Below are 56,110 nucleotides of genomic sequence, written 5' to 3' on the forward strand. Positions count from 1 at the left end.
CCGCTTCACATCGGAATCGCTGACCGAGCCGCTACGCAGGTCGACACTGGCGGCATAATGCTGCGAGCCGATGCGCCCACCGGTCAGGTTGACGATGACGGACTGGACCTCGACCTTGGCCATGCGCTCGGCCGCATCGACAGCGGCCCGGATCGCGCGTTCGGCGTTTTCGAGATCGATGATGGCGCCGCCCTTCACGCCGAGCGAACGCTGATGGCCGATGCCGATGATGCGCGCGACATGAGTGCGCCCGCGCAACCGCTCGTTCGCCTCGGCCGGGTTCAGCTCGGCGATCAGGCAGACCACCTTGCTCGTTCCGACGTCCAGAATCGACAAGGTCGCGCTCTTGCGCGACGAAAGCGGACGCATCCGTGGTGTCAGGCCCTGAGAGGTGAAGTTCACGCCTCGCCTCCCTTCTTCTTGGTCTTGCTCTTGAGCTGCTCGGCGCGGGTCGCCGCCCCCTCTTCCGTCAACCGCATCACCACCCGATCGGGCTGGCGCAGGTCGATGGCGAGCAGGTCCTTGTCCAGCAGCCTGAAATCCGTTTCGAGGCCGGCGAGACGTTTGACGGCCTCCCCCGGCGCGATCTCCGGCAGGCGGATATCCATGCCGTTGTCGAGCTTGAGGTTCCAGCGCCGGCCGGCAATCAGGCTGGCCGCACGGATGCGCGGCGCCAATGGTCCAGCGTCGGCGAGCAGTGCGACGTATTCACGGGCGCGGGTATTGGCGTCTGGGCCGACGACGAGCGGCAGATGGGCGAAGCGGCCATCATCCATCTTGTCGATGACCGTGCCATCGGCTGCGATCAGGAAAAGGTCGCCCTTCACCTGCCAGAGGGCGAAGGGTTCACGCTCCGTCAGCGTGATCGCGATCTCGCTGGGATAGAGCTTGCGAACCGTCGCCTGGCGAATCAGCGGCGTCGCCTCGAGGCGACGGCGCGCCTCGTCCGCATCGAAGAAGGCGACCGAGGTCTTCGAATCGATTCCTGCAGCGATCAGGACCTCGATCTCGGACAGCTCCGAGATTCCAGAGATCGTCACCCTGTCGACGCCGAGCCCGACCAGGCGCGCCAGCATATGGCGCGGCTCGCCGTAGTTCTCCTGCATCGTTTCGACATGTCCGCCCTGCACGAAGCCTGTCCCGATACTCAATCCAAGAAACCCAAGAGCCAGCCAGGTCCCGATCCGCTGCGGCAGGCGCTGCCACAGCGGGAGGGCCACCGCACTGCGCCGCGACGACCGGAACCAGCGACGCGAACGCTCGCCGACCAGAAGTTGCGGCCCTGCGGCCGGCATCGATGAACGTCGGGCAGGCACCGCCGCCGCTTTCATCGATCGAGGGAGGCGTCCTCCACCATCCATTTGACGAGCTCACCGAAGTTCAGGCCCGCGTGGGCAGCCAACTCGGGCACCAGGCTGGTTTCGGTCATCCCGGGCTGCGTATTGACCTCCAGCCAGACGAGAGTGTCGGTCTCGTCGTCGTAGCGGAAGTCAGAACGGCTGACGCCCCGGCACCCGATTGCTTGATGCGCCGTTAACGCACACTCTTCGATCTGCTGGTAAATTTTTGGTAAAATTTGAGCCGGGCAGATGTGGATCGAACCACCTTTCGTGTATTTCGCATCGTAGTCGTAGAACTCGCCCGTCGCGGCCCGGATCTCGGTCACACCAAGGGATTTGTCGCCCATGATCGCGCAGGTCAGCTCCCGCCCGGCGACGAAGCTCTCGGCCAGCAACATGTCCCCGCACGGCCAGTCCTCCCGCGCCACTTCCTGCGGAGGATGTTCGCGCCCCTTTTTCACGATGATGACCCCGACCGAGGACCCCTCATTGACGGGTTTCAGCACATAGGGCGGCGGCAGAGGGTGCGTCTTGGCGGCCTCGAAGCGCGACAGGGTAACGCCGCGCGCGACCGGAACCCCGGCAGCCGCAACGACCGTCTTCGCCCTGTCCTTGCGCAGTGCGAGCGCCGAGGCGAGCACCCCGGAATGGGTGTAGGGAATGCGCAGAATCTCGAGCAGGCCCTGGATGGTGCCGTCCTCGCCAAAGCGGCCATGAAGCGCGTTGAAGGCGACGTCCGGGCGCAGCCGATCCAGCACATCGGCAATATCGCGCTGCACATCGATTCGCGTCACGCGGTAGCCGACGCTCTCCAAGGCCCTCGCGCAGCCGTCGCCGGTATTGAGGCTGACCTCCCGCTCGACGGACCATCCGCCCATCAAGACTGCGACGTGTTTGGTCATTGAATCGCTACTCCGCTTCCCCGAGACCCTCGGGGGAGCATGGTTAACGACGCGTTAACGCAGCGGCGGCGAGGCGATCGAAACATCGCCTCCCACGACACATCCTGCGGCGAGGCGCAGTCCGGGCGAAGGCGCGGACTGCGTTACACACTCCCCCGATCGCACTCGGGCAGGCCGACACATGGCTGACCGGTCAGTGGTTTCGCGGGGCCGCCCCATGGCGACGTCTTGATCGCGCGACCACGCCGGGTGCTGGCGACCATTCGTTTCCCAGCGGCCTATACCGCGACGCCGAGCCGCTTGATCTCCCAGTGCAGCTCGAAGCCCGAGGTCTGCTTGACCCGGCGGCGAACCTCCTCGCCCAGACCTTCGATATCGGCGGCCGTCGCGCCGCCGGCATTGATCAGGAAGTTGCAATGCATCTCGGAGACCTGGGCACCGCCGACCCGCAATCCGCGGCAGCCGGCAGCGTCGATCAGTTGCCAGGCCTTGCCGCCGGGCGGGTTCTTGAAGGTCGAGCCACCGGTGCGCTCCTTGATCGGTTGAGCGGCCTCGCGAGCCGCCGTTACCCGGTCCATCTCCGCAAAGATCGCAGCCTGATCGCCTGGCCGCCCCTGGAACAGGGCCGACGTGAAGACTATGTCCATCGTCGCTGCCGCGCTATTGCGGTAGGTGAAGCCCATCTCCGCATGGGAGAGCGTGACGATCTCGCCCTTGCGGGTCACGCCACGCGCCGAGACGAGCACATCGGTGGTCTCGCCGCCGTGAGCACCGGCATTCATTCGCAGCGCGCCGCCGATGCAACCGGGGATGCCGCGATAGAAGGCGAGGCCGTCGAGCGAGGCATCGGCGGCTGCCCGCGCCACCTTGACGTCCGGCACCGCCGTGCCACTGCGCAACCGGTTGCCGTCTTCGAGCGAGATCTCGCCGAACGCCTTACCGCCGAGTCGAATGACGACGCCGGGAATGCCACCATCGCGCACGATCAGGTTCGAGCCGAGCCCGACGACCGTGACAGGAATCTCGGCCGGAAGCCTGGACAACAAATAGGCCAGGTCCTGCTCGTCAGCCGGCGTGAACAGCACCTGCGCCGGGCCACCGACGCGGAACCAGGTCAGCCCTGCCATCTCCTGGTTGGCCAGGAGCCTACCGCGCAATTCGGGCGCGGCCGCGCGAAGGTCGGGGGTGATGTCGGGGAAGCTCACTGCTTGCCACCCAGCCCGGCGAGTTCGCCCGGCAACGCATAGGCCCATTGCGTGATGTTGCCGGCGCCCAGCAGCACGACATAGTCGCCCGGCCCCGCGAACTCCGCCACCATGCCCGCGAGTTTCTCGGGAGCCTCCAGGGCCAGCGCATGGCGGTGGCCGCGCGCCTTGATACCTGAGACGAGGCTATCCCGGTCGGCACCGGGAATCGGAGCCTCGCCGGCGGCGTAGGTGTCGGCGACGATCACCGTATCGGCATCGTTGAAGCAGGCCGCAAAATCGTCGAACAGGCTGGAAAGCCGCGTATAGCGATGCGGCTGCACCACGGCGATGACCTTGCTCCTGGTCGAGGCGCGCGCCGCCTTGAGCACGGCGGCGATCTCCACGGGATGGTGGCCGTAATCGTCGAAGATCAGTGCGCCGTTCCACTCGCCGGTCTTGGTGAAGCGGCGCTTGACGCCGCCGAAACCGGCAAGGGCCTCGCGGATCTTCTCGACCGGAATGCCAAGGTCATAGGCGACCGCGATCGCGGCGGTGGCATTGAGCGCATTGTGGTGACCGGGCATCGGCATCACGAGATCGCGCACGACCTCGTCGCGCCCACGCTTGCGGTCGCGGATCAGCAGCGTGAACCGGGCCTGTCCGCCGGAGAGATCGATGTCGATCAACCGGAAATCCGCCTGCGGGTTCTCGCCATAGGTCACGACGCGCCGGTCTTCGATCTGCCCGACGAGGCCCTGCACCGTGGGATGATCGATGCACATCACCGCGAAGCCGTAGAAGGGCAGGTTCTCGACGAAGGAGCGGAAGGCCTCCTTGATCGCATCGAAGGTCTTGAAGTGGTCGAGATGCTCGGGATCTATATTGGTGACGATCGCCACGTCGGCAGGGAGCTTCAGGAAGGTGCCGTCCGACTCGTCGGCCTCGACCACCATCCAGTCGCTCTCGCCCATGCGCGCATTGGTGCCATAGGCGTTGATGATGCCGCCATTGATCACCGTCGGGTCGAGCCCACCCTTCTCGAGCAGGGTCGCAACCAGCGAGGTCGTGGTCGTCTTGCCATGCGTGCCGGCTACGGCGACGCAGGATTTCAACCGCATCAGTTCGGCCAGCATTTCGGCGCGGCGCACCACGGGCAGGCGCTGCTCGCGCGCGGCCGTGAGTTCGGGATTGTCGCGTCTGATCGCCGTGGAGACGACGACGACCTCCGCCCCCTCGATGTTCTCGGCGGCATGGCCAACGAAGGTCTTGATGCCCTTGTCCGCGAGCCGACGGACATTGGCATTGTCGGACGCGTCCGAACCCTGGACCTTGTAGCCGAGATTATGCAGCACCTCGGCGATACCGGACATGCCGATGCCGCCGATGCCGACGAAATGAATGGAGCCGAGCTTGGGCGGCAGCTTCATGGGTCAGGTGTCTCCTGCGGATTACGGCATGTCGCGAAAAGGTGGGAACGAGCTTTCCGTCAAGACATGCCTCAGAACGTGATCCCTGCGACCTGCAGAACCAGGCGGGCAAGCCGGTCGGCCGCATCGGGAATTCCCGCGCTCTTGGCGCTGTCGGCCATGGCAGTCAAGCGCGACGGGTCTGCGATCAGGGCCGAAAGCTCGCCCGCCAGCCGGCGCGGCGTGAATTCCGGCTGCAGGATGCGGATGGTGCCGCCCGCCCGTTCGAGCACCGCGGCATTGGCGGCCTGGTCCTGATCGAGCGAGCCCGGCAAGGGCACCAGCAGCGACGGCCGCCCGATCACGGTGAGCTCGGCGACGGTCGAGGCGCCCGCCCGGCCGATCACGAGATGCGCTGCACCCATGCGCGTCGGCAGGTCCTTGAAGAAGGGCGCGATCTCGGCTGCGACGCCGAGTTCGGAATAGATCCGCCTGACGCGCTCGCCATCCTCCGCGCGGGCCTGCTGCACGATGTGGAGACGGCCTCGTTCCGCAGGCGTCAGCAGTTGAATCGCCGGCGGCACGATATCGGCCATGATCCGGGCACCCTGGCTGCCCCCGAAAACGAGCAGCCTCAGCGGCCCTGTCGACGGATCGGCATAGGGAGAGACGGCGGCAATGACCGCGGGGCGAACGGGATTGCCGACCTGCCTGCATTTTGCGGCGCGAGCGGCATCGAGGCCACCGACCTCGGCAAAGCCCGTCGCAATGATGTCGACCCGGCCGGACAGGAAGCGATTGGCGCGGCCGATGACGGCGTTCTGCTCATGCACCATGGTTTTCACGCCGGCGAATGAGGCGGCGAGCACCGGCGGAACGGTCGGATAACCGCCGAAGCCGACAACGACGGCAGGCTGCAGTGTCTTGATGATGCGACGCGCGACGAGGACGCCCTTCATCAGCTCGAGCGCCGCGCCCGCCATCTTGAGCGGCGAGCGACCGGACGGCGTCGCCGCCGGGACCGGGTGAACGGACTCGGCCGGGAAGCCACCGGCATACTCGACCGCGCGCGCGTCGGTGACGAGCGCGACCCGCACGTCATGGCGGTGCAGCGCGTGGCTCAGCGCCTCGGCGGGAAAGAGATGGCCGCCGGTGCCCCCTGCGGCGAGAACGACGAGCGGACGCTGTGCCATGTCCGTCAACGCCCGAATTCACCAAAGCCCTCGGCACGCGGGCGTTTGCGGGTCAGGGCCAGCAGGAAGCCTGTACCCAGCGCCAGCGAGAGCAGCGAGGAGCCACCATAGGAAATGAACGGCAAGGTCATGCCCTTGGCCGGCATCATGTGCAGGTTGACCATCATGTTGATCGCAGCCTGGATGCCGAACAGCAGCGCCAGCCCCGTCACCGCGAGACGGATGAAGGGATCCTCTGCCTTCTGGGCCACGAAGAGTGCGCGCAGCACGATCAAGGCGAAGAGTGCCACCAGCAGGATACAGACGACGATGCCGAACTCCTCCGCCGTCACGGCGAAGATGAAATCGGTATGCGCGTCGGGCAGGATGCGCTTCACGGTGCCCTCGCCCGGCCCTTTGCCGAGCCAGCCGCCCTGAGCAAAGCTCTCGAGCGCGGTATCGACCTGGAAGGTGTCGCCAGAGCCCTTGTCCATGAAGCGCTCGATGCGGGCGCGCACATGTGGAACGAGCTGATAGGCGATGAGCAGGCCGAACATGCCGGCGCCACCGAGACCCGCCACCCAGAACCAGTGCAGGCCGGCAACGAAGAACAGCCCGCCCCAGACGAGGCTGACCAGCACCGTCTGGCCGAAATCCGGCTGCAGGACCAGAGGCGTGATCGTCAGCGGCAACAGCGCGAACGCCATCAGCGTACCCGGCAGGTCCGGCCGGCGCATGCCCTCCGAAAAGGCCCAGGCAGCGAGCACGACGAATGCAGGCTTCAGGAATTCAGACGGCTGGACGGAGCCGAGCGGGCCGAGCGTCAGCCAGCGACGCGCGCCCTTCACCTCGACGCCGAAATACAGCGTCGCCACCACCATCGCGAGCGCGACCACATAAATCAAAAGCGCCGCGCGCCGGACCTGCCGCGGCGTCAGGAACGAGGCCGCGAGGAAGATGGCAAAGGCAGCCAGCAGGTAGAACACCTGTCGGTTGACGAAGTGGAAGGTCGAAAGACCGAGCCGCTCGGCCACCGGCGGCCCGCCCGCCATCAGCAGCACGACACCGGAGACCATCAGCGTCACCAGGGTCGACAGGATGATGCGGTCGATCGACCACCACCAGCGACCGCTGAGACTGGGTTCCGCGCGTGAGACCATGCTCTGGCTCCATCAACCAGACGGGCGAAATTCAGCCGCCCGTTTCAGCGAATCACATTGGCAACGATTGGTTAACCGATTGATTCCGACTTGATGCGAACGCCCGTTTTCAACCTGCCTTGAAGCCCGGCAGTGCCTTCACGAGTGCGCGGAACGCATCGCCCCGCACCTCGAAATTCGGGTACTGATCGTAGGACGCGCAGGCCGGCGAGAGCAGAACGGCAAGCTCGGCCTCCCCCGGATGCGTCGCCGCGTCGCTGGCGGCCGCGGCGACCGCATCATCGAGCGTGCCGCTGCGGAGATAATCCACTCGGCCATCGTCATCGAAGGTCGCGGCGAAGGCATCCGTTGCCGCGCCGATCAGATAGGCCCTCGCGATGTTCGGGAAGTAGCGCCTCAGGCTCTCGATACCGCCCTCCTTGGCCTTGCCGCCGAGGATCCAGAAGATGTCGCGGAACGAGGTCAGCGCCTTCTCGGTGGAATCCGCATTGGTCGCCTTGGAATCGTTGATGAAGACGACGCGGCCGACACGGCCGATCTCCTCCATGCGGTGTGCGAGCCCGGGATAGGTCTTGAAGCCGGCAGCGACCTCCTCGGCGGAGAGGCCGACCGCCACGCAGGCGGCAAAGGCAGCCGCCGCGTTCTGCGCATTGTGCGAGCCTCGCAACGAGCCGATGCCGGCGAGATTGGCGACCACGCGCGGCTTGCCGTCGCGGACTTCGACGATGCGGGTATCGAGCTTGCCGGCATTGGCGGTGACGCCGGCGAAGACGCCCTCGTCGAGCGGCTGCTCTCCGCTGATCTTGACCAGCGGGCGCCCGGAAGCGGCGCGCCGGCGCGCCATCTGCTTGGAGGCCTCGTCATCGACGCCGACGATGGCAATGTCGGCGGCTTCGACCATGCGTTCCTTGATCGCGGCGTAGGCCTCCAGCGTGCCATGCCGGTCGAGATGGTCCGGCGTCAGGTTCATCTGGATTCCGACGCTTGGCGCCAGCGACGGAGTCAGGTCGATCTGGAAGGTCGAGCACTCGATGACATGGACACGCCGCGCGGCGGGCGGCTCGAGGGCGAGAACCGCAGTGCCGATATTGCCGCCCATCTGCACGTCCCGGCCGGCCTGGTGCAGCACATGGCTGATCAGTGCGGTCGTGGTCGACTTGCCGTTGGTGCCGGTGATGCAGATCACAGGCGCATCGGGGGCGATCGTCGCCCGCTCACGGAAGAAGAGTTCGATATCGCCGATGATCTCGACGCCGGCGCCTTGCGCCTTTCCGACCGTCCAATGCGGCTGCGGATGGGTCAGAGGCACGCCCGGCGAGAGGATGAAGCTCGCGAAATCCGCCCAGTCGGCCGTTGCGAGATCGACGATGCCGATGCCCTCGCCCGCCGCCTTGTCACGGCTTTCGGTCTTGTCGTCCCAGGCCGCGACCTCGGCACCGCCCGCGATCAAGGCGCGCGCCGTCGCCAGCCCCGAGCCGCCAAGGCCGAACAACGCGACCTTGCGGCCAGCAAATACGGTCACCGGCGTCATGATCAGCGCAGCTTCAGCGTGGCGAGACCGACCAGAGCCAACACGACGGAAATGATCCAGAAGCGGATCACGACCTGCGGCTCGGTCCAGCCCAGTTTCTCGAAATGGTGATGGATCGGCGCCATCAGGAAGACCCGCTTGCCCGTGCGCTTGAAGACGAAGACCTGGATGATGACCGAGAGCGCCTCGACCACGAAGAGGCCGCCGACGATCGCCAGCACGATCTCATGCTTGGTCGCAACCGCGATCACGCCAAGCAGGCCGCCGAGGCCGAGCGAGCCGGTATCCCCCATGAAGATCTGGGCCGGCGGCGCGTTGAACCAGAGGAAGCCCAAGCCGGCGCCGATCACGGCGCCGCAGATCACGGCAAGTTCGCCGGCGCCCGGCACATGGTGGATCTGCAGGTAATTGGCGAAGATCGCGTTGCCGGCGAGATAGGAGATGAAGCCGAATGTCGCGGCGGCGATCATCACGGGCACGATCGCGAGCCCGTCGAGGCCGTCGGTGAGATTCACCGCATTGCCGGCTCCGACCACGACGAAGGCGGTCACGAAGGGGAAGAGCAGGCCGAGCGGAATGACCAGTTCCTTAAGGAACGGCATCGCGAAGCCGGATGAAATCGCCGGCGGGCCAAGCCGCATGATGAAGTAGCAGGCGATGAGTGCGATCACGACCTCGATCGAAAGCCGCGCCTTGCCGGAGAAGCCCTTATGGGACTGCTTCGTGACCTTGAGATAGTCGTCATAGAAGCCGATGGCGCCATAGGCAGCGGTCACCGCAAGCACGATCCAGACATAGGAGTTGCGCAGATTGCCCCAGAGCAGGACCGCGGCGAACAGTCCCGACAGGATCATCAGGCCGCCCATGGTCGGCGTCCCGCGCTTGGCAAGATGCGTCTCCGGACCGTCGGTCCGGATCGGCTGGCCCTTGCCCTGCTTGATCCGCAGCCAGGAAATCGCAGCAGGCCCGAAGAAAAAGACGAAAAGCAGCGCCGTCGCGGTGGCGCCACCGGCGCGGAACGTGATGTAGCGGAACACGTTCAGAATCGGGAAGGCCCCGGCGAAGTCGGCAAGCCAGACGAGCATCGGCTATGTTCCTCTTGTCTCAGTCGTCGGCAGGCACGGCAGGAAACCGGGCGGCGATGGCCTTGACGACCAAGCCCATATGGGAGCCGAGCGACCCCTTGACGGTGACGACGTCCCCGGCCCGGATGGCGTCCAGGACAAGCGGCGCAAGCTCGCTCGACTGCGCCGCATAAGCACCGCGCATGCCCGATGGCAAGATGTCGTAAAGTCCGCGCATCAGCGGCCCACAGGCAAAAACCCGGTCGATCGCGTTTCCGGTGATGGGGTCCGCGAGCCCCGCGTGCAGCTGCGGAGCGCTCGGGCCGAGTTCCCGCATGTCGCCCAGCACCGCGACGCGGCGGCCTCGTCCCGTCACGGGAATGCGACCCAGGTTCTCGATTGCGGCCCGGACCGAAGCCGGGTTGCCGTTATAGCTCTCGTCGATCAGCGTGAACGGGCCCGATGGCGTGCTCAGCATCTGGCGTGCGCCACGACCGGCAGGCGGCGTAAGGTCGCCGAGTGCGAGCACCGCCAGTGCCAGATCAGCGCCAACAGCCTCGACCGCAGCGAGAACCGCGAGCGAATTCAGCACGATATGCTTGCCCGGGCTGCCGAGCCGGTAGGTCACAGGCTTGCCGAGCACCACTGCATCCACCGTCGAGACATCCGGCTTGAGCGAGCAGGACAGGAGCCTGACATCGGCATCGGCACTCTCGCCGAAGCTGATGATCCGCCCGGCAGGGCTCTCTTCGGCCAGGCGCCTCAGCAGCGCGGCCTGAGCGATGTCGGCATTGACGATAGCAGTGCCGCCCGGCTTCAGCCCTGTGAAGATCGCAGCCTTCTCCTCCGCAATCCCCTCGACCGACTCGAAGGCGGCGAGATGGACGGGCTGGACCGTCGTGACGATCGCGACGTCCGGCGAAACCATCCTGGCGAGTGGCAGGATCTCGCCCGGATTGCTCATGCCGATCTCATAGACGCCATAGCGCACGGAAGCCGGCGTGCGGGTCAGCGTCAGCGGCACACCCCAGTGATTGTTGTAGGAGGCGACCGGAGCATGGGTCTCGCCCTGACGGGACAGGACAAGTCGCAACGCCTCCTTGGTGCCGGTCTTGCCGACCGAGCCGGTCACCGCGATGACCGCGGCCGTGAGTTCGGCCCGGCGAGCCATGCCGGCCAATTCCATCGCGTGCAGCACGTCGGAGACAACGGCGCAGGGCCCTGCCCCGATAAAGCTCGCGGCATGAGCTTCATCGATGACGGCAAGCGCCGCCCCCTTTGCCAGGGCGGCCTCGACGAACTCATGTCCGTCGCGTTCCCCGCCCTTGATCGCGAAGAAGACGTCGCCGGGCTGCAGCGTCCGGGTATCGATCGAAGCGCCGGTCACAGCGGCCGGCATCTCGCCGCGCAGCCTGGCTCCCATGGCGCCGATCAGGCGCTCTCCCGACCACAAAGGCATGCCGCTCATGCTTCGATCTCCGCGATGGCCGTCCGCACCACGTCGTGATCGGAAAAAGGCAGGGTCCGATCGCCTATGATCTGGCCGGTTTCATGGCCTTTTCCCGCCACCACGAGGAGATCCCCGGGAGCGATCAGGCCGACGGCGGTGCGAATGGCCTCGGCCCTGTCGCCGATCTCGCGCAGCCCCGGAGCAGCCGCGAGGATCTCGGCGCGGATTGCAGCGGGGCTCTCGCTGCGTGGGTTGTCGTCGGTGACGATCGCGATATCGGAGCACTCGGCCGCGATACGACCCATGATCGGACGCTTGCCGCGATCACGATCGCCGCCGCAGCCGAAAACGCAGATCAGCCGGCCGGGCGCATAGGGCCGCAAGGTCGCGAGCACCGCCGCCAGCGCATCCGGCTTATGGGCGTAATCGACGACGACGAGACCACCATTGATCTCTCCGACACGCTCGAGCCGTCCGGCCACGCCACGCAGCCCCGCGATCGCCTGGAGTGAAGCGTCTTCGTTTTCCCCCGTTGCGATGGCCAGGCCTGCGGCGACCAGCGCATTGCCGGCCATGAAGTCGCCGACCAGGGGCAGCACGACCTCGAGCTCGCGCTGCTTCACCCGAATCCTGAGCCGTTGCAAAAAGCCTTCGCGCGCTGCGCCGAGCAGGGTCAGCGTTTCACCCGCCTTGCCGATGCCGATGATCGGATGCCCCTTGGCGAGCGCGGCCTGGGCTGCCTCGCCGGCGTAAGGCTCGTCGCGGTTGATCACGACCGGCGCTCCCTCGGGCAGAAGCTCCCAGAGCCTGAGCTTGGCTGCGAGATAGTCCGCCACGCTCGGATGATAATCGAGATGGTCGTGCCCGAGATTGAGGAAGGCGCCAGCCTTCAATCTCACTCCGTCCAGGCGGCGCTGGTCGAGCCCGTGAGAGGACGCTTCCATCGCGAGATGACTGATGCCTTCCCCTGCGAGCTTGTCGAGCGAGGCGTGCAGCGAAATCGGGTCCGGCGTGGTCAGAGAGCCGTAATCAGCGCCCCGCGACGTCACGACGCCGATCGTGCCGAGGCTGGCTGCTTCATGGCCCAATGCCGAGAAGATCTGTCGGGTGAAGTCGGCAACCGAGGATTTGCCGCTGGTCCCGGTTACCGCCACGATCGTACCGGGCTGGCGCGGATGCACCCGCGCAGCCGCAAGCGCCAGAGCCCGGCGCGGGTCGTCGACACGCGCGAAGGCCACCGAGGGGTCGAGCTCTGCTGGACGCGCATGATCCGTGACGATGGCGGCAGCACCGCGCGCAACGGCATCTGCAACGAAGCGTGCGCCGTCTGTCCTGGCGCCGGCATAGGCGACGAAGACGTCCCCCGGCTTGACCTTGCGGCTGTCCATCGCGACCCCGCCGACACGGCGGGACGCACCTTCGGCGAATGCCCCGGGGAAAAGTTCACCGAGACTGAATTCGCTGCTGCCCATGATCTCGCCTGTCAGTTTCGTTGCTTCAGCGCGTTCCCCAGGCGCCGAGCTTCGCCATCAGCGGGAACGGGGCGACCGGCGGTTCGAAACGCGGCGGCAAGCCGAGGATCGGCGCGGCGCGTTCGATGACCTTGCCGGTCGTGATACCGGCATTCCAGGCGGCGGTCGAATAGCCCCCGCTCTCGGCATAGCCCTTGGGCTCGTCATAGATCGAGAGGAAGAGATAGCGCGGCTTGTCTGCCGGCACGATCGCCATGAAGGTCGTGAAGTTGCGGTTCTTGGCGTAGCGCCCACCGATGACCTTTTCGGCCGTGCCGGTCTTGCCGCCGACGAAATAGCCCGGGACGTCCGCCTTGCGGGCTGAGCCACGCTCGCCATTGATGCGCATGATGTAGCGCATCGCCTCCGAGGTTTCCGGCTTGATGACGCGAACCCCGAGGCGCTTGGCGTCCTCCTCCGAGCGCTTGATGAACGTCGGAGTGATCAGGTTGCCGCCATTGACCAGCGCCCCGACAGCAGCCAGGGCCTGGATCGGCGCAACCGCGAGGCCGTGACCGAAGGCGATGGTCGCGGTGTTGAGCTCGCCCCAGCGCGGCGGGATGAGCGGCTCGGCGCTCTCGGGCAACTCGGTCCGCATGCGATCGAGCTGGGCCATCTTGCGCAGGAAGGCCTTGTGGCCTTCCACACCGACGGACAGCGCCATCTTGACCGAGCCCATATTCGACGAATGCACGAACACTTCCGGCACGGTCAGTGTTCGGCCCGTGCCATGGTACTCGCGAATGACATGGCGGCCGAAGCGCATCATGCCGCCTGCAGTCGAATAGGTGGAGTTGATGTTTGCCTTGCCGGAGTCCAGCGCCATCGCAACCGTCAGCGCCTTGAAGGTCGAGCCCATTTCGTAGACGCCGACATTGATCCGGTTGATACGGTCCTTCTCCTGCGCATCGACCGGGTTGCTCGGGTCATAGTCGGGCAGGGACACCGAGGCGATCATCTCGCCTGTCGTCACATCCATGATCGCACCGGCCGCCGCAATGGCCCGGTACTTCTCCATGCCCTTGACCAACTCGTCGCGCAGCAGGTGCTGCACGCGCAGGTCGATCGACAGGGCCACGGGCTTGAGATCCGACGCCTGGGTTGCGAGACCGGCGCCGTTCAGATCCTGCAGCCCCTGCGAGTCGATATATTTCTCCATTCCCGCAATGCCGACATTGTCGACATTGGCAAAGCCGAGCACATGCGCCGCCGCCGGCCCATTCGGGTAGACGCGCTTGTTCTCGGGCACGAAGCCGACGCCGGGAATGCCGAGGCGATGAACCTCGGCTTGCTGGCGCGGCGTGATCTCGCGCTTGACCCAGATGAAGCCGCGCTTGGTGCCGAGCCGGTCGCGCAGATCCTTTGCATCGAGATCAGGCAGGACGGCAGTCAGCAGCTCGGTTGCCTCGTCCTTGTCGAGGATCTTGCGCGGCTCGGCGAAGACCGAGACGGTCCTGATGTCAGTCGCGAGAACGGTTCCGTTGCGGTCGACGATATCTGGCCGTGCGGCCGAGATCGCGTTGGAGGTCGCGCGGCGCAGACCGACCTGCTCGTTCGGCAAGGTGGCGAGCATCACCAGACGGCCGGTAATGGCCAGGAACAGGGCGGAGAAGCCCAGGATCACGAGACCGACGCGCGGCTGGCTTTTCTCGCCGCTCATCCGGAAGACATCGCGCAGGAAATGCAGCCGCCCGCGCGGCACCGGCTGCCCCTCCTCGATATCGTCCGGACGCTGGTGGTCGGTCGCAGAGAGCTTCGGCTCGGTCATGGGCGGGCTCCCGGCGTGGTGACGCCACTCGTCTTGCGATCCCTCGGTGTTTCGGTCGGCAGACCGAGGCCGAGATCCTCAAGCTTGCGGCCGATGGAATCCACCTTCGGACCGCGGTTCGGGATATCCGAGGCGCGCACGACCTGCGTCACCGAGAATGGCTGGAGGTCGAGATGGCGCTCGCTCAGTGTCTGCAACCGATCGGGCCGGTTCAGGAACTGCCATTCCGCCTTGAGCACGGCGATCGCATCGCGCTCGCGCTGCGCCTTGGCCTTGAGCTTTTGCAACTGCTCGGATTCGAGCGTCGTCTCGTATTTGATCGTGTAGGCATAGAGCGCCGAGGAGACCAGAGCGCAGATCGCAACCACATGCAGGAGCTTGATCATCCCTAGGATCTCCGGCGAGGCTGCGGTGACGGCACGCCTGCAAGCGCAGTGAGCTCGGGCTCCGGCGCGCGAGCCGGAGCGGCAGTGCGCTGCGCTGCACGCAACTTGGCGGAACGAGCCCGCGGATTACTCCGCATCTCCTCCTCGGAAGGCGCGACGGCTCCCCTGGTCACCAGCGAGAAGGTCGCGACAGGCGCTGTCGTGGCCGGCGCATGGCGCGAAGCCGCCGGTGCACGCCCAGAGCGGGTCGCCAGGAACTGCTTGACGATGCGGTCCTCGAGCGAATGAAAGGTCACGACAGCCAGGCGTCCGCCCTCGCCCAGCGCCTCTTCGGCAGCGTGCAGGGCCCGCACCAATTCGCCGAGCTCGTCATTGACCGCGATGCGCAAGGCCTGGAATACGCGGGTCGCCGGATGCGCACCGCCGGGCTCAACCCAGACGATGCTGGCCACGAGTTCAGCCAGTTGCTTCGTCGTCGTCAGCGGTGCCTTGCGCCGAGCCTCGACGATCGCGCGTGCGACGCCTCGCGAACGACGCTCCTCGCCGTAGTGATAGAAAATATTGGCGAGCAGTCCCTCCTCCGCCTCATTGACGAGGTCGGCGGCGCTCTGCCCATCCCGGCCCATGCGCATGTCGAGCGGGCCATCGAAGCGAAAGGAGAAACCGCGCTCCGCCTCGTCGATCTGCATCGAGGAGACGCCGATATCGAGCACGACGCCGTCCAGCGGGATCATCTTGAACAGCCGGGCTTCCTTGGCGAGATCTCCAAAGCAGGCCTGCGACAAGGTCAGCCGCCCGTTCGCTTCGGCAACCAGCCCTGCCCCACCGGTGATTGCCGTCGGGTCGCGGTCAAGCGCGAGCAGGGTCACATTCGGCTCTCGCGCCAGCAGCTCGCGAGAATAACCGCCGGCCCCGAAGGTGCCGTCGAGATAGCGTCCGCCCGGCCTGATCGCGAGCGCGTCGAGGGCTTCCGCCATGAGGACCGGAACATGTCGGGTCGACCCGCCAGCGGCCCCGTGATCCCGGCTGCCGTGCCCCGTCATACCCCTGTCGCTCCCGGTGTCATGGTCATGTGCGAACCCAGCGTGCGCTTGACGTCGCGCAAGCGGCTGCGCGCCGCCTCCAGATGCGCCTGGAAGCGAGCCGGCTCCCAGAGCTGAAACTTGTGGCCGTGGCCCACGAAGGTCACCGCATCGGCGATGCCGGCATGCGCCCTCAGGGTCTCGCTGAGCATGATACGCCCTTCCGGATCGACCTTCAGCACCTCCGAGGTGCCGTTCAGCGCTGTCGAGAGAGATTCCCACTCGTCCGAGAAGGGGGAAAAGCGAGAGAGAATGTCGTCGATCGTCGCTCGCAGCGCGTGTCCGCCGGCATCGAGCGCTTCCAGATCGAGCGAGGGATGGACGTAGAGCCCTTCGTAGCCGTCCTTCGCCAGGACGGCGCGAAAGCTCGCAGGGATCGAAACGCGCCCCTTGGCATCCAGCCGATTGGTGAAATTCGAGACGAAGCGGTCCGTCAATGCCGCCTCCCGGCTCGCTCCCCACCGGCGCGTAGCAGCGCCTCGGCGGCGGGTTCGAGGCCTCCCATCGAAGCAGGCACAGCAGGATCGAGACGCAAGATCCGCGCGGCACACGGACCTTGTTCTGCGTTCTGCCTGCCGGCTTCGACGGGATGATTTGGGATAGCATGGGCAAATATGGGCGTCAATGGAATCGCATTCGCCGACGCAGTGACGCCGGCCCTGGTTCGCATCACAGCCTGTTAAGGTTAAGCATCCGTAAGCGCGGGCGTTTTCTCGGAAATCCGGCACGCACAAGCGCCCGCCTACGGCATCTCGACCGGGCGACCTCGATGAAAAATGGCGGACCGGCTTTACGCGGGTCCGCCGGCAGCCTTGAGCAGCGTCTGGCGTAGCGCGTGCAGATCTTCGGTCAGCGCAGCGACCCGCTCCGCCGAGCCACCGATCGCGCAGGCCATCCTTTCAGGCACGAGCCGAGCCTTCTCGCTGAGCGCCCGCCCTGCTTCGGTCAGGTTCAGCCGGACCTGCCGCTCATCCTCGCGGCTGCGCTCCCGACGGACCAGACCAGCGACCTCCAGTCGCTTGAGCAGCGGCGTCAGCGTGCCGGAATCGAGCATCAATCGCTCCCCGATCTCCTTCACCGTCCCGCCGTCATGATCCCATAGGACAAGCATGACGAGATATTGCGGGTAGGTCAGACCGAGTTCGGCGAGTACCGCACGATAGAGGCGGGTGAAGGCATGCCCCGCGGAATAGATCGCGAAACAGAGCTGTTCCTCCGCCTTCGGAAGCGGCGTGGCGGGAACCTTCGGCGTCATCATCTCTTCGTTTGGCATGGAGCAACGGGCCCTTCAAACTCCGGGCTTCGCGCAGCCCGATCACCGATCCGTGATGCGCTTATCATCTTGTTGACAATTCAATTGTGCACAATCTAAATCGGCACGCAAGTTCACAGAAACCCCAGGTCCCCCGAAGCCAAGGAGTTCGACCATGAAGATCCTCTACACCGCTCATGGCTCCGCCACCGGCGGACGCGAAGGCCAGGCCGCCACCGACACGGGCAACGTCAAGCTGGTGCTGAACACGCCAAAGGAGCTGGGCGGCGGCGGCGGCGACGGCACCAATCCCGAGCAGCTCTTCTCAATGGGCTATTCCGCTTGCTTCCTGGGTGCGCTGAAATTCGTCGCCGGCAAGGAGCAGGTGAAGATTCCACCGGAGGCGCGCGTCAGCGCCGATGTCGGCATCGGCCCGCGCGACGACGGCACCGGCTTCGGCATCGCCGTGAAACTGACCATCTCGGTCCCGGGCGTCGACAAGGCCGTGGTCGAGGACCTCGTCAAGAAGGCCCATATCGTCTGCCCGTATTCCCACGCGACACGCGGAAATATCGACGTCGATCTCCAGGTTGCGGCCTGAGGTCGCGCTGCCCATCTGAACTCCCGTGGTCGGGCACCGCCCCGACCACGAGACGATCAAGCCCGGCGCAAGACGGGCGCAGGCATCGTTTCCGGAAGCCCTCGATCCCTCTCGCCTCTGGAACAGACCATGTTCAACCGCCGCAACTTCCTCGCCGGCGCGGCTGCAGCCAGCATGCTGCCCGCACTCCCCGCTTTTGCCCGCGCCCCGCAAACGGCGGCGCAGGTCGCAGGCATCTATCGCCGCAAGATCGGCGATATCGAAGTCACTGCCATTCTCGACGGCTATATTCCGTTGAATGCCCAGGCCTTCCTTGGCGCGGATCCCACCCAGGTCGAACAGATCCTGGCCAATGCGGGTCTGGGCGAGAGCCTGCCGACCTCGGTCAACGCCTTCGTCGTCAACACCCGCGAGCGGACCTATCTCGTCGACACCGGAACGGGCTTCAACACGGCCTTCGGCCCGACGATGGGACGCGCCGAAGGCAATCTGCGCGCGGCTGGCATCGATCCGGCGCAGGTCGATGCGGTGATCCTGACCCATGCCCATCCGGATCATGCCGAGGGCCTGCTGACGGCAGAGAAGACCGCACGCTTCCCCAATGCCGAAGTGATCATCAACGAGACCGAATATGCCTTCTGGCATGACGAGGGCGTGCTCGCCCAGGCGCCGGCCGAAGCCAGGCCCTTCTTCGCCTCGGCCCGCAATGCATTCGCCCCCTATGCGAGCCGCACCCGCAAGGTGCAGCCCGGTGAGGTCGCTCCCGGCCTCAGCCTCGAGCTTGTGCCGGGCCATACGCCTGGTCACAGCCTGCTCCGGATCAACTCAGGCCCTGAGCAACTCATGCTTGTCGGCGATACCATCCACAATGCCGTGCTTCAGACGGCACGTCCCGACATCGCCTTCGTGTTCGATCTCGATGGCAAGCAGGCAGCGGCCTCGCGTAAACGCGTGCTCGACATGGTGGCGAGCGACGGCGTCCTGATCACCGGCTCGCATATCGCCTTCCCCGGCTTCGGCAAGGTGCTGAAGGACGGCGCGGCCTTCAAGTTCGTGCCGGCCGAGTGGACCTACGCACTGTAGAGACGCAAGGAGCGGCTCAAGCCGCTCTTTGCCCCGCGGGGCTGAAGGTGCCAGCCGGCCTGTAAGCCGGGTTCTGGATGGCCGGCGCATTGCTGCACCGACGTGACGGCCATTCCTCTGGGACGCACATTACTGCGCGCCTCGAGCAACCAACCCGGACGACCAGGCCTGGAAACCGGCCCCCTCCCCCTTGCGGGAGAAGCATCGTCCCTATTCGGTTTTGCTCCCGGTGGGGCTTGCCATGCCGTCCCCGTTGCCGGGTCCGCGGTGCGCTCTTACCGCACCTTTTCACCCTTACCCCGCGCCGAGGCGCGAGGCGGTTCGATCTCTGTGGCGCTTTCCCTGGGGTCGCCCCCGCCGGACGTTATCCGGCACCGTATTTCCGTGGAGCCCGGACTTTCCTCCCCCGCGAACGGGAGCGGCCGTCCGGCCGACTGGCAGCGGCGCTAGTGCGCCCTCCCCCGGCCCGCGTCAAGCGAGGCGGGGGCTGTTGCCCGTCAATTCTGTGCGCTGATCGTGCGGACCTTGGCGCAATAGGTGCGGTTGGCCCCGCTCATGCGCTGGGCCATGTGCCCGCTCTGGTATTTCATCACCGTGCGGCAGGTATCGCCACCAGCCAGGCGGTAGGCTTCCGCCAGATATTTCACCGCGTAGCGGGCATTGGTCTCGGCATCGAGCAGACCGCTGGCGCTGCCGGTATAGCCCATGCCGCGCGCCGTCTGGTGGCGGATCTGCATCAGCCCCAGATTGCCGGCATTCGAGGCGCGGGGGTTGTAGCGGCTCTCGATGCGCACGACCGCGTCGGCCAGCGCAAACGGAACGCCATTGGCGGCAGCATGGCGTGCAACGATCGCTTGGAGCCCACCGGCTCCAGCCGGAGCAGTCAGTGCCGCACGACGGTGGGTGCCCGCCTTGGCGCGGTTTCCGCGTTCCGCCGGGGCGGGGGGCGTGGTCTTAGACGTCGCCGAACCGGCCTCCTGTGCAGACGCCTCACGCTTGATTTCCGCGTCCCGGACGATGAAGGCGAGAGCATCGCTCTCGCTATTCGTAGCAGCCTTGGCAGACTGCAAAGAGGCGAGGCAAATCACGAGCGCGGCAGCTGCACCGCTGGAGGTATATTTCATCTTTTGTGGACCCCATCCATCAGAAAGGCGTTTGATGGGGAGACCGAACTGATCTGAGAATGTGTTGATAATCTGACGCCAGGCAGCGCGAATCTAAGCTATACTCGCCCCCGGTTTTTATTAATGCCTTTACTACGATAGAGGTATACTCCGTGTATTATCCGATGCCGCGAACACGCTGCCAAAGCGTTCGCAACCGGGACGAGCCGAATCAAACCATTGCCCCATTGCTGACGTATTCCGGGCCGGAAGCCGTATTTATCCTCATTTTTCACCCCCGGAGGATCGCGCGCGCGCCGGAAGAGCCCCCCGAGCGGGTGCGGGCGCACCCGTCTGCGCGACAACCGCCATGCCCCAGGTCGCTTCATGTGGCGCATCGCGGTGGTTTTCGTCGGACCGGGCTTGGATGCCCCGGCTGGACCGGGCAAACTGCGCGCGGGGCTGAATCGGGAGTTGCCTGAACGATGGTTTCGTCTTTTTGGGGCGCGCTCGGTGGCGGCGGTCTTGGACTGGCGCTGGGCGGCCCGCTCGGCGCGCTGGTTGGTGCGCTTGCCGGCCACGTCCTGGTCGATCGCGAGGGAGCGCCCTTCGGCCCCGCGCCGCGCGAGCTGATTTTCACGACCGGACTGGTTGCCCTCTCCGCGAAGATGGCCCGCTCCGACGGCGTCGTCACCCGCGACGAGATCGCGGCCTTCCGGCGCATCGTGACCGTGCCTCCTGAGCAGGAGGCACGGATCGAGAGCCTGTTCGATCTCGCCAAGCAGACAAGCGCCGGCTTCGAGGCCTACGCTACGCAGATCGCCGAGAGCTTCAAGGATGAGCCGGCGCTGCTGGAAGACGTGCTCGACGGGCTCTTCCTGATTGCGGCGGCCGATGGCGCGATCCACGAGGCCGAGCATGCCTATCTGCGCCATGTGGCCGAGATCTTCTCGATCAACGCCGCCGGCTTTGCCCGCATCGAAGCGCGCCACATGCGTCGGCCGGACGATCCTTACCTCGTGCTCGGCGCCAGCCGGGAGATGAGCGATGCCCAGCTGAAACAGCATTACCGCCGCCTCGTCGCCAAAAACCACCCCGACCGCGAGATCGCACGCGGGCTGCCCGAGGAAGCGATCGCAATCGCCACGCGCCGCCTCGCTGCCATCAATGCTGCCTGGGATCTGATCGAGACGGAGCGAGGCCTCGGCACCGCCAGACTTCCGGAGCCCGCATGAGCCTCGCCGCCACTCCTGACAGCCGCTTTGCCGCGAAGATCTTTCCCTCGCCGAACCACGGCGAGCGCAAGGACGCGCTCGGTGCCCTCCGACGCCCCGACATGCTGATCCTGCACTACACCGGCATGAGCGACGCAGGCGCAGCGCTGCAATGGCTCTGCAACCCGGTCTCGCAGGTTTCCTCGCATTATTTTGTCTTCGAGAACGGCCATGTGCTGCAGCTCGTCCCCGAAGGCCGCCGCGCCTGGCATGCCGGCGCTTCGCATTGGGCCGGCGAGACCGATATCAACTCCTGTTCGATCGGCATCGAGATCGCCAATCCCGGCCATCCCGGCGGCATGCCCGATTTCACGTCGGAACAGGTGATTGCCACACTCAATCTGAGCCGCGACATCTGCGAGCGCTGGAGCATTCCACCCGAGCGCGTCCTGGCCCATTCCGACATCGCACCGGGCCGGAAGATCGACCCCGGTGAGAAATTCCCATGGCGGCAATTCGCGGAGGGCGGCGTCGGCATCTGGTCCGAGCCAGCCCCGATCCGTAGCGGTCGCTTCTTTGCCCGGGGCGAGAGCGGCCAGCCGGTCGAGGCGCTGCAGGCGATGTTTGCCATGCTCGGCTATGGCGTCACGGTCGATGGCATCTACGACGAGAAATTCGAAGCCGTCGTCGCAGCCTTTCAACGCCATTGGCGGCAGGAAAAGGTCGACGGTGTCGCCGATGCCTCGACGATCACGACACTGCGCGACCTCGTGGCGATGACGCGGGGCGCGCGGATGGCGTGAGCCCGGGAGCTGGGCGCGGCATACGCCAACATTGCAGTAAGTTAACTCGCCTGCCTGTTCGCTTTCTGGCATCGTTCCCCCCTTGCGAAATGTGTCCGGCTGCGCCGGATGACGGGGACAACGACTTGCGCAAACTGGTGATCGCTGCCGGCCTTGGTCTGACCGCCGCAGCAGCAGGCTATTGGGCAATCCGCCCCACGGGGGGAGCAGCCAGTGACGTCGCCTATCGTACGGCGCCGATTGATCGGGGCCAGATCACCGCAGCCGTTCGCGCCACCGGCACCTTGACCCCGATGACCACCGTCCTGGTCGGCTCGATGCTGTCGGGCCAGATCGTCGAGATCCTTGCGGACTACAATTCGCAAGTGAAGGCCGGCCAGGTGGTAGCCCGGCTCAACAGCGACCAGATCCGGACGCGGCGCGATGCTGCCGCCGCCGATCTCGCCCAAGGCAAGGCCGACCTTATCGTCAAGCGCGCCCAGCTCGACCGCGCCAAGTCGAGCCGTCTCAAGGCCAATTCAACCGTCAAGGACCTTGAAGCACAGCGCGATCGCGTCGCCGCCCAATTGGCCGATGCAAGACGCACGTTCGACCGGCAGAACGAGCTTTTCAACCGCAACACCGGCTCGCAGCAGAACCTGGACAGCGCCCGAACCCAGGTCGAGATCCAGACCGCCACGCTCGCCTCGACCGAGGCGCAGATCGCCTCGGCCAAGGCCGAACTCAACGGGCTCGACGCCGACATCCTGCTGGCGGAGGGGCAGCTTCAGTCCGGCGAGGCCCTGATCGCCAGTCGCGAAGCCAAGCTCAAGGACATCCTGATCGATCTCGAGCGAACCGATATCCGCTCGCCGGTCGACGGCGTCGTGGTGCAGCGCCAGGTCGATCTTGGTCAGACCGTCGCCGCCTCGCTCTCCGCGCCCGTCCTGTTCCAGATCGCGCAGGACCTGCGTGAGATCGACATCTACGCCAATATCGACGAGGCCGATGTGGGCCGCCTCCAGCCTGGCCAGCCCGTCTCCTTCACGGTCAACGCCTATCCGAACCGCACCTTCGAAGGTCGCGTCAACATGGTGCGACTGGGTGCGCAGACCATCCAGAACGTCGTCACCTATACCGGAGTCGTGCGCGTCGAGAACCGCGACATGGCACTGCTACCGGGCATGACGGCCAATATTCAGGTGGTTACGGAAGACCGCAGCAACGCATTGCGTGTCCCCAATGCAGCCTTGCGCTTCCGCCCGCCCGGTCAGGCGGCGGGACCAGCAGGCGCCGCCGCATCCCCATCGGGAAGCCCGCAGGCCGGACGCGGTGGCGCCCGCGCCGTCACCGCGCTGCGCGAGCGCCTCGAAACAGAGCTGCAGCCGACTGCCGAACAGAAGCAGGCGATCACCGCCATCCTCGAGGAGCGCCGCGGTCCCGGTCGTGCCGCGTTGGCCGGCCTCTCCGAGGACGAGCGTCGCGCCGCCTTCCGCGCCGCTCGCAGCGAAATGCGCACGAAGATCTCGGCCGCTCTCGATCCGGAACGCCGCGCCAAGTTCGAGGCCATGATGGAGGAAGGCCGCGCTTCCTCGCAAAGGGGAGTTCCCGGACGCGTCTATGTGCTCGATGGCGAGGGCCAGCCCAAGGTGATCCAACTTATGCTCGGCCCGACCGACGGCGCCTATACCGAGATCGTCTCCAGCGACCTCAAGGAAGGCATGCAGGTCCTCGTCGGCGGCGGCCCGCGCAGCGCTGCCGCAGCTGAACCCGCCGGCCGCCCACCGGTACGCGGACCGCGTCTGTTCTGAAGGCAGCCTCATGGCCCTGATCGAAGTGCATGAACTCAGCCGGATCTATAGCCTCGATTCCGGCAGCGTGATCGCGCTCGACCGGGTGTCGCTTGAGATCGAGGCCGGCGATCTGGTCGCAGTGATGGGCCCCTCCGGCTCGGGAAAATCCACGTTCATGAACCTGATCGGCTGCCTGGACCGGCCGACCGGCGGCCATTACCGGCTCGATGGTGTCGCGGTCGAAACCTTGTCGAGCGATGGTCTGGCTGAGCTGCGCAATCGCAAGCTCGGCTTCGTCTTCCAGCAGTTCAACCTGCTGCCTCGCGTCGACGCCTGTGCCAATGTCGAACTCCCCATGGTCTATGCCGGTCGCGACCGCAAGCTACGCCGCGAGAAGGCACTTGCCGCGCTTGGACGCGTCGGGCTGGCGGAGCGTGCTCATCACCGGCCGATGCAGCTGTCCGGCGGCCAGCAGCAGCGTGTCGCCATCGCTCGCGCCCTGGTGAACGAACCGCGCCTTCTGCTCGCCGACGAGCCGACCGGCGCACTCGACAGCCGGACCGCGCTCGAAATCCTGGCGCTGTTCCAGGACCTGAACCACGAAGGCGTGACCGTCGTCATCGTCACCCACGACGCCGAGGTCGCGCGCCATGCGCGGCGCGTCATTCGCTTCCGTGACGGGCACATCCTTTCCGATCAGCGACAGGAGCCCGCCGACGCACGTGCCGCGCTGGCAGCGCTAGACCACGCGCCGCCGACAGCCGAGGTTGCGGCATGAGCTTTTGGGAAGCCATCCGCTCGGCTCTCTCCGCCATCGGCGCCAACGCGCTGCGCTCGGCCCTGACGATGCTCGGCATCATCATTGGCGTAGCCGCCGTCATCGCCATGGTCGCGATCGGCTCCGGCGCGCGCGAACGCGTCACCGGGCAGATCAAGTCGCTCGGCGCCAATCTCGCCATCATCCAGTCCGGCAATGTCACGCAAGGGGGCGTCAGGCTGGGCGCGGGGGCCTCTTCGACCCTGACAGACGAGGATGCCCGCGCCGTCCTTGCCGAGGTCGAGAACGTTACTGCTGCAGCGCCCGTCATTGTCACGCGGGCCCAGGCCGTCTACGCCGGCACCAACTGGTCGACACAGATCACGGCGACCGATCTCGATTTCTTCACCGCGCGCGAATGGAGCGTGGCCGAGGGCCGGCTGTTCGAGCCTGAGGAGTTGCGGCGCGGTGAGATCGTCGCCGTCATCGGCCAGACCGTCGCCAAGAACCTCTTCGGCGAGCAGGATCCACTCGACCAGATGTTCCGCATCCGCAATGTGCCGTTCAAGGTCATCGGCGTGATGGCGCCCAAGGGCCAGTCGGCCCTCGGACAGGATCAGGACGACGTCATCTTTGTGCCGCTGGACACCGGTCGGCGCCGGATCATCGGCCGCAACTATGCCCGCGATCGTTCAGTCCAGACCATCATGGTGAAATTTGCCAGCGAAGACGCAATCGCTCCCGGCATCGCGGACACGACTGCTCTGCTGCGCCAGCGCCACAGGCTTCCCGAAGATCAGGACGACGATTTCATCGTCCGCAACCTGACCGAGATCGCCAATACCGCGACGGCCGCCGCCACCACCCTCTCCTGGCTGCTCGCCGCCGTCGCCGCCGTTTCGCTGCTGGTGGGCGGCATCGGCATCATGAACATCATGCTGGTCTCGGTGACCGAGAGGACCCGCGAGATCGGCTTGCGGCTTGCCGTGGGTGCGCGTCAGCGCGACGTGCTCGCCCAGTTCCTGATCGAGGCCACGACGCTCGCGACCATCGGCGGCGCCGTCGGCATCGCACTTGGCGTCGGTGCGGCTCTCACCATCGCCCGCATCGCCAATTGGCCCTCGGTCATCTCGATCGAGACGATCCTGATCGCGGTCGGTGTCTCCGGGATGATCGGCGTCTTCTTCGGTTTCTATCCGGCGCGGCAGGCGGCGCGCCTCGACCCGATCGAAGCTCTGCGGCGGGAATAGCGCGAAAGCGAATCCCCACCGTTGCAAGACCCCGTTAATCATCATCGCCTAGCGTCGATTGTATCGCAGCCGAACGCGCAAAGCTGGTTGCTTGGCGCGTAAGCCGAGACCTGAAACCCATGTCGCTGCAAGACGCCGAAGCCCGACGCCTCTACGATCAAGCCACATTATTGGCCGGTATCGGCGCCTGGGAATGCGAACTCGCCACCCAACAACTCAGCTGGACAGCCGGTGTCTACGATCTCTTCGGCCTGCCGCGTGGCTCGACCCTGCACCGCCCATCTACGGTCGAACTCTACACGAACGATTCCCGCACCGAGATGGAGCGCCTTCGCGCCACGATGGTCCGCACCGGCAAGGGCTTTGTCCTCGATGCCAGGATCACGACCGCCGGAGGGAGCAGCCGCTGGATGCGCCTGAGTGCCGATATCACGCACAAGCGGGGGCGCCCCTGGCGCATCTATGGGGCCAAGCAGGACATTACCGGCGAGAAGCAGATGTGGCAGGGCTTGCGTCAGCTCGCCTATAGCGACCCGCTCACCGGCCTCGCCAACCGCCGGGCGTTCGAGGCGCAGCTAGCCGAGCTGCGGCGCATTCCGGCTGACGGCTGCGCCGTGGGCGCACTCGCCCTCATCGATCTCGACATGTTCAAGCCGATCAATGACCATCTCGGCCACGCCGCTGGCGATGAATGTTTGCGGCAAGTGGCCCTGCGGTTGGAGGCCACGCTGAGCGACGCGTTGACGATCGCCCGCATCGGCGGGGACGAATTCGCGCTGCTGATCTGCTCGACCGCCGGCTCGTCCCATATCCTGCACCGGCTGAACCAGGCCCTCGCGGCGCTGGCGCGCCCCGTCACCTGGAACGGTCGGTTGATCGAGATCAGTGCCTCGATCGGTGCGACGATGCTGCTCCCGGGCCGACACCATGATCCTGACCGGAGCTTCGCCGAAGCCGATTCTGCGCTCTATGTCGCCAAAGCCTCAGGCCGCAATCGGTTGCATCTCTTCGGCGAGCCATTGCAGGGACAGCCCAGCGCGGATGCGATGCAGGGCGCGCTCGCGGATATGAGAGCGCTTCGCGCCGGCTGAAGCGTTTCAGGCGGCTTCAGCCGCCTGCCCCATGCGTTCCTTCAGACGCTGCCCGACCGCGACGATCGCCTCGATCGCCGGCATCAGCTCCAACCCGAGACCCGTCAGCCCATATTCGGCTGATGGTGGCGAGCTCGGCAGCACGCGCCGCTCGATGATGCCGCGGCTTTCGAGATCGCGCAGGCGCTCGCTCAACATCTTGGCCGAGATCAGGGGCATGTCATGGCGCAGCTCGCCGAAGCGACGGGGACCAGCGCTCAGATACCAGATCACATTCGGCGTCCAGGCTTTGCCCAGAACCTGCATGCAGGTGCCGACGGCGCAGGTCGGCGGCGGAGTTTTCGCCCGATTCTTCCGTATCTTCAACGCCATGCGAGGCTGTCTCCGGTTACCGGAATGATACCGGAAAATGCGGTAACGACAAGTTACTGGGTATACAGAAGTTATCGCCCTGCCTACCCCTGTGGTCACCGGTCAACACGGAGACGCACACCATGAAGCTCTACTACGCCCCCGGCGCCTGCTCGCTCTCGCCCCACATCGCGCTGCGCGAAGCCGGCCTGCCATTCACCCTGGAGAAGGTCGACACCAAGACCAGAACGACCGAGACCGGCGCCGATTTCACAACGGTCAATCCGCGCGGCTACGTACCGGCGTTGCAGCTCGACAGCGGCGAGGTGCTGACCGAAGGCGCGGCGATCGTCCAGTATATCGCGGACCTTAAGCCCGAGGCGGAGCTCGCGCCAAAGGCCGGAACGCTGGCGCGCGCACGGCTGCAGGAGGAGCTCAATTTCATCGCTTCCGAGTTGCACAAGGCCTTCGGCCCGCTGTTCAGCACCACGATTGGCGACGATGCCAGGCGTGAAGCGAAGGAGAAGGTCGCCCGCCGCTTTGGCGACGTCGAGCAGAAGCTCTCGGACGGGCGTCCCTACCTTCTCGGCGAGACCTTCAGCGTCGCCGACGCCTATCTCTTCGTCGTCACGAACTGGGCGAACCATACTGGCGTTGCGCTCGATGCCTGGCCGAAGCTCCAGGCCTTCATGCAGCGTCTGACCGGCCGCAACACCGTGCGCCAGGCGATGCAGGCCGAAGGCCTGATCTAAAGGAGCCGTCTGCGATGGATGCCCGCTTTACCGAAATCGTCGAGGTCCTGACGCGCTATTTCGATGGCCTCTATCACAGCGATGCCGACAAGCTCGCCGGGGTCTTCCATCCGCAGGCGATCTATGCCTGCGCCAGCGAGAGCAGTCTCATCCATCTGACCATGGATGCCTATCTGCCCATGGTCGCAAAGCGCCCCTCCCCGGCCAGCCGGGGCGAGGCGCGGCAGGACCGCATCCTCTCCATCGAATTTGCCGGACCAGTGACCGCGCTCGCCCGCGTCGCATGCGCCATCGGGCCGAAATCCTTCATCGACCTGCTCAGCGCCGTCCGGCTCGACGGGCGTTGGCAGATCATCGCCAAGGTCTTTCACGTCGATCTGGCGGCGCCGTCTCCCTGACCCTGCGGTCCGCGAGGCAGCGATCGGGGGCTGGCGATCGGCGGCGCTCCCGTCACCAAGTTCGGCCGCCTCGGGTTAAAGCGCCGACGCAACCACGTTAGCGCCGAAGCGAAGCAAGCCTAGACCGGTCCGAGCGGCTTGACGAAGACGGCCTGGCCGTCGAGCGCAAGGCCCATGTCGCGCCAGCCATGCTGGCGGTAGAAGCGCGCAGCACGGGTCGTCGCGCCTGTCGTCAGGTATGCTTGCCGGTGCCCCTTCTCCGCAAGCCGCTCCAGCGCCGCATCCAGGAGTGCGCGACCATGGCCGTGCCCTTCGTGATCGGGAGCGATGAAGAGCGCCCAGATGAGAGCCGTCTGGTGGTTGGCGCAGGTGAAGCCGACAATCTCGCCGCCCTCCTCGCTGACGAGGAAGATGGCCTGCTCCATATACCAGGCGACCTCCTCATCGCTGACCTTGGAAGGGTCGCGGAGCACGTTCTCCTTCACGGCCTGCCGGATCACGCCGATGCGCGGCAGATCGGCCGGGATAGCCGCCCGCAGCATCACTCGGCGGCCTCGAGCCGATAGGCGCTGGGCTCGTAGTTGAGGATCGGCGCAAGCCAGCGCTCGACCTCTTGTATCGCCATGCCCTTGCGCGCCGCGTAATCCTCGACCTGGTCGCGCTCGACCTTGGCGACACCGAAATAATAGGCGTCCGGGTGCGACAGATAGAGTCCTGAAACCGAGGAGCCCGGCCACATCGCAAAGCTCTCGGTCAGCTTCACGCCGACCCGCCGCTCGGCCTGCAGCAACTCGAACAGCGTTTCCTTCTCGGTGTGATCGGGCTGGGCCGGATACCCCGGCGCCGGCCGGATGCCGCGATATTCCTCGCGGATCAAATCCTCATTGGCGAGATTCTCGTCGGGGGCATAACCCCAGAACTGCGTGCGAACGAGCTGGTGCATGCGTTCGGCCATCGCCTCGGCGAAGCGGTCGGCCAGCGCCTTGACCATGATCGAGCGGTAATCGTCGTTGTCGCGGGCGAATTTCTCGGAGATGCGTTCCTCCTCCGCTCCCGCGGTCACCACAAAGGCGCCGATATAGTCAGGCCGCTCGATGCCCTCGGGCGCGACGAAGTCCGAAATGCACATGTTGGGCTTGCCGTCGCGCTTCGAAAGCTGCTGACGCAAGCCGTGGAAGGTCGCCAGCGTGTCCTGGCGGCTCTCCCCGGTATAGAGCCGGATATCGTCCCCGACGGCGTTGGCCGGCCAGAAGCCGATCACCGCCTTGGGATTGAACCAGCGCTCCTCGACGATGCGCTTCAGCATCGCCTGCGCATCGTCCCAGAGCGCGCGTGCCGCCTCGCCCTGCTTCTCGTCCTGCAAGATCGCAGGGAAGCGTCCCTTCATCTCCCAGGTCTGGAAGAACGGCGTCCAGTCGATCACCGGCACGAGATCGGCGATGTCATAGGTCCGGAACACGCGCGTGCCGAGGAAGCTCGGCTTTGGTGGGGTGTAGTTCGCCCAATCCGCCTTGAAGGCATTCGTCCGCGCCTTCACCAGCGGCAGGCGCTGCTTGTCGGCCTCGGAGCGGCGATGGGCGGCGGCGACCTTGGCGTACTCGCCCCTGACGCCCTCGATATAAGCCGGCTTTTGGTCCTGCGAGAGCAGGCTCGAGACGACGCCGACGGCGCGCGATGCGTCGGTGACATAGACCGTCTGCCCCTGGCTATAGGCCGGGTGGATCTTCACCGCCGTATGCACGCGGCTGGTCGTTGCGCCGCCGATCAGGAGCGGAATGTCGAAACCCTCGCGCTCCATCTCGGAGGCGACGGTGACCATCTCGTCGAGGGAAGGCGTGATCAGGCCCGAGAGGCCGATGATGTCGACCTTCTCCTTGCGCGCGACATCGAGGATCTTCTGCGTCGGCACCATCACGCCGAGGTCGATGACCTCGTAGTTATTGCACTGGAGCACGACGCCGACGATGTTCTTGCCGATGTCATGGACATCGCCCTTCACCGTCGCCATCAGCACCTTACCGGCGGCCGAACGCTCGGAACCACCGTTCAGGCGCTTCTCCTCCTCCATATAGGGCATGAGATAGGCCACCGCCTGCTTCATCACGCGGGCCGATTTCACCACCTGCGGCAGGAACATCTTGCCGGCGCCGAACAGGTCACCGACCACGTTCATGCCGGCCATCAGCGGCCCTTCGATGACATGGAGCGGCTTCTCGGCTGCGGCGCGGGCCTCCTCGACATCGGTGTCGATGAAGGCGGTGATGCCGTTGACCAGTGCGTATTCCAGCCGCTTCTCGACCGGGTTATCGCGCCAGGCCATGTCCTTGCCGGAAATCGCAACCGAACCGTCTCCCTTGAAGCGCGGGGCGGCATCGAGCAGTCGTTCGGTCGAATCCTTGCGACGGTTGAGGACGACATCCTCGCAGAGCTCGCGCAGTTCGGGATCGAGGTCGTCATAGGAGCCGAGCTGACCCGCATTGACGATGCCCATGTCCATGCCGGCCTTGATGCAATGGTACAGGAACACCGAATGCATCGCTTCGCGGACCTTCTCGTTGCCGCGGAACGAGAAGGACAGGTTCGAGACGCCGCCCGAGATATGGGCATGCGGCAGGGTCTCGCGGATCGCCCTGGTCGCCTCGATGAAGTCGTTGCCGTAGTTGTCGTGCTCCTCGATGCCGGTCGCGACGGCAAAGATGTTGGGATCGAAGATGATATCCTCGGGCGGGAAGCCGATCTGCTCGGTCAAGAGCTTGTAGGCCCGCGTACAGATCTCGATCTTGCGTTCGAAGGTGTCGGCCTGGCCGGTCTCGTCGAAGGCCATCACCACCACCGCCGCGCCGTAGTTGCGGCAGATACGGGCGTGATCGAGGAAAGCCTCCTCGCCTTCCTTCATCGAGATCGAATTGACGATCGGCTTGCCCTGGATCGTCTTCAGGCCGGCTTCGATGACGTGGAACTTCGACGAGTCGACCATGATCGGCACGCGGGAGATGTCCGGCTCCGAAGCGATCAGATTGCAGAACTCGGTCATGGCCTTCTCGGAATCGAGCAGGCCTTCGTCCATGTTGATGTCGATGACCTGCGCGCCATTGGCGACCTGGTCGCGTGCCACATCCAACGCTGCGGCGAAGTCGCCTTCCTTGACCAGCTTGCGGAAGCGGGCCGAGCCGGTGACGTTGGTGCGCTCGCCGACATTGACGAAGGGAATGGTCTCGTCGAGCGTGAAAGGCTCGAGCCCAGCCAGCCGCAGATAGCGCTTGATCTCCGGCACGGCGCGCGGCGGCTTGCCCGCGACGGCTTCCGCGATCGCGCGGATATGGCCGGGCGTCGTGCCGCAGCAGCCGCCAACGACATTGACGAGCCCGGCATCGGCGAACTCAGCGAGCATTCCGGCCGTCGCCTCGGGGCTTTCGTCATACAGGCCGAATTCATTGGGCAGGCCGGCATTCGGATAGGCGCAGATCAGCGTATCGGCAACGCGCGACAGATCCTTGATATGCGCCCGCATCTCACGCGCGCCGAGCGCACAGTTGAGACCAACCGTCAGCGGCGCGGCATGGCGGATCGCATTCCAGAACGCCTCCGTGGTCTGGCCCGAGAGCGTGCGCCCCGAAAGGTCGGTGATCGTGCCGGAGATCATCACCGGCAGGCGCAGGCCCTTCTCGCGATAGACCTCCTCGATCGCAACGATCGCGGCCTTGGCATTGAGCGTGTCGAAAATGGTTTCGACCAATATCAGCTCGGAACCGCCATCGATCAGGCCACGCACCTGTTCGGCATAGGATTCGCGCACCTGATCGAAGGTCACCGCGCGGAAACCCGGATTGTTCACATCCGGCGAGATCGAAAGCGTACGGTTCGTCGGCCCAATCGCGCCGGCAACGAAACGACGGCGCCCATCGACCTTCTGAGCGAGAGCGGCCGCTTCGCGCGCGAGCTTCGCCGAGGCGACGTTCAGCTCATAGGCGAGCGCCTCCATGCCGTAATCGGCCTGGGCGATCTGCGTCGACGAAAACGTGTTGGTTTCGACGATATCGGCACCCGCCTGGAAATAGGCGAGGTGGATTTCGCGAATGGCGTCCGGCTGGGTCAGGACCAGCAGGTCGTTATTGCCCTTGAGATCGTGGTTCCAGCCCTTGAAGCGCTCGCCGCGAAACTCTGCTTCCGAGAGCTTCAGGTTCTGGATCTGCGTCCCCATCGCACCGTCGAGCACGAGGATGCGCTCGGACGCGGACTGGCGAAGCGCGCGCTCGATCTCGATGCCATCGACCTGGCTGGGATTGTAGTCTGACATCGCGAACGCCTTCGTCATGAAACTCTGCTCGTATGGTCTTCCCGTCATTGCGAGGAGCAAAGCGACGGAGCAATCCAGAGGCCACTGAAGACAGGCTGGATCGCTTTGCTCCCAATGACGGCTGGCACGCTACTCCGCGGCCGCCTGCTGCGGCGCGGCCCTGTCGGGCTTCAAGCCGACAAGATGGCAGATCGCGTAGACCAGGTCGGCCTTGTTCATCGTGTAGAAATGCAGGTCGGAGACGCCACGGTCGATCAGGTCGAGCACCTGCTCGGCGCAAACCGCGGCCGCCACGAGCCGGCGCGTCGCGGCGTCGTCTTCCAGGCCCTCGAACCGATCGGCCAGCCATTGCGGCACGCTCGCGCCCGTCTTGGTGGCGAAGCTCGCCGTCTGCTTGAAATTCAGGACGGGGACGATTCCGGGCAGGATCGGGATATCGATCCCCCGAGCCCTGACCTTGTCGAGATAGCGGAAATAGACGTCGTTATCGAAGAAGAACTGAGTGATCGCCCGGGTCGCACCGGCATCGACCTTCTTCTTCAGGGCATCGATATCGGCATCGAGCGAGGCCGCTTCCGGATGCTTTTCGGGATAGGCCGAGACTGTCACCTCGAAATCGGCGACGCGCCGGATCCCGGCGACCAGATCAGAGGTCTGGTGATAGCCCTGCGGGTGCGGCTCGTAGACCGTTCCCAGTCCACCGGCCGGGTCACCGCGCAGCGCCACGATATGGCGCACGCCGGCCGCCCAATAGGAGCGGATCACGTCGTCGACCTCGGCGCAGGTGGCGGAAACGCAGGTCAGGTGCGCCGCCGGCTTCAGCCGGGTCTCGTCAACCATGCGCTTGACGGTGTTGTGGGTGCGTTCTCGCGTCGAACCGCCGGCACCATAGGTCACCGACACGAAGGTGGGTCCAAGCGGCTCGAGACGGTGCACGCTCTCCCAGAGTGTCGTCTCCATCTCCGGTGTCTTCGGAGGAAAGAACTCGAAAGAGACGCTGGGCCGGCGGGTGCCGTGCCGGCTGGGGCGAAACGCATTCATCAGGCCACCTCGAAACTGGAATTCTGACGCAGCGGGAAATCCCCCTGCACGCGCCGGTCACGTCCACGCCAGAGCATCACGGAGAGTTGGCCGGACGCCCCCTCGGCCGAGGTCACCTCTTCGGAAAGATCGCAGCTCAATCCTGCCTCCGCGAACCAGCCGGCGATCTGGGCCCGCGAGAAACCGAGCCGGCGATGCGCGTGCTCGGTTCGCAGGAACTCCATCTCGTGCGGCGCGAAATCGACCACGATCAGCCGGCCGCCGGGGGCGAGCATCGCGGCCGCCTCGCGCAGTGCGCGGCCGGGGTCATCGAGGAAATGCAGAACCTGATGGATGATCACCAGATCGAAGGCCCCGCGTGCGAAAGGCAAGGCGTGAATATCGCCCTGTCGCAGCTCAACCCGGGACAGCCCGGCCTTCTCGAGATTGGCGCGCGCCACGGCGAGCATGGCATGGCTGGCATCGACACCGATGGCACGGCCGAATTTTGGGGCGATCCGCTCCAGCATCCGGCCCGTCCCCGTGCCGAGGTCGAGCATCGCGCCGGAAGAGCCCTCCCCGGCAGCCGCCTCGACGGCCGCCTCGACAGCATCGTCGGGGACATGCAGCGACCGCAGCCGGTCCCAGTCCCGAGCCACGCTGGCGAAATAGGACTGCGCCGCCTCGGCGCGCGTGGAGCGAACGGCAGCGAGCCTCTCGCGGTCCGCGGCGAGTTCAGGATCCGCCCGATCGAGCCACGCAGCCAGGGAGGCCGCGAAGGCGCCGCCCGCTCCCGCTTCGTCGAGCCGGAAGAAGGCCCATGCCCCCTCACGATAGCGACGAACCAGCCCGGCCTCGGCCAGGAGCTTGAGATGGCGGGAAATGCGGGGCTGAGACTGCCCCAGAATATCGGTCAGATCCGAAACGGAGAGCTCGCCCTCCGCCAACAGAGCCAGGATGCGCAGCCGTGTCTCCTCGCCGGCCGCGCGCAGGCCCGCAAGCAAGGATGACGAGGACAGCGTCGTGGGTTGGCGCAAAGGATCAGCCTTCGAAATTCAGAAAAACATATAAAGATATCTTTATGTCAAAAGAGGAGAAAGAGCAAGCACCTTCCTCGCGCCAGCGAGATCCCGCCCCCCTGTCAGCCAATGTTGGCACCACTCAGCGCCGCATCGCCGCTTCAAGCGCTGTGTAGATGCGCGGGTCAGACGATTGCGAGACGTTGAAGCGCAGGAATCGTCCCGCCGTTAGCGACACGCTGAAGGCATTTCCGGGGGCCAGGACGATATTCTCCGCCAGCACGCGCTGCGCGATCTCGGCGGCATCCAGCCCGTCCGGCAGGCGACACCACAGGAACATGCCTGCACGCGGCTCGATCCACGGCTCGATTCCGATAGCCTTCAACAGCGCGCAAGTCTCCGTCATGGCGCGCCCCAACCGCCCACGCAGCCCGTCCATATGCTTGCGATAGGTACCATCCTTCAAGGCGCCCAGTAAAAACTCCGCCGAGACCCGACTGGCTCCGAAGGACGTGGCGATCTTGAGATCGGTCAGCCCCTCGATCCAGTCGCGTCGCGCCGCGATGAAGCCACATCGCAGCGAGGCCGACAGCGTCTTGGAGAAGCTGCCGATATGCACGACCCGATCGAGGCCATCGAAGGCGGCAAGCCGCGGCGCCGGTTCCAACTCGAAATCGGCAAAGATATCGTCCTCGATGATCGTCAACCCTGACTGCTCAGCCAATTTGAGCAGCCGATGCGCAATCACGGGAGACAGCACGGCTCCCGTTGGATTGTGCAACGCGGAATTGGTGACGTAGAGCCGTGGCCGATGCGCGGCGAGCACCTGTTCGAAGCGCACGATATCGGGGCCGTTCGGCGTATAGGGAACGCTGACGACCTTGGCTCGATGAGCCCGCAGCAGGGCCTGGAAGTTGAAGTAGCAGGGGTCGTCGACCACCACCGTATCACCCGGTTCGATCAGGAAGCGACAGATCAGATCGATGGCCTGGGTTCCGGACTCGGTCAGCACGATCTGGTCCGGCCCGGCCTCGATCCCATGCTCCGCCATGCGCCGGGCGAGTAGATGACGTAACGGCAACAGCCCGAGCGGAGTGCCATAATCGGCCAACGTGGAGGCATCGGCGCGTGAGAGCGATCGGAGTGTCCTGCGCAGGCTTTCCTCCGGTAGCCATGATGCGGGAAGCCAGCCGCAGCCGGGCTTCAGGAAATCCTCGCCGGCCTCCAGCGATTGTCGCGAGACCCAGAGCGGATCGACTGCACGGTCGAGACGCGGCCCGATCTCCGCCAGCGACAGGGGTGGCAGATGCCCCGCGACATAGAAGCCCGAGCCGCGGCGCGAGCGGATCGCCCCCTCTGCGGCAAGCCGGTCATAGGCCTCGACCACCGTCGACTTCGAGACGCCCATCGTTTCGGCAAAGGCGCGGATCGAGGGCAGCCTGGCCCCCGGAGCCAGCACCCGCCCCGCCATGCGCTGGCGAACAGCCTGCATGACACGCCCGACAAGCGTGCCGTCATCGTCCAGGAGTGTCACGCAATCACCTAATTGTATTGCCACTTGCAGCATGACAGTTTGCACCAACTGTCATGCACCGTCTCTGGCAAAAGATGCAGATCCCGGCCAATGCAGGCCGCGAACGGAGGCTTCCTGATGGACAAGAGCATGAGCGGTTGGATCAACGGCTTTCTCGGCGTGCTGATCTTCAGCGCTTCGCTGCCTGCAACGCGTGTTGCCGTGGTCGATCTCGACCCCGTTTTCCTGACCGCAGCACGCGCCGCAATCGCCGGCCTGCTGGGCCTGTGCCTGCTTCTCGCCTTCCGGCAAACGCGACCGCAACGGAGCGACCTTCTCCCGCTGATTGTGGTCGCGCTGAGTGTTGTCGTCGGCTTTCCGCTCCTGACGGCGCTGGCGCTGAAACATGTCAGCTCGGCTCACTCGATCGTCTTCATTGGCCTTCTGCCGCTGGCAACGGCGAGCTTCGGCGTCCTGCGCGGCGGCGAACGTCCCCGCCCGGTCTTCTGGCTGTTCTCCTGCCTGGGCAGCGCTCTTGTCGCCGGATTTGCGATGACCCAGGGCTTTGTCGCCTCCTCGGTCGGAGATCTGCTGATGCTCGCCGCGGTCATCATCTGCGGCCTCGGTTACGCCGAGGGCGCGCGACTGTCGCGAAAGCTCGGAGGCTGGCAGGTGATTTCCTGGGCGCTGGTGCTCTCCCTGCCGGTCATGGTCACGCTCAGCGCGTTGACCCTTCCGGCCTCGTTTGCCGATGTCGGCCGGCCGGCCTGGATCGGCCTGGCCTATGTCTCGGTGTTCAGCATGCTGGTGGGGTTCGTGTTCTGGTATCGCGGCCTGGCACAGGGCGGTATCGCCGCCGTCGGACAGCTGCAATTGCTGCAGCCCTTCTTCGGGCTGATGCTCGCCGCTCTGTTGCTGCATGAGGCCGTGAGCTGGCCGATGGTCGCCGTTAGCGCCGGCGTGGCACTTTGCGTGGCAGGCGCCAAGCACTTCGCACGGTAAGCGCACGCACGGCCATCCGTGCCATGCACCCCGGCACTTGCGAGATCTGGAGCCAGCCCCACATCCCGTCAGTGAATGGGCCGCGCGCGACCGCCCATCATAGCGGCCGTTTCAAGGGTCGCTATGAGCGCGCGAGGCCCGAGAGGTCAGAGCAGCTGGAGCGAGCCTGCCGCCGTTTTGCCGCGTTCGGTTTTCAGATCGAACGAGACTTTCTGTCCTTCCGTCAGAGTCATCAGGCCCGCTTCTTTCACGGCTGTGATGTGTACGAACACATCCTTGCCGCCATCTGAAGGCTGAATGAATCCGAAGCCCTTCTCAGTATTGAACCATTTCACGGTTCCGGTCGCCATAGCCGCATCCCCTGAAGCCAGCTTCTTGCGGATCTTCGGATGCATGCATCCGAATGCCCGACCAGAGGAGGATTGACCGAAAATGCAAAGATGTCGAGGCCAATCGTCAAGCAGGAGCGTCTGGCGATGACTATGGCTTAATCACCTCAAACTGTGTCTTCGCCTCAGCCAACGCGGAACCGCCAAGATAAACCTCGAACAGACCCGGCTCGATAACATAACGTCCGGTGTCGTCGTGATATCCCAGCTTCTGGGCTTCCAGCTTGAAACGGACGGTCCTGGTCTCGCCCGCCTTGATCGCGAGCTTGTTGAAGCCCTTGAGTTCGCGGACCGGTCGGGACCGGGTCGCGACCGGCTGGCGGATATAAAGCTGCGTCACTTCCTGGCCGTCGCGCGAGCCGGAATTGGTCACATCGACCGAGATTTCTGCGATGCCATTGATCGGGATGCGCGAGCGGTCGACACGCGGATTGGCATAGGTGAAGCGAGAGTAGGAAAGACCGAAGCCGAAGGGATAAAGCGGCTCGTTCTTCTCATCCATGTAGATCGACTCGTAGCGCTGCCGGATCTTCTGCGGTCGCCCCGTCGGGAGATGGTTGTAGTAGATCGGGATCTGCCCGACCGAGCGCGGATAGCTCATCGGCGTGCGGCCCGCCGGATTCGCTGCTCCAGTCAGGACCTCGGCGATCGCCGTGCGCCCCTCGGTGCCGCCGTGGAAGGTCTGCACGATCGCGGCGACATGGGCGTCGGCCCAGGTGAGGACCAGCGGGCGGCCAGTGGCCAGCACCAGCACGACGGGCTTGCCCGTCGCGACGAGTGCCTCGAGCAGTTCCTGCTGCACGCCGGGCAGGCCGAGATTCGCGCGCGAGGCGCCCTCCCCGATGAACTCGCAATCCTCGCCGAGCATGGCGATGACGAGATCACTCGCCGCGGCCGCGCGGAGCGCTGCCTCCTTGTCCGCGAATTCGGTGCCGCAGTTCCTTGTGAAGGCCGGCTCGTAGACGACCTCGACCCCGGCCTGGACGCGCTCCTTCAACGCGTCGGGCAAGGACTGGATGGCGCGCCGTCCGAGCCCGGCCGGATCGGTCCAGACCCGCTCGGCCTCCGGCACGGCCATGGCGCCGATCACCGCGAGCCGCTTGACGGAAGACGCAACAGGCAGGGTTTCGTTGGCGTTCTTGAGCAGGATGATGCCTTCGCGCGCCGCGCGCAGTGCGACCTCGCGCGCCTCCTGCGTCTGCATCAGAGCCGGGGCAGCGGCCGGGTCGACATCGGGCCGCTCGAACAGGCCCAGGTGGAACTTTACGCGCAACACGCGGCGCACCGCCTCGTCGAGCATCTTCACCGAGACCCGACCAGCCTTCACCTCGGCCGCCAGGTGCTTGTCATAGACGTCACCCATCATATCCATGTCGATGCCGGCCAGCAGCGCCTTGCGCGCGGCCTCGGCATCGTCCTTGGCAATGCCATGCAGTCTGAGTTCGGTGATCGAGCCGAAATCCGAGACAACGAAACCCTTGAATCCCCAGTTCTGGCGCAGCAGCCCGGTCAGCAGCCCGCCATGCGCGGTGGTCGGGACGCCGTTCAGCGCATTGAACGCCGCCATAGCGGTCATCGAACCAGCCTCGAACGAGGCCTTGAATGGCGGCAGGTAGAGATCGAAGAGCTGGCTGGTCGGGATCCAGGTCGAGTTGTAGTCACGCCCGGCTTCGCCCGCACCGTAACCGACGAAATGCTTGACGGTCGTCGCCACGCCGCCGCGCTGATAGCCATGCGTGCGCGATGCAGCGACAATGGAGCCGAAATAGGCGTCTTCCCCCGCCCCCTCGAGGACGCGGCCCCAACGCGGATCACGCGAGATGTCGACCATCGGCGCGAAGGTCCATTGGATGCCGGCGGCGCGCGCTTCACGCCCCGTCCAATAGGCCGCCTCCTCGATCAGCTCCGGGTTCCAGGTCGAAGCCTGACCAAGCGGAAGCGGAAAATAGGTCGAGAAGCCGTGGACGGCATCGAGACCGATGATCAGCGGGATCTTCAGCCGGGACTCGCGCGCTGCTTTCTGGACATCCGCAACCTCCTGCGGCACGACGAAGTTCATCACCCCGCCCATCCGGCCTTCGCGGATGCGTGCGGCGTTGAACCCCTCGCCACGACCCGAGAGATGCAGCTGACCGACCTTCTCGTCGAGCGTCATCGTCTTGAGCAACGCCTCGATGCGCGTCTCGATGAGCTTCGCCTCGCGCCCGGTTTTCCAGGCAACGGTGTCCTGTGCCGGCGCGGCATGGGCAAGGAGCGTCAGGCAGAGCGCAGCGGCGAGCCGCAGAATCATGAGGAAATCTCGCAGGGTGGCGGTAGGGATGATCCGGCCCTACAGGATCAACCGGCGTGGCTCAACCGTTGCATCGTCGCGCCCGACGACCAAAGCCCTTTCAACCCAGCCGGATATCCATCATGAGCGACGCGGCGACCTCAGCCCCACCGACCGAGCGCCATAGTTTCTACGAAGACGTCTTCGCCATGCTGCTCGGCACATTGCTCGTCAGCATCGGCATCAGCCTCTACAGCAAGGCGACCCTGCTCACGAGCGGGGCGGCAGGGCTGGCATTGCTGTTCCAGCTTGCCACCGGGATCAATTTCGGCCTGCTCTTCTTCGCCATCAACCTCCCATTCTATTGGCTCGCGGTCCGTCGCATGGGCTGGCGCTTCGCGTTACGGACCTTCATCGCGGTCGGGCTCGTCTCGCTCTTCACCTGGTTCACGCCCGGCTGGATGGCGATCGCAACCGTGGACCCGGTTTATGCCGCGGTCGCCGGCGGCAGCCTGATCGGTCTTGGTGTCCTTGCGCTGTTTCGCCATCGCACCGGGCTGGGTGGCGTCAACATTCTCGCACTCTACCTGCAGGAGAAGCACGATATCCGCGCCGGCTGGTTTCAGCTTGGCATCGATGCGCTGATCCTCATCTGTGCACTCTTCATGCTGCCGCTGGAGAAAGTGCTGATTTCGCTGCTGGGAGCTGCCGTGCTCAACCTGATCCTGGCAGTCAATCATAAGCCCGGCCGGTATAGCGGGGTCACGTAGCGGGCGGTTGCCTGCGGCAGGGTTCCATGCGACCGAGCGGTCAGGAGCGAAAATGCGGAGCCAGCCGACATGTCCCAGCCCTTGACCATCGAAGACCTGCGCATCCTGGCCCAGCGCCGGGTGCCGCGCATGTTCTACGACTACGCCGATTCCGGCGCCTGGACCGAGGGCACCTATCGCGCCAACGAGGCCGACTTCGCCGCCATCAAGCTGCGCCAGCGCGTCGCCGTCAACATGACCAACCGCACGCTGGCGACCACGCTGGCCGGCCAGGCCGCCACGATGCCGGTTGCACTCGCCCCGACCGGCCTCACCGGAATGCAGCACGCCGACGGCGAAATCCTCGCCGCCCGCGCTGCAGCCAAGGCCGGCGTCCCCTTCACGCTCTCGACCATGAGCATCTGCTCGATCGAGGATGTCGCCGAGAACACCGACGCACCGTTCTGGTTCCAGCTCTACGTGATGAAGGACCGCGACTTCATCATTCGCCTGATCGATCGTGCCAAGGCGGCGCAGTGCTCGGCCCTGGTCCTGACGCTCGACCTCCAGATCCTCGGCCAGCGCCACAAGGATATCCGCAACGGGCTCTCCGCCCCGCCGAAGCCGACGATCGCCAATCTGATCAACCTCGCGACCAAGCCGCGCTGGTGCCTTGGCATGCTCGGCACCAAGCGCCGCAGCTTTGGAAACATCGTCGGCCACGCCAAGGGCGTCGGCGATCTCTCATCGCTCTCCTCCTGGACGGCCGAACAGTTCGATCCGGCGCTAAGCTGGGACGATGTGAAGTGGATCAAGGATCGCTGGGGCGGCAAACTGATCCTGAAGGGTATTCTCGATCCAGAGGATGCCGAGCTCGCTGCCAGAAGCGGTGCCGACGCTCTGATCGTCTCGAACCATGGCGGCCGCCAGCTCGACGGCGCCGTCTCTTCGATCGCGGCGCTGCCGGGCATCGTCGAGCAGGTCGGCGGCCGCATGGAAGTCCTGATGGATGGCGGCATCCGCTCCGGACAGGATGTGATCAAGGCGGTGGCGCTCGGCGCCCGCGGCGTGATGATCGGCCGCGCCTTCCTTTACGGCCTCGGTGCCATGGGCGAGGAAGGCGTGACCCGCTGCCTCGACATCATCCGCAAGGAGCTCGACGTCACCATGGCGCTCTGCGGCCTGCGCGACATCCAGCAGGTCGACGGGAACATCCTGGTGAAAGGCAAGGCCTGAGCCTCGTCCAGATCGGCAGCCCCAATGGAAAGGCCCGCGCCCCCATTCAGGAGCGCGGGCCTTTTGTCTTCGAGGTTCAGAAGATCAGCGCGAGAACTTCTTGTACTGAATCCGCTTCGGGATCGTGGAATCGATCCCCAGCCGGCGCTTCTTGTCTTCCTCGTAATCGGCAAAGTTGCCCTCGAACCACTCGACATGGCTGTCGCCCTCGAAGGCGAGGATATGGGTCGCGATACGGTCGAGGAACCAGCGATCGTGGCTGATGATCACGGCGCAGCCGGCGTAATCCTCCAGCGCCTCTTCGAGCGCGCGCAGCGTGTCGACGTCGAGATCGTTGGTCGGCTCGTCGAGCAGCAGGACGTTCGCGCCCGATTTCAGCATCTTGGCAAGATGGACGCGGTTGCGCTCACCGCCCGAGAGCGATCCGACCTTCTTCTGCTGGTCGCCGCCCTTGAAGTTGAAAGTCGAGCAATAGGCGCGCGAATTCACCTCACGCTTGCCGAGATAGAGGATGTCGTTGCCGCCTGAGATTTCCTCCCAGACGTTCTTCTTGTCGTCGAGCGAGTCGCGGCTCTGGTCGACATAGCCGAGCTTGACGCTCTCGCCGATGGTGATCGAACCGGAATCCGGCTTCTCCTGCCCGGTGATCATCCGGAACAGCGTGGTCTTGCCGGCGCCGTTCGGTCCGATGATGCCGACGATGCCGCCCGGCGGCAGCTTGAAGGACAACCCGTCGATCAGCAGCTTGTCCTGGAAGCCCTTCGACAGATTGTCGAAATCGACGACATTGTTGCCGAGGCGCTCGGCGATCGGGATGACGATCTGCGCGGTATCCGGCCCCTTGTTCGAGGCCTTCTGCACCAGTTCGTCATAGCGCTGGATGCGGGCCTTGCTCTTGGCCTGGCGCGCCTTAGGCGAAGCCGAAATCCATTCCTGCTCGCGTTCCAGCGTCTTCTGACGCGAGACGTCCTCCCGGCCCTCCTGGGCGAGGCGCTTCTGCTTCTGCACCGACCAGGCGGAGTAGTTCCCCTCGTAGGGAATGCCCTGGCCGCGATCGAGCTCGAGAATCCAGCTGGTGACATTGTCGAGGAAGTAGCGATCGTGGGTGACGATCAGGATCGCGCCCGGATAGGTCCGCAAATGGCCTTCGAGCCAGGCGGTGGTTTCGGCGTCGAGATGGTTGGTCGGTTCGTCGAGCAGCAGCAGTTCCGGCTGCTCGAGCAGCAGCTTGCAGAGCGCGACACGGCGGCGTTCGCCGCCCGAGAGCTTCGAGACCTGCCAGTCGTCGGGCGGGCAGCGCAACGCGTCCATCGCCTGGTCGACCTTGGAATCGAGATCCCACAGGCCCTTGGCCTCGATCTCGTCCTGGAGCTTGGTCATCTCGTCCGCGGTCTCGTCCGAATAGTTCATCGCGAGCTCGTTGTAGCGGTCGAGGATCGCCTTCTGCGGCGCGACGCCGAGCATCACGTTGTCGCGCACATTCAGGCTCTCATCGAGCTTGGGCTCCTGCGGCAGGTAGCCGACCCGGGCGCCCTCGGCCACCCAGGCCTCGCCGGTCCATTCCTTGTCATAGCCTGCCATGATCTTGAGCAGGGTCGACTTGCCGGCGCCGTTGACGCCGAGCACACCGATCTTGGCGTCCGGGTAGAACGACAGATGGATGTCCTTCAGCACCTGCTTGCCGCCCGGATAGGTCTTCGACAGGCCGCGCATATGGTAGATGAACTGACGGGACATGGATGTGCGGCTCCGCTTCGGACTGATCGCGCCGGGGCTTTCGGGAAGAGTGCCGCGTATGTAGCGAGGCTGGCCGCTTGCTGCAACCGCCCGTCGTCAACTCCCTCAGGCCCGCAGCGTCATCGCGCCGTCGACGACGATCGAAGCCCCCGTCAGATAAGGGTGGGTCGCGGCCGCCAGGTCGAGCGCGACAGCGGCCATTTCCCGCGCCGTCGCCATGCGGCCCATGGTCGGGATATTGTCCTTGGCCCATTGCGCTCCGCCAATCTGCCAGACGGCGTCGGGCGCAGCCATCATGCCCGCAACGCCGCGGACCAGTTCGGTATCGGTCGTACCCGGCAGAAGGGCGTTCACCCTGATGCCGTGTTTGACATAGTCGAGCGCCGCGGCGCGCACGAGCCCCGTCAACGCCGCCTTGCTGGCGACATAGGCCGACTGGCTCTCCCGGCATGTCGTGGCCACTGTCGACGAGGTCACGACGATCTGGCCGCCCGCCGACATCATGTGCGGGATCTGGTACTTCATCGCCAGGAACACACCGCGCAGGTTGGTGCTCAAAATGTCGTCGAACTCCGCCGCCTCGTAGCTATGCAGGGGCTTCTGAAGCGTGATCCCGGCATTGTTGAAGGCAACGTGCAAACCGCCGTATCGGGTAACGGAGCTCTCGACGAACCGTCGGACATCGTCCTCCCTGCGGATGTCGGCCCGGATATAGAGCGCCTCTCCGCCGGCTGCCTTGATGCTGCGCTCGACCTCTTGGCCAAGCGCCTCGCGCCGACCGCAGAAGGCGACCTTTCCGCCTTCGGCAGCGAAGGCCTCCACAGCCGCGCGGCCAATGCCGGAGGTCCCTCCCGTGACGAGCACGACCTTGTTTTCAAAGCGGCGGCGCCCATCCAGCACGACCGGTGCCGGTGCCGCCGCAGCGGCCCCGAGCATTGCGCCGCCGGCCAGGCCGGCCGCCGCACCGACGGCCATTCCCAATCCGGAGCCGGCGATTGCAAGCCGACGCGTGATGTGTCTGGTTTCCATGGCCTAACCTCTTGCATTTCGCTAATCTGAACAGCGATCAGATGCGTAGACAATAATTTGAACACCGTCAAGATAGAGGCGATATGAATCCGGCATCGAAGAGCGGCTACCATCATGGCGACCTGCGCGATGCGCTTGTGTCAGCCACCGACCGAATCCTGATCGAGCGCGGCCTTGACGGGTTCAGCCTGCGCGAGGCGGCACGGCGCGCAGGCGTTTCGGCAGGCGCGCCCGCGCATCATTTCGGCAGCGTCTCCGGCCTCCTGACGGAAGTCGCCATTCGCGGGTTCGAGGAGCTGGTCGCCTTCCTGAGAGCAGGCGAGGCGGAAGGAGGCACTGATCCGCTCGCGCGGTTGCACGGGCAAGGAACCGGCTATGTCCGGTTCGCCGTCGCATTCCCGGGCCGGTTCGCCCTGATGTTCCGCAAGGACCGTCTCGATGACGGCAATGAGCGCCTGTTGCTGGTCGGTGAGACGGCACGCCATGAGCTGGAGCGAGCCATGGCCGCCTGCCTCGGCCGTGATGTCTCCTCGCCGCACGTAGCGCTTGCGGCCATGGGAGCCTGGTCGCTCGTGCACGGCTTCGCCCATCTCGCCCTGGACGGGAAACTCGGCGGTCCCGCAGCAGTGGCGGTCGCCATCGACGACATGCTGCCGCAGCTGCTGGCCATGTACCGGCCAGATCGGGAACGGCAAGGCGATGTGTAGCTTTCCTCGCCCCCCGTTTTGGCCGCCGGACAGACGCTCCATGCGGCAGCCATGCTCGCGCCGCGCAGATGCGATTGCTGCGTCTATTCGGCCGGAAGCCGTACGATCGAGGTCGCATCAGGCCGCCGCCACGGCACCCAGCCGAGCGTCATGCCCGCCGCGGCAATCAGGATCGCAGCGGCTCCGATGATCTGGAGAAGCTGCGGCTGGTGGCCGAAGGCCGTCAGATCGACGATGATCGCGACGATCGGATAGATGAAGGACAGCGCGCCGGTCAGCGTCGTCGGCAACCGCTGGATCGCCATATAGAGCAGCACGAACATCAGCCCGGTATGGACGACGCCGAGCGTGCCAAGCAGCGCCCAGGTCTCCGCGCCGGCGGGCAACTGCGCCAGGCTGGCGAAGGGAGTGAGCATCGCGATCCCGACCAGGACCTGGACCAGCACGATCAGATAGGGCGCAACGCCCTTCAGCGCCTTCGCCACGATAGCGGCCAGCGCGTAGAAGAAGGCCGCGCCGAGTGCCATGGCGATGCCCGTGAGATAATCGGTCCCAACCGCCCCCGCGCCCGGCTTCGCCTGCATGATCAGCACCATGCCGGTAAAGGAGATCGCGAGCCAGAACAGCTTCGTGACGGTCAGTCGTTCGGCAAACAGCAGCGCGCCGAGCCCGACGAGCATGAAGGGCTGGGTGTTGTAGACCACCGTCGCAACCGAGATCGAAGCGCGCGAATAGGCCGAGAACAGCAGCAGCCAGTTCAGGACGACGGCAACGCCGCCTATCGCGGCGAGCGCGAGCTTGCGACCGGTCATCGCGCCGCGCCGAAGCAGCCCCAGGGCTCCGCAGACGATCAACAGGGTCGCGGCACCGAAAGCGCAGCGCCAGAACACCACATCCATCACCGGCTGGCCGGAGCGAACCACGAACCAGCCGATCGTGCCTGAGATCATCATGGCGGCCGTCATCTCGGCCACGCCGCGCCTATGGTCCGTCATCACCACCTCCACCCAGAAATGAAGCCGGATGATAGGATGACGGAATCCCGCGTTCTATGGATTACATGAGACAAATCAGAGAGAATACCTCATATTGTAAGGGTCAAACCTCAGGAGACCTGATAACCATATGATCGACGAGCTGGACCGGAACATCATCGACATTCTAGCCGGGGATGCCCGCATCTCCCTGAAGGAGCTGGCTCAGCGGGTGAATCTGTCTTCGCCCAGCGTCTCCGAGCGGCTTCGACGGCTGGAAGAGCGCGGCGTAATCCGCGCCTTCACCGTCGACATCGATCCCCATGCGATCGGCTACCAATTGCAGGCGATCGTCCGGATCCGCCCCCTCCCCGGCAAACTACACGCGGTCCAGCAGTTGATCGAGGAGATCCCGGAATTCTCGGAATGCGACAAGGTCACCGGCGATGACTGCTTCATCGGCCGGCTGCATCTGCGCTCCATCGAACAGCTCGACCAGATCCTCGACCGGATCGCGGACAAGGCGGAGACCAGTTCGGCCATCGTGAAGAGCCAGCCGGTGAAGCGGCGCCTGCCCCCGCTATGAGGTGCAGGCTCCGCGCCGCGATTGATCAGGCTCGCCTGGTCACGACAATATGTGTGGCGGCGGGCGTCGCACTGTGCTGCGTGCTGGTATAGCCCAATGCGGGCAGGTCGAGATCAATGAAGAGGTTCTCGCCGGTGCCGAGCAGGATCGGCGAGACGGCGAGGTGCATCTCGTCGACTGCCCCCGCGCGCAGATAGTCCCGGATCGTCGCAACGCCACCGCCGAGCCTGATGTCCTTGCCACCTGCGGCTTCACTGGCGCGTTGGAGTGCCGCCTCCGGCCCATCGGTGACGAAGTGAAATGTCGTGCCGCCCGTCATCTCCAGCGGGGGGCGCGCATGATGGGTCAGTACGAAGACCGGAACATGATAGGGCGGATTGTCCCCCCACCAGCCTTTCCAGGCCTCGTCCGGCCATTCTCCCCGGATCGGCCCGAACATGTTCCGGCCCATGATCCAGGAGCCGATATTGGCAAAGCCGCGCGCGGCAAAATCGTCATCGACGCCGGTTTCGCCGCCCTCTTGCCCGAACATCTCTCGGAAAGTGCGCGTGCCGAACGCCCAGCGATGCAGCTTCGCACCGTTCACGCCGAGCGGATTGTCGACATCCTGGCTGGGTCCGGCACCGTAACCGTCCAGCGACAGCGAAAACCCGCGAACCACCAGCCTCGTCATGGCGATCATTCCAAACCAGTTGCAAAACGATATCGGATTCTTGCCATAACCGATCCTGATATGCAACCGGTCATCCCAATCGGACGATAGTCACGAAACTGACAGCCTGGCTTTCGCAGCCCGGAATTTTGCCTAAACCTTGGCTGCGGGAACGCAGCGGGAGCGAAGTTCATGAGACTGTCGACGACGCTAGGCCGAGCCGTCTTCGGATTGCTCGCGACGCTGGCGTGCCTGGCGCCGGCGCAAGCCCAATCCGACGAGCCCGGCTGCCGCCCGGAGATGGCAAGCCTCCGCCCGCCGATCCAGCGCGCGGCGCTCGCCAAGGACGAGGTCCGGCTGACCTTCGTCGGCCACGCCACCTTCCTGATCGAGACGCCCGGCGGCGTGAAGGCCGCCACCGACTACAACGACTACATCCGGCCGCGCGAAACGCCGGATATCGCGACGATGAACAAGGCGCATTCGACCCACAATTCGCGCAATCCCGATCCCGCCATCAAGCAGGTCCTGCCCGGCTGGGACCCTGCCGGCAAGGGCGCCGCGAAGCACGACGTCACGCTCGGCGACATGCGCGTACGCAATGTGCCGACCAATATCCGCTCCTATTCCGGATCGACCGATTTCGACGGCAACTCGATGTTCGTCTTCGAGATCGGCGATCTCTGCATCGCCCATCTCGGGCATCTGCACCACCCGCTCGAACCCGGCCATCTGCGCGCGCTCGGCCGCGTCGACGTCGTGCTCTTCCCGGTCGATGGCAGCTATACGCTCGATCAGGAAGGCATGATCGAGGTGCTGAAATCGGTGCAGGCCAAGGTGATGATCCCGATGCATTTCTTCGGCGGCTCGAGCCTCAGTCGTTTCCTCGCGCGCTCCCAGGATCTCTGGCCCGTCGAACGCCGGGCCGAGGCCGAAATCACGATCAGCAAGGCTATGCTGCCGCCCAAGCCGACGATCATCGTCCTGCCCGGAAACTGACCGGCCTCTCCGGTTTTCAGGCGCGCATTAACCCCTCGCTCAGCCTGGCGAGAGGCTTTTCTTGCCCTCCCGTTCCGCAGCGGCAATCTGTTCCCGTCTCATGGGAGTGCAGCATGATCCGGGTTCTCACGACTGCCGTCATTGCCGCCCTGTTGCTGCCGGCGGGTGCCGAAGCCGCGAAATTCCGCGGCGGAAGCCGTTCGTCGCATGGAAGCTCCCAGACCAGTTCCAGCGGAGGAAGCGGGACCTCCGTCGGGGTCGCGCCGCGGGTCGGCCGATCCTCACAGCAGGAAGCGGCCAAGGGCGACGCCCCGTCGCGCCCTCCCTTCCCGACGGCCAGCGCGGCGGCCCCAGCGATGCTGCGGCTCAGCACCGCCGAGGAACCAAGGATCTGGTGCCGCAGCGAAGTGGTGGTCGGCGGCTTCTGCATGCTGAACTGAGCCGCCGCCAGGCCAATCTTCAGGTGTTGGCGCCCCCATCGATTGCAAAGCCCGCCCCGGTGACGAAACGCGCTTCTTCGCTCGCCAGATAGGCCACCAGCCCCGCGATATCCTCTGGCTTGCCGTAGCGCGGGATCGCCATGCGGGCGCGCTGCTCATCGGCCTGCGGGCCGATCGCCGGATTCATGTCTGTGTCGGTTGAGCCGGGATGCACGATATTGACCGTAATGCCGCGCGGGCCGAGGTCGCGGGCGAGCCCCTTGGTGAAGCCGATCAGCGCCGCCTTGCTCATCGCGTAGAGCGTCGCACCCTCTTCGACCACGCGATCTGCGAGGCAGGACCCGGTCGAGATGATGCGTCCGCCGACGCCGAGATGCGCCGCGGCCGCCTGTGAGGCGAGCACGACAGCGCGAACGTTGACGGCAAGTGTCGCGTCGATATCGGCGAGACTCCACTCGGCAACCGCTCCTCCACGCCAGATGCCGGCGTTGTTGACCAGAATGTCGAGCCCGCCCAGCGAGGCCGCGGCCTTGTCGACCGCCCCCTTGACCGCCACCGGATCCGCGCTGTCGGCAGCAAGTGCGAATCCCTTGCGGCCAAGGGCCTCGATGGCGCGGACCACCTCGCCTGCCTTGTCGGCGGAGTGCTCAAAGGTGATCGCCACATCGGCGCCCTCGCGAGCCAATCGCAGGGCGATCGCGGCACCGATGCCGCGGCTGCCGCCCGTGACCAGGGCCTTCTTTCCAGTGAAGCGTGACATCAGGCAGTTCCATTTCTGTGATGATTGATACAGAAACAGATGGAGCGCTTGCCTCCCACCGTCAAGATAATTATCTACCGATCGATACAGAAAAGGAATGGCAATGACGGAACGCGGCCGCCCCCGCGCCTTCGATCGATCCGACGCCCTGAAGAAGGCGATGCTGATTTTCTGGGCAAAGGGCTATCAGGCCACCTCCCTCAGCGATCTGACGGGAGCGATGGGCATTGGCTCGCCGAGCCTCTATGCCGCCTTCGGCAGCAAGGAGGAACTCTATTGCGAAGCCATCGACTTCTTCGAAGCGAGTGAAAGCGATGAGATCGCCGGCCCGTTGACAGCAGCGCCAACCGCCCGAGAGGCGGTCTCGGCGTTCCTGGCTGCAAGCGCCGCCGTATTCACGCGGCCGGGGCGCCCGCCCGGCTGCATGATCGTGCTCTCGGCGGTGAATGCCGTTGGCGTCAGCGACGAGACCGCGACCAAACTGCGTGATATGCGCGCCGGAAGCGTCGCGACCATCGCCCGGCGGTTGCGCGCTGCGATCGACGCCGGCGAGATCCCGCCTGGTATCGATGCCGAAGCCCTCGCGAGCTATTACGTCACCGTTCAGCAGGGTATGTCGATCCAGGCGCGCGACGGTGCTTCCCGCCAGCAACTGGACGCGGTTGTCCGCGGCGCGATGGCGGGCTGGGAACAGTTGACGGCCGGCTAGTCTAGGGGCCGCCGACATCGCCATAATCATCCGGGGCGGAGCCCAGAATCTTGCCGGGCGCCTTAGGTGCGGTCAGCGGGGTCGGTATCGGTGTATTGCCGTGGAGGAGATCGTTGCCCGCATGAATATCGCTCGCGACCTGGAGATCCAGCCGTTCATCGTCGCGACGACGCACATCCTCGGCAATCTCAGCGACCTCCTCCTCCGACAGTCCCATGCTGCGCAGTGCGGCTGCGCCGAAAAGCATGGCGGATTCGAAGGTCTCACGAATCTGGTATTCGACATTGCTGCGGATCAGGTCCATCGCGTGGCCGCGATCGTAGGCTCGCACGAACAGCTTCGCGTGCGGGAATTCGGCCTGCGCCATGGCGACGATCCTGTCGGCAGTCACGCGATTATCGACACAGACCAGGATCACCTGCGCCCGCTCGGCGCCGGCAGCATGCAGGATCTCGCGCCGCGTGCCGTCACCGTAATAGACTTTGAAGCCGAAATTCGACGCGGCACGGATCAGTTCGACATCGACTTCGATGATCGAGACGCTGCAGCCCCGCGCCAGCAATGTCTGGCTGGCAACCTGTCCGAAACGCCCAAAGCCGATCATCAACGCGCTGCCATGCAGGCCGGAGGCAATCTCGACGCCGTCCAGCGAGGTCTGCTCCGGTGGCAGGAAGCGATCGAGAGCCAATACGAGCAAGGGGGTAAGCGCCATCGACAGGATGACCGTGGCGCTGGCCACTGCGTTGACCTCAGCGCCGAAGATGCCCGCCGCTGCCGCAGCAGCATAGAGCACGAAGGCGAATTCACCGCCCTGTGAGAACAGTGCCACCCGCGTGATGGCGTCGCGGGTCCTGGAGCCGAACAGCTTGGCGACGATGAAGATACCACTGGCCTTCACCGCCATGAACGCCACCACGGCCAACGCGACCAGACGCCATTCACGGGCGATCAGGTCGAGTTCGAGCGACATGCCGACGGCAAGGAAGAACAGGCCGAGCAGGATCCCGCGGAACGGCTCGATATCGGCTTCGAGCTGGTGCCGAAAACTCGACTCCGACAACAACACGCCGGCGAGAAAGGCCCCCATCGCCATGGAGAGCCCACTCAACTGCATGGCGAGCGCTGCTCCGAGCACGACCAGCAAGGCAGCCGCGGTCATGACTTCGCGGGCTTGCGCAGCCGCAAGCAGCCGGAACATCGGGTTGAGCAACCAGCGCCCCGCCACCACGAGACCAATAACGGAGCCGGCGGCGATCAGAAGCGGGAGCCAGTCGCCGGTATCCCCCGGCTTCGCCGGCGCAAGGAGAGCAACGATCGCCAGCAGCGGCACGATCGCAAGGTCTTCGAGCAAGAGGATCGACACCGCCTGCTGCCCATGCAGTGTCGAGGTCTCGCCACGCTCGTTCAGCATCTGCATGACGACGGCGGTCGAGGACAGGACGAAGCCCATTCCGGCCACGAAGGCAGCCGGAAGGCTCAGGCCCGCGAGCAGGCCGACACCGGTCAGCAGCGCACCGCACAAGCAGACCTGCGCGGCACCCAGCCCGAAGATCTCACCCTTCAGCTTCCAGAGCCGGGAGGGCTGCATCTCCAGGCCGATGATGAACAGGAACATAACGACGCCGAACTCGGCGACGTGGAGCACGGCCTCCGGGTTGGCGAAGAGACCGAGCCCCGATGGCCCGATGGCGACACCGGCGGTGAAGTAACCGAGCACGGAACCAAGGCCGAGACGACGAAAGATCGGCACCGCGACGACGCCCGCGCCCAGGAGCGCCACGACCTTGACGAGATCACCGGTAAGGCCTTCGACCGCCATGCGCCCTCCTGCTCCTGCCAGGCATCGGCCCGGCTGCGGCACTCGCAAGCGCCTATTGGCGCAGCCCATCCGGAAAGAGCAAGCTCCACGCCGGCGAGGCCGGCCTCAGGCCTTGCGCGTGATCCGGCCCTCCAGCGGGTAGGCTGGATCGCTGTAACCCGGCGTCGAGGGATGGCCGGCAGGCACGAGCCGATCGACCAGGGCCTCATCCTCGGCGTCGAAGCGGGCATCGAGCGCCGCGAGATAGGCCTGCCATTGTTCGAGGGTGCGCGGACCGGCGATCGCCGCCGTCACCAGCGCATTGTTCAGCACCCACTGCACCGCGAACTGGATCGGGGTCAGCCCCTTCGCGGCCGCATGGTCGCGGATCGTGCGGGCGATGATCAGCGATTCCTCGCGCCATTCGGTCTGCATGATCCGCTTGTCCGCGCGGCCGGCCCGCGTGCCCTCCGGCGGTGCCTGACCCGGTTCGTATTTCGCGGTCAGAATGCCGCGGGCGAGAGGCGAATAGGACGCGACACCCAGGCCGTAGAAATCGCAGGCGGGCAAATGCTCGACCTCGGGCATGCGGTTCATCGCGTTGTAATAGGGCTGGCTGACCACGGGCCGGTCGATGCCGAGTTCATCGCAGAGCCGGCAGATTTCCGCGACGCGCCAGGAGCGGTAGTTCGAAACGCCGAAATGCCGGATCTTGCCCTCACGCACGAGATCGGCGAGCGCATGCACCGTCTCGCCAAGCGGCACGGTGTGGTCTTCCTTGTGGAGATAGTAGATATCGATGAAATCCGTCCCGAGCCGCCGAAGGCTGTCCTCGCAGGCCTGCATCACCCATTTCCGGGAGAGGCCACTCTGATAGGGCCCCGGCCCCATAACGCTCGCGACCTTGGTGGCCAGAACCCAGTCATGCCGGTTCGCGGCAATCGCCCGCCCGGTCACCTCTTCGGAGCGGCCCTCGTTATAGACGTCGGCCGTGTCGATGAAATTGATCCCGGCCGCGCGCGCGTGATCGACGATGGCTCGTGCATCGCCTTCCTCAGTCGCACCTCCGAACATCATCGTCCCCAGGCATAGCGGCGAAACCTTCAGGCCGGAACGGCCGAGCCGACGATAGTTCATCTGCGTTGTCCCTGATGCATTGGCGCGCAAACCTGCCTCATCACCTGCGCCCGCACCAGAGCGAGGCACGCAGAGATGCCTTGCAAGAGCAAGAGATTCCTTAAGATTTCATGGGAAGCTGCGACAGTCAGTCAATGGTCGCTCCCGCATGAATCTCGCCGCTCTCGTCCAGAGCCAGACCCTCGCCACCTTGCTTGCAGCCTTGGCTCCCGGAGCCGGGCTCGAGCCCGGCAAGACGGTCGAAGCGCGCTTGCTCTCCCTGGGCAAGGACGGTACCGTGACCGCTTTGGTCGATGGCGTGAAGATCGATCTCGTTCTCGCCGGCCCGGAAGTCCGACAGGCTGCGCTGCAGCCCGGCACAACGCTCACACTCAAAATCGAGGCTCCGGAAGACGGTGGAACGGGGGTGCGGGCGACGCTGCTTGCGGCTCGCCCCCCTGGCGAAGCTCTCACTCCTCCGGCTCAGTTGGTGCCCATCGACGGTCCGCGGCGCGAGCCGGCGCTCGCACCGCTTGCGCTGGAGACGGGCCGCAGCGCCAAGCCGTCGGCTCCGGAGGCCGCCACTCCCGGCCTGCCGGCTTCGTCGCGTCTTGCCGGCGCGAGCTCTTCAGCACCTTTGCCAATCCCCGCTACCGTCGCGGTGGCCCCTGCGCCGCCCCAACGGCTGCAGTCCGAGGCGACGCCCTCGCCGCGCGCACTTGCCGGCCCGCTGATGGGCGAGGCTCTCGCTCGCCAGGACAGTCTCGCGCCGCTCTTCGCCAATCTGCAGGTGCTTGCCAACGGTACGATCTCCCTCATCCTGCCCAAGCCCCTGATGGGCCTGATCGACCAGATCCTGGCTCAGGCCATGCCGGCCGAGCGTAGACCCGTAACCGGCCAGGGCTTGAAGCAGGCCGTCGCACGCTCCGGACTTTTCCTGGATGCGCAGGAGGCAAGACTGCCTTCGCGAGCAAGCGACCGCCCGGAGGCAGCCGCACCACGCCCCTCTCCTCACGGCGATCTGAAGGCGGGGTTACGCGCGCTCAGCGACATGCTGCGGCCGCTTGTCGCCCCGGACGCCGCCGCTCCAGGGCTCAAACCGTCGGGAACAGAACCAAGGACGGCAGAGCAGGCAACGAGCGATGCGGAAGCGCATATCCGCCCGTCCCCGCCACGGCGCGACGGCGCGCTCGCCCCTCAATCGATTGCCGAACCCACCCTGTCGGCCGGAGAGAAGCCGCTCGTCATCGCACGCACGCTGCTCGACCAGACCGAAGCCGCGCTCGACCGCGTCAAGCTCGCGCAGTTCGCATCTCTGCCGCCAGAACCCAACCGTCCCGAGGCCGCACAAGGCCAACGCTGGGTGACGGAGATCCCTCTCGCTTTCCAAGCGGGCACCGCGATCCTGCCGCTGCATATCGAGAAGGACCCGCCGCGACGCAGCCCCTCTGGTGTCGAAGGGCCCCTCTGGCGCGTGCGCTTTGCCCTCGACGCCGAGCCGATGGGTCCGCTGCAAGGTGTCGTAACGCTCCAGGGACGCGCGGTGAGCGTCTCGCTTTGGGCCGAACGCGAAGGAACGAGCCAGTTCCTGCGCGGCGCTGCGCCTGATCTCCAGGCAGCGCTGGCCAATGCAAAATTTGAAGACGGAACCGTCGACATTCATACCGGCCAGCCGCAAGCCAGGCGAGCGACCGCCGGCCAGTTCCTGGACCGTCTGTCATGAGCCCTCCCTCTCCCGATCCGCTCGCGGTCGCGCTCGAGTATGACGGCCATGGCGCCCCGCGCGTCACGGCAAAGGGCCGCGGAGAGCTTGCTCAACGCATCATCGAGACCGCCCGCGAACATGATGTCGACATCGAGCGGAACGCTGTGCTCGCGCAGGCTCTCTCCACGGTCGAGCTGGACGATCAGATCCCCGAGGAACTCTACCGGGCTGCGGCGCAGGTCATCGCCTTTGTGCTATCGTTACGGGGCGAGATGCGCCTCGGTAGGCAGGGCGGCGGCCAGTCTTGATCCAGTTCTGCCCAGAGCCTGCTTGCCGCCTCCGCACGAGGGTCGGATGAGCGCCGAGATCGTCATCAGGCGCACGCGGCTTGGCGATTATGTCGGCTATGGTGCAGCCTTCGCCGAACTCGCGGAACGAGCGGTCGAGCCCAATCCCGCCATGTCGCCAGCCACTGTCGCGGCTGCGCGGGTCCTGGTTCCAGATGATCGCATCGTCATCCTGACGGCCTGGCGCAGTGAAGCGCTCGGTTCCGAGAGCCTCGTCGGAATCTGGGTGTTGCGTCGGCAGCGCGACTGGCGCAGCGGCCTTACCCCCATCCTCGCCGCTCCGCTCGTGCCGCTCTACGAGGTTTCATCGGCCCCCGTGCTGGACCGCGACAATGCCGAGGATATCGCGCTCGCTCTGCTGCGCCACCTCGCCGCATCGCGCGACCTGCCGAAAACCCTGGCTCTGCCGCTCCTGCCCGTGCAGGGGCCAGGTTTTCGTGCGCTCCAGGAGGCTTGCCGGGTCACCGGCAGCGGGCTGACGACATTCGAAACCTGGCAGCGTCCCGTGATGATCGCTCAGCCCGGCGACGATGCCGAGCGCTATCTCCGTCGCGCCCTTGGCTCAAGCTACAAGAAGCGCATGCAGCAGTTCCGGGCGATCGCACGGAACGGCGTGGTCTCCTTCCAGCGCAAGCGTCGCCAAGCCGCAGGCGAGGCGTTCGAGACCTTCC

53 protein-coding genes and 1 other RNA gene (2 of these 54 only partly in view) are annotated in these 56,110 nt (G+C 65.4%); 21 read left to right on the forward strand and 33 right to left on the reverse strand.

The features are described 5' to 3' along the window. From ftsA to AC1DIO_RS02335, 16 genes are all read right to left on the reverse strand, one after another. Positions 1–369: the beginning of a cell division protein FtsA gene (ftsA, locus tag AC1DIO_RS02260; protein ID WP_069879824.1), read on the reverse strand. Its footprint begins 924 nt before the window's first position; 369 of the gene's 1,293 nt are visible here — the first part of the coding sequence; its start codon is at positions 367–369; its stop codon lies off the left edge, out of view. A gap of 29 nt (positions 370–398) precedes the next feature. Continuing rightward, a complete protein-coding gene (locus AC1DIO_RS02265; protein ID WP_441489311.1) occupies positions 399–1,361 on the reverse strand; it encodes a cell division protein FtsQ/DivIB in 963 nt (320 codons plus the stop codon). Continuing rightward, positions 1,328–2,242 carry a D-alanine--D-alanine ligase gene (locus tag AC1DIO_RS02270; protein WP_441505337.1) on the reverse strand — a complete coding sequence of 305 codons (915 nt, stop codon included), beginning with the start codon at positions 2,240–2,242 and terminating at the stop codon, positions 1,328–1,330. Before AC1DIO_RS02270 ends, AC1DIO_RS02265 begins: the two co-directional genes overlap by 34 nt. 278 nt (positions 2,243–2,520) lie before the next feature. After that, positions 2,521–3,447, reverse strand: a complete 927-nt coding sequence (gene murB, locus AC1DIO_RS02275; protein ID WP_441505336.1) for a UDP-N-acetylmuramate dehydrogenase — start codon at positions 3,445–3,447, stop codon at positions 2,521–2,523. After that, positions 3,444–4,856 carry a UDP-N-acetylmuramate--L-alanine ligase gene (gene murC / locus AC1DIO_RS02280; RefSeq protein ID WP_441505335.1) on the reverse strand — a complete coding sequence of 471 codons (1,413 nt, stop codon included), beginning with the start codon at positions 4,854–4,856 and terminating at the stop codon, positions 3,444–3,446. The genes murB and murC overlap by 4 nt, the downstream gene beginning before the upstream one ends. A 71-nt stretch (positions 4,857–4,927) precedes the next feature. Next, positions 4,928–6,028, reverse strand: coding sequence for an undecaprenyldiphospho-muramoylpentapeptide beta-N-acetylglucosaminyltransferase (gene murG, locus AC1DIO_RS02285; protein ID WP_441505334.1), 1,101 nt, complete (start codon positions 6,026–6,028; stop codon positions 4,928–4,930). A gap of 5 nt (positions 6,029–6,033) precedes the next feature. Further along, positions 6,034–7,167 carry an FtsW/RodA/SpoVE family cell cycle protein gene (locus AC1DIO_RS02290; protein WP_441489315.1) on the reverse strand — a complete coding sequence of 378 codons (1,134 nt, stop codon included), beginning with the start codon at positions 7,165–7,167 and terminating at the stop codon, positions 6,034–6,036. Between the two features lie 109 nt (positions 7,168–7,276). Then, positions 7,277–8,698 (reverse strand): UDP-N-acetylmuramoyl-L-alanine--D-glutamate ligase, encoded by a 1,422-nt coding sequence (gene murD / locus AC1DIO_RS02295; RefSeq protein ID WP_441505333.1) that lies wholly within the window; start codon positions 8,696–8,698, stop codon positions 7,277–7,279. A 2-nt stretch (positions 8,699–8,700) separates the two neighbouring features. Further along, the gene (gene mraY / locus AC1DIO_RS02300; RefSeq protein ID WP_069879816.1) at positions 8,701–9,783 is read right to left on the reverse strand and encodes a phospho-N-acetylmuramoyl-pentapeptide-transferase; all 1,083 of its coding nucleotides are present in this window, start codon (positions 9,781–9,783) and stop codon (positions 8,701–8,703) included. Positions 9,784–9,802: 19 nt separating this feature from the next. Then, positions 9,803–11,230: a UDP-N-acetylmuramoylalanyl-D-glutamyl-2,6-diaminopimelate--D-alanyl-D-alanine ligase gene (locus tag AC1DIO_RS02305; protein WP_441505332.1), complete on the reverse strand. Its 1,428-nt coding sequence runs from the start codon at positions 11,228–11,230 to the stop codon at positions 9,803–9,805. Continuing rightward, positions 11,227–12,684: a UDP-N-acetylmuramoyl-L-alanyl-D-glutamate--2,6-diaminopimelate ligase gene (locus tag AC1DIO_RS02310; RefSeq protein ID WP_441505331.1), complete on the reverse strand. Its 1,458-nt coding sequence runs from the start codon at positions 12,682–12,684 to the stop codon at positions 11,227–11,229. Before AC1DIO_RS02310 ends, AC1DIO_RS02305 begins: the two co-directional genes overlap by 4 nt. A 25-nt stretch (positions 12,685–12,709) precedes the next feature. Continuing rightward, entirely contained in the window at positions 12,710–14,491 is a 1,782-nt protein-coding gene (locus tag AC1DIO_RS02315) for a peptidoglycan D,D-transpeptidase FtsI family protein (RefSeq protein WP_113513789.1), read from the reverse strand. Next, entirely contained in the window at positions 14,488–14,877 is a 390-nt protein-coding gene (ftsL, locus tag AC1DIO_RS02320) for a cell division protein FtsL (RefSeq protein ID WP_113513791.1), read from the reverse strand. The genes AC1DIO_RS02315 and ftsL overlap by 4 nt, the downstream gene beginning before the upstream one ends. Before the next feature lie 2 nt (positions 14,878–14,879). Then, a complete protein-coding gene (gene rsmH, locus AC1DIO_RS02325) occupies positions 14,880–15,920 on the reverse strand; it encodes a 16S rRNA (cytosine(1402)-N(4))-methyltransferase RsmH (protein ID WP_441505330.1) in 1,041 nt (346 codons plus the stop codon). Continuing rightward, positions 15,917–16,396, reverse strand: coding sequence for a division/cell wall cluster transcriptional repressor MraZ (locus tag AC1DIO_RS02330; RefSeq protein ID WP_441489322.1), 480 nt, complete (start codon positions 16,394–16,396; stop codon positions 15,917–15,919). Before AC1DIO_RS02330 ends, rsmH begins: the two co-directional genes overlap by 4 nt. A gap of 353 nt (positions 16,397–16,749) precedes the next feature. After that, complete coding sequence (locus tag AC1DIO_RS02335) at positions 16,750–17,214, reverse strand: MarR family winged helix-turn-helix transcriptional regulator (RefSeq protein ID WP_441505372.1); 465 nt, start codon at positions 17,212–17,214, stop codon at positions 16,750–16,752. A gap of 172 nt (positions 17,215–17,386) precedes the next feature. On the opposite strand from AC1DIO_RS02335, the gene AC1DIO_RS02340 reads away from it, so the two are divergent. Continuing rightward, positions 17,387–17,812, forward strand: a complete 426-nt coding sequence (locus tag AC1DIO_RS02340) for an organic hydroperoxide resistance protein (RefSeq protein ID WP_113513797.1) — start codon at positions 17,387–17,389, stop codon at positions 17,810–17,812. 129 nt (positions 17,813–17,941) lie between these two features. Next, positions 17,942–18,895, forward strand: coding sequence for an MBL fold metallo-hydrolase (locus tag AC1DIO_RS02345; RefSeq protein WP_441505329.1), 954 nt, complete (start codon positions 17,942–17,944; stop codon positions 18,893–18,895). A 46-nt stretch (positions 18,896–18,941) separates the two neighbouring features. Here the strand turns inward: AC1DIO_RS02345 and rnpB are convergent. Together rnpB and AC1DIO_RS02355 are read right to left on the reverse strand one after the other, a co-directional pair. Further along, positions 18,942–19,333, reverse strand: an RNA gene (rnpB, locus tag AC1DIO_RS02350) — RNase P RNA component class A. A 59-nt stretch (positions 19,334–19,392) separates the two neighbouring features. Then, positions 19,393–20,019 carry a lytic transglycosylase domain-containing protein gene (locus AC1DIO_RS02355; RefSeq protein WP_441505328.1) on the reverse strand — a complete coding sequence of 209 codons (627 nt, stop codon included), beginning with the start codon at positions 20,017–20,019 and terminating at the stop codon, positions 19,393–19,395. A gap of 464 nt (positions 20,020–20,483) precedes the next feature. Between AC1DIO_RS02355 and AC1DIO_RS02360 the strand changes: the two genes are divergently transcribed. From AC1DIO_RS02360 to AC1DIO_RS02385, 6 genes are all read left to right on the forward strand, one after another. Continuing rightward, positions 20,484–21,233 carry a TerB family tellurite resistance protein gene (locus tag AC1DIO_RS02360; protein WP_441505327.1) on the forward strand — a complete coding sequence of 250 codons (750 nt, stop codon included), beginning with the start codon at positions 20,484–20,486 and terminating at the stop codon, positions 21,231–21,233. Beyond that, on the forward strand, positions 21,230–22,015 hold the full coding sequence (locus tag AC1DIO_RS02365) for an N-acetylmuramoyl-L-alanine amidase (protein WP_441489327.1): 786 nt from the start codon (positions 21,230–21,232) through the stop codon (positions 22,013–22,015). Before AC1DIO_RS02360 ends, AC1DIO_RS02365 begins: the two co-directional genes overlap by 4 nt. A 125-nt stretch (positions 22,016–22,140) precedes the next feature. Further along, complete coding sequence (locus tag AC1DIO_RS02370) at positions 22,141–23,805, forward strand: efflux RND transporter periplasmic adaptor subunit (protein WP_441505326.1); 1,665 nt, start codon at positions 22,141–22,143, stop codon at positions 23,803–23,805. Between the two features lie 10 nt (positions 23,806–23,815). After that, positions 23,816–24,565: an ABC transporter ATP-binding protein gene (locus tag AC1DIO_RS02375; RefSeq protein WP_441505325.1), complete on the forward strand. Its 750-nt coding sequence runs from the start codon at positions 23,816–23,818 to the stop codon at positions 24,563–24,565. Continuing rightward, positions 24,562–25,794: an ABC transporter permease gene (locus AC1DIO_RS02380; protein ID WP_441505324.1), complete on the forward strand. Its 1,233-nt coding sequence runs from the start codon at positions 24,562–24,564 to the stop codon at positions 25,792–25,794. The genes AC1DIO_RS02375 and AC1DIO_RS02380 overlap by 4 nt, the downstream gene beginning before the upstream one ends. 119 nt (positions 25,795–25,913) lie before the next feature. Further along, positions 25,914–26,885 (forward strand): diguanylate cyclase domain-containing protein, encoded by a 972-nt coding sequence (locus AC1DIO_RS02385; RefSeq protein WP_441505323.1) that lies wholly within the window; start codon positions 25,914–25,916, stop codon positions 26,883–26,885. A 6-nt stretch (positions 26,886–26,891) separates the two neighbouring features. Here the strand turns inward: AC1DIO_RS02385 and AC1DIO_RS02390 are convergent, their stop codons facing one another. Then, positions 26,892–27,257: a winged helix-turn-helix transcriptional regulator gene (locus AC1DIO_RS02390; protein ID WP_441505322.1), complete on the reverse strand. Its 366-nt coding sequence runs from the start codon at positions 27,255–27,257 to the stop codon at positions 26,892–26,894. A gap of 122 nt (positions 27,258–27,379) precedes the next feature. On the opposite strand from AC1DIO_RS02390, the gene gstA reads away from it, so the two are divergent. Together gstA and AC1DIO_RS02400 are read left to right on the forward strand one after the other, a co-directional pair. After that, entirely contained in the window at positions 27,380–27,988 is a 609-nt protein-coding gene (gene gstA, locus AC1DIO_RS02395; protein WP_069879800.1) for a glutathione transferase GstA, read from the forward strand. A 14-nt stretch (positions 27,989–28,002) separates the two neighbouring features. Then, entirely contained in the window at positions 28,003–28,386 is a 384-nt protein-coding gene (locus AC1DIO_RS02400; protein ID WP_441505321.1) for a nuclear transport factor 2 family protein, read from the forward strand. Between the two features lie 119 nt (positions 28,387–28,505). Here AC1DIO_RS02400 and AC1DIO_RS02405 read toward each other — a convergent pair whose 3' ends face one another. The 5 genes from AC1DIO_RS02405 to AC1DIO_RS02425 form a co-directional block, all read right to left on the reverse strand. Beyond that, the gene (locus tag AC1DIO_RS02405) at positions 28,506–28,928 is read right to left on the reverse strand and encodes a GNAT family N-acetyltransferase (RefSeq protein ID WP_441505320.1); all 423 of its coding nucleotides are present in this window, start codon (positions 28,926–28,928) and stop codon (positions 28,506–28,508) included. Further along, positions 28,928–32,683 carry a methionine synthase gene (gene metH / locus AC1DIO_RS02410; RefSeq protein ID WP_441505371.1) on the reverse strand — a complete coding sequence of 1,252 codons (3,756 nt, stop codon included), beginning with the start codon at positions 32,681–32,683 and terminating at the stop codon, positions 28,928–28,930. The genes AC1DIO_RS02405 and metH overlap by 1 nt, the downstream gene beginning before the upstream one ends. 129 nt (positions 32,684–32,812) lie before the next feature. Further along, a complete protein-coding gene (gene metF, locus AC1DIO_RS02415; RefSeq protein WP_441489334.1) occupies positions 32,813–33,724 on the reverse strand; it encodes a methylenetetrahydrofolate reductase [NAD(P)H] in 912 nt (303 codons plus the stop codon). Continuing rightward, the gene (locus AC1DIO_RS02420; protein WP_476770606.1) at positions 33,724–34,740 is read right to left on the reverse strand and encodes an ArsR/SmtB family transcription factor; all 1,017 of its coding nucleotides are present in this window, start codon (positions 34,738–34,740) and stop codon (positions 33,724–33,726) included. Before AC1DIO_RS02420 ends, metF begins: the two co-directional genes overlap by 1 nt. A 124-nt stretch (positions 34,741–34,864) precedes the next feature. Then, positions 34,865–36,214, reverse strand: coding sequence for an aminotransferase-like domain-containing protein (locus AC1DIO_RS02425; protein ID WP_441505370.1), 1,350 nt, complete (start codon positions 36,212–36,214; stop codon positions 34,865–34,867). Positions 36,215–36,373: 159 nt separating this feature from the next. Between AC1DIO_RS02425 and AC1DIO_RS02430 the strand changes: the two genes are divergently transcribed. After that, a complete protein-coding gene (locus AC1DIO_RS02430) occupies positions 36,374–37,237 on the forward strand; it encodes a DMT family transporter (RefSeq protein WP_441505318.1) in 864 nt (287 codons plus the stop codon). A 146-nt stretch (positions 37,238–37,383) separates the two neighbouring features. Here AC1DIO_RS02430 and AC1DIO_RS02435 read toward each other — a convergent pair whose 3' ends face one another. Beyond that, positions 37,384–37,587, reverse strand: a complete 204-nt coding sequence (locus tag AC1DIO_RS02435) for a cold-shock protein (protein WP_043233603.1) — start codon at positions 37,585–37,587, stop codon at positions 37,384–37,386. A 130-nt stretch (positions 37,588–37,717) separates the two neighbouring features. After that, entirely contained in the window at positions 37,718–39,916 is a 2,199-nt protein-coding gene (locus AC1DIO_RS02440) for a glycoside hydrolase family 3 N-terminal domain-containing protein (protein ID WP_476775149.1), read from the reverse strand. A 122-nt stretch (positions 39,917–40,038) separates the two neighbouring features. Here AC1DIO_RS02440 and AC1DIO_RS02445 point away from each other — a divergent pair, with 122 nt between their 5' ends. Together AC1DIO_RS02445 and AC1DIO_RS02450 are read left to right on the forward strand one after the other, a co-directional pair. Then, the gene (locus AC1DIO_RS02445; protein ID WP_441505316.1) at positions 40,039–40,665 is read left to right on the forward strand and encodes a YitT family protein; all 627 of its coding nucleotides are present in this window, start codon (positions 40,039–40,041) and stop codon (positions 40,663–40,665) included. 69 nt (positions 40,666–40,734) lie between these two features. Then, positions 40,735–41,880 carry an alpha-hydroxy acid oxidase gene (locus AC1DIO_RS02450; RefSeq protein ID WP_441489339.1) on the forward strand — a complete coding sequence of 382 codons (1,146 nt, stop codon included), beginning with the start codon at positions 40,735–40,737 and terminating at the stop codon, positions 41,878–41,880. Between the two features lie 84 nt (positions 41,881–41,964). On the opposite strand, the gene ettA is transcribed toward AC1DIO_RS02450, so the two are convergent. Together ettA and AC1DIO_RS02460 are read right to left on the reverse strand one after the other, a co-directional pair. After that, positions 41,965–43,617, reverse strand: coding sequence for an energy-dependent translational throttle protein EttA (gene ettA, locus AC1DIO_RS02455; RefSeq protein ID WP_441505315.1), 1,653 nt, complete (start codon positions 43,615–43,617; stop codon positions 41,965–41,967). Between the two features lie 105 nt (positions 43,618–43,722). Next, on the reverse strand, positions 43,723–44,646 hold the full coding sequence (locus AC1DIO_RS02460; RefSeq protein ID WP_441505314.1) for an SDR family NAD(P)-dependent oxidoreductase: 924 nt from the start codon (positions 44,644–44,646) through the stop codon (positions 43,723–43,725). 83 nt (positions 44,647–44,729) lie between these two features. Between AC1DIO_RS02460 and AC1DIO_RS02465 the strand changes: the two genes are divergently transcribed. Continuing rightward, positions 44,730–45,353 (forward strand): TetR/AcrR family transcriptional regulator, encoded by a 624-nt coding sequence (locus tag AC1DIO_RS02465; protein WP_441505313.1) that lies wholly within the window; start codon positions 44,730–44,732, stop codon positions 45,351–45,353. 83 nt (positions 45,354–45,436) lie between these two features. Here the strand turns inward: AC1DIO_RS02465 and AC1DIO_RS02470 are convergent, their stop codons facing one another. Next, positions 45,437–46,348, reverse strand: coding sequence for a DMT family transporter (locus AC1DIO_RS02470; RefSeq protein WP_441505312.1), 912 nt, complete (start codon positions 46,346–46,348; stop codon positions 45,437–45,439). Between the two features lie 130 nt (positions 46,349–46,478). Here AC1DIO_RS02470 and AC1DIO_RS02475 point away from each other — a divergent pair, with 130 nt between their 5' ends. Beyond that, entirely contained in the window at positions 46,479–46,913 is a 435-nt protein-coding gene (locus AC1DIO_RS02475; RefSeq protein WP_043233394.1) for an Lrp/AsnC family transcriptional regulator, read from the forward strand. A gap of 25 nt (positions 46,914–46,938) precedes the next feature. Here the strand turns inward: AC1DIO_RS02475 and AC1DIO_RS02480 are convergent, their stop codons facing one another. Continuing rightward, complete coding sequence (locus tag AC1DIO_RS02480; protein WP_441505311.1) at positions 46,939–47,586, reverse strand: dihydrofolate reductase family protein; 648 nt, start codon at positions 47,584–47,586, stop codon at positions 46,939–46,941. A 171-nt stretch (positions 47,587–47,757) separates the two neighbouring features. Between AC1DIO_RS02480 and AC1DIO_RS02485 the strand changes: the two genes are divergently transcribed. Both AC1DIO_RS02485 and AC1DIO_RS02490 read left to right on the forward strand, forming a co-directional pair. Then, positions 47,758–48,564 carry an MBL fold metallo-hydrolase gene (locus AC1DIO_RS02485; protein ID WP_441489344.1) on the forward strand — a complete coding sequence of 269 codons (807 nt, stop codon included), beginning with the start codon at positions 47,758–47,760 and terminating at the stop codon, positions 48,562–48,564. Positions 48,565–48,677: 113 nt separating this feature from the next. Further along, positions 48,678–49,004 (forward strand): hypothetical protein, encoded by a 327-nt coding sequence (locus AC1DIO_RS02490; protein ID WP_441489345.1) that lies wholly within the window; start codon positions 48,678–48,680, stop codon positions 49,002–49,004. A gap of 19 nt (positions 49,005–49,023) precedes the next feature. Here AC1DIO_RS02490 and AC1DIO_RS02495 read toward each other — a convergent pair whose 3' ends face one another. Beyond that, entirely contained in the window at positions 49,024–49,764 is a 741-nt protein-coding gene (locus AC1DIO_RS02495; RefSeq protein WP_441489346.1) for a 3-oxoacyl-ACP reductase family protein, read from the reverse strand. Between the two features lie 103 nt (positions 49,765–49,867). Here AC1DIO_RS02495 and AC1DIO_RS02500 point away from each other — a divergent pair, with 103 nt between their 5' ends. Continuing rightward, entirely contained in the window at positions 49,868–50,473 is a 606-nt protein-coding gene (locus AC1DIO_RS02500) for a TetR/AcrR family transcriptional regulator (RefSeq protein WP_441489347.1), read from the forward strand. A 1-nt stretch (position 50,474) separates the two neighbouring features. Here the strand turns inward: AC1DIO_RS02500 and AC1DIO_RS02505 are convergent, their stop codons facing one another. Together AC1DIO_RS02505 and AC1DIO_RS02510 are read right to left on the reverse strand one after the other, a co-directional pair. After that, positions 50,475–52,292 carry a monovalent cation:proton antiporter-2 (CPA2) family protein gene (locus AC1DIO_RS02505; RefSeq protein WP_441489348.1) on the reverse strand — a complete coding sequence of 606 codons (1,818 nt, stop codon included), beginning with the start codon at positions 52,290–52,292 and terminating at the stop codon, positions 50,475–50,477. A 105-nt stretch (positions 52,293–52,397) separates the two neighbouring features. Then, the gene (locus AC1DIO_RS02510) at positions 52,398–53,408 is read right to left on the reverse strand and encodes an aldo/keto reductase (RefSeq protein WP_441505310.1); all 1,011 of its coding nucleotides are present in this window, start codon (positions 53,406–53,408) and stop codon (positions 52,398–52,400) included. A gap of 148 nt (positions 53,409–53,556) precedes the next feature. On the opposite strand from AC1DIO_RS02510, the gene fliK reads away from it, so the two are divergent. The 3 genes in view from fliK to AC1DIO_RS02525 are tightly spaced (at most 46 nt apart) and all read left to right on the forward strand, a layout consistent with a single transcriptional unit that may run on beyond the window. Next, positions 53,557–55,110, forward strand: a complete 1,554-nt coding sequence (gene fliK / locus AC1DIO_RS02515) for a flagellar hook-length control protein FliK (protein WP_441505309.1) — start codon at positions 53,557–53,559, stop codon at positions 55,108–55,110. Beyond that, positions 55,107–55,400, forward strand: coding sequence for an EscU/YscU/HrcU family type III secretion system export apparatus switch protein (locus AC1DIO_RS02520; RefSeq protein ID WP_476768411.1), 294 nt, complete (start codon positions 55,107–55,109; stop codon positions 55,398–55,400). The genes fliK and AC1DIO_RS02520 overlap by 4 nt, the downstream gene beginning before the upstream one ends. A gap of 46 nt (positions 55,401–55,446) precedes the next feature. Continuing rightward, positions 55,447–56,110, forward strand: partial view of a GNAT family N-acetyltransferase gene (locus tag AC1DIO_RS02525; RefSeq protein ID WP_476768410.1) — the 5' portion only. The gene runs 479 nt beyond the window's last position; the window shows 664 of its 1,143 coding nt (coding positions 1–664); it begins with the start codon at positions 55,447–55,449; the stop codon falls past the right edge of the window.

The organism is Allobosea sp. 05T439, from assembly GCF_056396005.1.

Coding starts and splice junctions, on each gene's coding strand:
- AC1DIO_RS02265 (WP_441489311.1), bottom strand. CDS start 1,361: ATGGATGGTGGAGGACGCCTCCCTCGATCGATGAAAGCGGCGGCGGTG.
- AC1DIO_RS02270 (WP_441505337.1), bottom strand. CDS start 2,242: ATGACCAAACACGTCGCAGTCTTGATGGGCGGATGGTCCGTCGAGCGG.
- murC (WP_441505335.1), bottom strand. CDS start 4,856: ATGAAGCTGCCGCCCAAGCTCGGCTCCATTCATTTCGTCGGCATCGGC.
- murG (WP_441505334.1), bottom strand. CDS start 6,028: ATGGCACAGCGTCCGCTCGTCGTTCTCGCCGCAGGGGGCACCGGCGGC.
- AC1DIO_RS02290 (WP_441489315.1), bottom strand. CDS start 7,167: ATGGTCTCACGCGCGGAACCCAGTCTCAGCGGTCGCTGGTGGTGGTCG.
- murD (WP_441505333.1), bottom strand. CDS start 8,698: ATGACGCCGGTGACCGTATTTGCTGGCCGCAAGGTCGCGTTGTTCGGC.
- mraY (WP_069879816.1), bottom strand. CDS start 9,783: ATGCTCGTCTGGCTTGCCGACTTCGCCGGGGCCTTCCCGATTCTGAAC.
- AC1DIO_RS02305 (WP_441505332.1), bottom strand. CDS start 11,230: ATGAGCGGCATGCCTTTGTGGTCGGGAGAGCGCCTGATCGGCGCCATG.
- AC1DIO_RS02310 (WP_441505331.1), bottom strand. CDS start 12,684: ATGGGCAGCAGCGAATTCAGTCTCGGTGAACTTTTCCCCGGGGCATTC.
- AC1DIO_RS02315 (WP_113513789.1), bottom strand. CDS start 14,491: ATGACCGAGCCGAAGCTCTCTGCGACCGACCACCAGCGTCCGGACGAT.
- ftsL (WP_113513791.1), bottom strand. CDS start 14,877: ATGATCAAGCTCCTGCATGTGGTTGCGATCTGCGCTCTGGTCTCCTCG.
- rsmH (WP_441505330.1), bottom strand. CDS start 15,920: ATGACGGGGCACGGCAGCCGGGATCACGGGGCCGCTGGCGGGTCGACC.
- AC1DIO_RS02335 (WP_441505372.1), bottom strand. CDS start 17,214: ATGACGCCGAAGGTTCCCGCCACGCCGCTTCCGAAGGCGGAGGAACAG.
- AC1DIO_RS02340 (WP_113513797.1), top strand. CDS start 17,387: ATGAAGATCCTCTACACCGCTCATGGCTCCGCCACCGGCGGACGCGAA.
- AC1DIO_RS02345 (WP_441505329.1), top strand. CDS start 17,942: ATGTTCAACCGCCGCAACTTCCTCGCCGGCGCGGCTGCAGCCAGCATG.
- AC1DIO_RS02355 (WP_441505328.1), bottom strand. CDS start 20,019: ATGAAATATACCTCCAGCGGTGCAGCTGCCGCGCTCGTGATTTGCCTC.
- AC1DIO_RS02360 (WP_441505327.1), top strand. CDS start 20,484: ATGGTTTCGTCTTTTTGGGGCGCGCTCGGTGGCGGCGGTCTTGGACTG.
- AC1DIO_RS02365 (WP_441489327.1), top strand. CDS start 21,230: ATGAGCCTCGCCGCCACTCCTGACAGCCGCTTTGCCGCGAAGATCTTT.
- AC1DIO_RS02375 (WP_441505325.1), top strand. CDS start 23,816: ATGGCCCTGATCGAAGTGCATGAACTCAGCCGGATCTATAGCCTCGAT.
- AC1DIO_RS02380 (WP_441505324.1), top strand. CDS start 24,562: ATGAGCTTTTGGGAAGCCATCCGCTCGGCTCTCTCCGCCATCGGCGCC.
- AC1DIO_RS02385 (WP_441505323.1), top strand. CDS start 25,914: ATGTCGCTGCAAGACGCCGAAGCCCGACGCCTCTACGATCAAGCCACA.
- AC1DIO_RS02390 (WP_441505322.1), bottom strand. CDS start 27,257: ATGGCGTTGAAGATACGGAAGAATCGGGCGAAAACTCCGCCGCCGACC.
- gstA (WP_069879800.1), top strand. CDS start 27,380: ATGAAGCTCTACTACGCCCCCGGCGCCTGCTCGCTCTCGCCCCACATC.
- AC1DIO_RS02400 (WP_441505321.1), top strand. CDS start 28,003: ATGGATGCCCGCTTTACCGAAATCGTCGAGGTCCTGACGCGCTATTTC.
- AC1DIO_RS02405 (WP_441505320.1), bottom strand. CDS start 28,928: ATGCTGCGGGCGGCTATCCCGGCCGATCTGCCGCGCATCGGCGTGATC.
- metH (WP_441505371.1), bottom strand. CDS start 32,683: ATGTCAGACTACAATCCCAGCCAGGTCGATGGCATCGAGATCGAGCGC.
- metF (WP_441489334.1), bottom strand. CDS start 33,724: ATGAATGCGTTTCGCCCCAGCCGGCACGGCACCCGCCGGCCCAGCGTC.
- AC1DIO_RS02425 (WP_441505370.1), bottom strand. CDS start 36,214: ATGCAGGCTGTTCGCCAGCGCATGGCGGGGCGGGTGCTGGCTCCGGGG.
- AC1DIO_RS02430 (WP_441505318.1), top strand. CDS start 36,374: ATGGACAAGAGCATGAGCGGTTGGATCAACGGCTTTCTCGGCGTGCTG.
- AC1DIO_RS02435 (WP_043233603.1), bottom strand. CDS start 37,587: ATGGCGACCGGAACCGTGAAATGGTTCAATACTGAGAAGGGCTTCGGA.
- AC1DIO_RS02440 (WP_476775149.1), bottom strand. CDS start 39,916: ATGATTCTGCGGCTCGCCGCTGCGCTCTGCCTGACGCTCCTTGCCCAT.
- AC1DIO_RS02445 (WP_441505316.1), top strand. CDS start 40,039: ATGAGCGACGCGGCGACCTCAGCCCCACCGACCGAGCGCCATAGTTTC.
- AC1DIO_RS02450 (WP_441489339.1), top strand. CDS start 40,735: ATGTCCCAGCCCTTGACCATCGAAGACCTGCGCATCCTGGCCCAGCGC.
- ettA (WP_441505315.1), bottom strand. CDS start 43,617: ATGTCCCGTCAGTTCATCTACCATATGCGCGGCCTGTCGAAGACCTAT.
- AC1DIO_RS02460 (WP_441505314.1), bottom strand. CDS start 44,646: ATGGAAACCAGACACATCACGCGTCGGCTTGCAATCGCCGGCTCCGGA.
- AC1DIO_RS02465 (WP_441505313.1), top strand. CDS start 44,730: ATGAATCCGGCATCGAAGAGCGGCTACCATCATGGCGACCTGCGCGAT.
- AC1DIO_RS02470 (WP_441505312.1), bottom strand. CDS start 46,348: ATGACGGACCATAGGCGCGGCGTGGCCGAGATGACGGCCGCCATGATG.
- AC1DIO_RS02475 (WP_043233394.1), top strand. CDS start 46,479: ATGATCGACGAGCTGGACCGGAACATCATCGACATTCTAGCCGGGGAT.
- AC1DIO_RS02480 (WP_441505311.1), bottom strand. CDS start 47,586: ATGACGAGGCTGGTGGTTCGCGGGTTTTCGCTGTCGCTGGACGGTTAC.
- AC1DIO_RS02485 (WP_441489344.1), top strand. CDS start 47,758: ATGAGACTGTCGACGACGCTAGGCCGAGCCGTCTTCGGATTGCTCGCG.
- AC1DIO_RS02490 (WP_441489345.1), top strand. CDS start 48,678: ATGATCCGGGTTCTCACGACTGCCGTCATTGCCGCCCTGTTGCTGCCG.
- AC1DIO_RS02495 (WP_441489346.1), bottom strand. CDS start 49,764: ATGTCACGCTTCACTGGAAAGAAGGCCCTGGTCACGGGCGGCAGCCGC.
- AC1DIO_RS02500 (WP_441489347.1), top strand. CDS start 49,868: ATGACGGAACGCGGCCGCCCCCGCGCCTTCGATCGATCCGACGCCCTG.
- AC1DIO_RS02505 (WP_441489348.1), bottom strand. CDS start 52,292: ATGGCGGTCGAAGGCCTTACCGGTGATCTCGTCAAGGTCGTGGCGCTC.
- AC1DIO_RS02510 (WP_441505310.1), bottom strand. CDS start 53,408: ATGAACTATCGTCGGCTCGGCCGTTCCGGCCTGAAGGTTTCGCCGCTA.
- fliK (WP_441505309.1), top strand. CDS start 53,557: ATGAATCTCGCCGCTCTCGTCCAGAGCCAGACCCTCGCCACCTTGCTT.
- AC1DIO_RS02520 (WP_476768411.1), top strand. CDS start 55,107: ATGAGCCCTCCCTCTCCCGATCCGCTCGCGGTCGCGCTCGAGTATGAC.